This window comes from Lutimaribacter marinistellae (assembly GCF_042648365.1).
GTDB classification, from domain to species: domain Bacteria; phylum Pseudomonadota; class Alphaproteobacteria; order Rhodobacterales; family Rhodobacteraceae; genus Lutimaribacter_A; species Lutimaribacter_A marinistellae.
The window spans coordinates 399652-457322 of the sequence record NZ_JBHRXI010000016.1 but is presented as its reverse complement, the minus strand read 5'-3'; the positions used below and the strand labels follow the sequence as shown (position 1 = coordinate 457322).

At 60.0% G+C, this 57671-nt stretch carries 52 protein-coding genes, 1 tRNA gene and 5 pseudogenes (2 of these 58 only partly in view); 25 read left to right on the top strand and 33 right to left on the bottom strand.

All coding sequences use genetic code 11. The features are described 5' to 3' along the window. The 4 genes in view from ACFORG_RS16285 to ACFORG_RS16270 are tightly spaced (at most 19 nt apart) and all read left to right on the top strand, a layout consistent with a single transcriptional unit that may run on beyond the window. Positions 1–750, top strand: the end of a protein-coding gene (locus tag ACFORG_RS16285) for a branched-chain amino acid ABC transporter ATP-binding protein/permease (protein WP_386736570.1). The gene continues 1116 nt to the left of window position 1, outside the view; the window shows 750 of its 1866 coding nt (coding positions 1117–1866); its start codon lies off the left edge, out of view; its stop codon occupies positions 748–750. A 19-nt stretch (positions 751–769) separates the two neighbouring features. Further along, the gene (locus tag ACFORG_RS16280; RefSeq protein ID WP_386736569.1) at positions 770–1918 is read left to right on the top strand and encodes an ABC transporter substrate-binding protein; all 1149 of its coding nucleotides are present in this window, start codon (positions 770–772) and stop codon (positions 1916–1918) included. Positions 1919–1922: 4 nt separating this feature from the next. Continuing rightward, positions 1923–2648, top strand: coding sequence for an ABC transporter ATP-binding protein (locus ACFORG_RS16275; protein ID WP_386736568.1), 726 nt, complete (start codon positions 1923–1925; stop codon positions 2646–2648). A 3-nt stretch (positions 2649–2651) separates the two neighbouring features. After that, positions 2652–3539, top strand: a complete 888-nt coding sequence (locus tag ACFORG_RS16270) for a branched-chain amino acid ABC transporter permease (protein WP_386736567.1) — start codon at positions 2652–2654, stop codon at positions 3537–3539. A gap of 467 nt (positions 3540–4006) precedes the next feature. On the opposite strand, the gene ACFORG_RS16265 is transcribed toward ACFORG_RS16270, so the two are convergent. The 4 genes from ACFORG_RS16265 to ACFORG_RS16250 form a co-directional block, all read right to left on the bottom strand. Continuing rightward, a complete protein-coding gene (locus ACFORG_RS16265; RefSeq protein WP_386736566.1) occupies positions 4007–5422 on the bottom strand; it encodes an amidase family protein in 1416 nt (471 codons plus the stop codon). Positions 5423–6099: 677 nt separating this feature from the next. Next, positions 6100–7665 carry a phospholipase D family protein gene (locus tag ACFORG_RS16260; RefSeq protein WP_386736634.1) on the bottom strand — a complete coding sequence of 522 codons (1566 nt, stop codon included), beginning with the start codon at positions 7663–7665 and terminating at the stop codon, positions 6100–6102. 669 nt (positions 7666–8334) lie between these two features. Beyond that, the gene (locus ACFORG_RS16255) at positions 8335–9138 is read right to left on the bottom strand and encodes a DUF2182 domain-containing protein (RefSeq protein WP_386736565.1); all 804 of its coding nucleotides are present in this window, start codon (positions 9136–9138) and stop codon (positions 8335–8337) included. 26 nt (positions 9139–9164) lie between these two features. Continuing rightward, on the bottom strand, positions 9165–9779 hold the full coding sequence (locus tag ACFORG_RS16250; protein ID WP_386736564.1) for a DUF1326 domain-containing protein: 615 nt from the start codon (positions 9777–9779) through the stop codon (positions 9165–9167). Between the two features lie 264 nt (positions 9780–10043). Here ACFORG_RS16250 and ACFORG_RS16245 point away from each other — a divergent pair, with 264 nt between their 5' ends. The 4 genes and pseudogenes from ACFORG_RS16245 (at position 10044) to ACFORG_RS16230 (ending at position 14654) form a co-directional block, all read left to right on the top strand. Further along, entirely contained in the window at positions 10044–12215 is a 2172-nt protein-coding gene (locus tag ACFORG_RS16245; RefSeq protein ID WP_386736563.1) for a hypothetical protein, read from the top strand. A gap of 150 nt (positions 12216–12365) precedes the next feature. Continuing rightward, positions 12366–13104 (top strand): annotated as a pseudogene (locus tag ACFORG_RS16240) (IS5 family transposase). Between the two features lie 76 nt (positions 13105–13180). After that, on the top strand, positions 13181–13495 hold the full coding sequence (locus ACFORG_RS16235) for a hypothetical protein (RefSeq protein WP_386736562.1): 315 nt from the start codon (positions 13181–13183) through the stop codon (positions 13493–13495). A gap of 490 nt (positions 13496–13985) precedes the next feature. Beyond that, positions 13986–14654: a potassium channel family protein gene (locus ACFORG_RS16230; RefSeq protein WP_386736561.1), complete on the top strand. Its 669-nt coding sequence runs from the start codon at positions 13986–13988 to the stop codon at positions 14652–14654. 16 nt (positions 14655–14670) lie between these two features. Here the strand turns inward: ACFORG_RS16230 and ACFORG_RS16225 are convergent, their stop codons facing one another. The 6 genes from ACFORG_RS16225 to ACFORG_RS16200 all read right to left on the bottom strand — a co-directional run bounded on the left by ACFORG_RS16225 (position 14671) and on the right by ACFORG_RS16200 (position 22759). Further along, on the bottom strand, positions 14671–16515 hold the full coding sequence (locus tag ACFORG_RS16225; protein WP_386736560.1) for a putative Na+/H+ antiporter: 1845 nt from the start codon (positions 16513–16515) through the stop codon (positions 14671–14673). A 57-nt stretch (positions 16516–16572) separates the two neighbouring features. Next, the gene (locus ACFORG_RS16220; RefSeq protein ID WP_386736559.1) at positions 16573–17556 is read right to left on the bottom strand and encodes a hypothetical protein; all 984 of its coding nucleotides are present in this window, start codon (positions 17554–17556) and stop codon (positions 16573–16575) included. After that, entirely contained in the window at positions 17553–18587 is a 1035-nt protein-coding gene (locus ACFORG_RS16215) for a hypothetical protein (RefSeq protein ID WP_386736558.1), read from the bottom strand. The genes ACFORG_RS16220 and ACFORG_RS16215 overlap by 4 nt, the downstream gene beginning before the upstream one ends. Positions 18588–18605: 18 nt before the next feature. Beyond that, positions 18606–19700, bottom strand: a complete 1095-nt coding sequence (locus tag ACFORG_RS16210; RefSeq protein ID WP_386736557.1) for an HlyD family secretion protein — start codon at positions 19698–19700, stop codon at positions 18606–18608. A gap of 39 nt (positions 19701–19739) precedes the next feature. After that, positions 19740–20000, bottom strand: coding sequence for a hypothetical protein (locus tag ACFORG_RS16205; RefSeq protein ID WP_386736556.1), 261 nt, complete (start codon positions 19998–20000; stop codon positions 19740–19742). Between the two features lie 98 nt (positions 20001–20098). Beyond that, a complete protein-coding gene (locus ACFORG_RS16200; RefSeq protein WP_386736633.1) occupies positions 20099–22759 on the bottom strand; it encodes a LuxR C-terminal-related transcriptional regulator in 2661 nt (886 codons plus the stop codon). A gap of 400 nt (positions 22760–23159) precedes the next feature. Between ACFORG_RS16200 and ACFORG_RS16195 the strand changes: the two genes are divergently transcribed. Beyond that, positions 23160–23450 (top strand): sodium/glutamate symporter, encoded by a 291-nt coding sequence (locus tag ACFORG_RS16195; RefSeq protein WP_386736555.1) that lies wholly within the window; start codon positions 23160–23162, stop codon positions 23448–23450. A gap of 107 nt (positions 23451–23557) precedes the next feature. Here ACFORG_RS16195 and ACFORG_RS16190 read toward each other — a convergent pair. The 10 genes and pseudogenes from ACFORG_RS16190 to ACFORG_RS16145 form a co-directional block, all read right to left on the bottom strand. Next, positions 23558–24261: pseudogene (locus tag ACFORG_RS16190) on the bottom strand (IS6 family transposase). A 212-nt stretch (positions 24262–24473) separates the two neighbouring features. Further along, positions 24474–26135 (bottom strand): adenylate/guanylate cyclase domain-containing protein, encoded by a 1662-nt coding sequence (locus tag ACFORG_RS16185; protein WP_386736554.1) that lies wholly within the window; start codon positions 26133–26135, stop codon positions 24474–24476. 62 nt (positions 26136–26197) lie between these two features. Next, positions 26198–26518, bottom strand: a complete 321-nt coding sequence (locus tag ACFORG_RS16180; protein WP_386736553.1) for a DUF3303 domain-containing protein — start codon at positions 26516–26518, stop codon at positions 26198–26200. Between the two features lie 415 nt (positions 26519–26933). Beyond that, on the bottom strand, positions 26934–28019 hold the full coding sequence (gene pqqE, locus ACFORG_RS16175; RefSeq protein ID WP_386736552.1) for a pyrroloquinoline quinone biosynthesis protein PqqE: 1086 nt from the start codon (positions 28017–28019) through the stop codon (positions 26934–26936). Beyond that, complete coding sequence (pqqD, locus tag ACFORG_RS16170; protein WP_386736632.1) at positions 28009–28245, bottom strand: pyrroloquinoline quinone biosynthesis peptide chaperone PqqD; 237 nt, start codon at positions 28243–28245, stop codon at positions 28009–28011. Before pqqD ends, pqqE begins: the two co-directional genes overlap by 11 nt. A gap of 35 nt (positions 28246–28280) precedes the next feature. Continuing rightward, on the bottom strand, positions 28281–29024 hold the full coding sequence (gene pqqC / locus ACFORG_RS16165; RefSeq protein ID WP_386736551.1) for a pyrroloquinoline-quinone synthase PqqC: 744 nt from the start codon (positions 29022–29024) through the stop codon (positions 28281–28283). Further along, positions 29021–29908, bottom strand: a complete 888-nt coding sequence (pqqB, locus tag ACFORG_RS16160; protein ID WP_386736550.1) for a pyrroloquinoline quinone biosynthesis protein PqqB — start codon at positions 29906–29908, stop codon at positions 29021–29023. Before pqqB ends, pqqC begins: the two co-directional genes overlap by 4 nt. A 14-nt stretch (positions 29909–29922) precedes the next feature. Then, complete coding sequence (gene pqqA, locus ACFORG_RS16155) at positions 29923–30030, bottom strand: pyrroloquinoline quinone precursor peptide PqqA (protein WP_386736549.1); 108 nt, start codon at positions 30028–30030, stop codon at positions 29923–29925. 236 nt (positions 30031–30266) lie between these two features. Next, entirely contained in the window at positions 30267–32327 is a 2061-nt protein-coding gene (locus tag ACFORG_RS16150) for a PQQ-dependent dehydrogenase, methanol/ethanol family (RefSeq protein WP_386736548.1), read from the bottom strand. A 62-nt stretch (positions 32328–32389) separates the two neighbouring features. Then, positions 32390–34129, bottom strand: a complete 1740-nt coding sequence (locus ACFORG_RS16145; RefSeq protein ID WP_386736547.1) for an AMP-binding protein — start codon at positions 34127–34129, stop codon at positions 32390–32392. 741 nt (positions 34130–34870) lie between these two features. Between ACFORG_RS16145 and ACFORG_RS16140 the strand changes: the two genes are divergently transcribed. Next, positions 34871–35095, top strand: a complete 225-nt coding sequence (locus ACFORG_RS16140; protein WP_386736546.1) for a hypothetical protein — start codon at positions 34871–34873, stop codon at positions 35093–35095. Between the two features lie 242 nt (positions 35096–35337). Here ACFORG_RS16140 and ACFORG_RS16135 read toward each other — a convergent pair. Next, positions 35338–35657: pseudogene (locus ACFORG_RS16135) on the bottom strand (DDE-type integrase/transposase/recombinase); the annotation flags it as partial. A gap of 265 nt (positions 35658–35922) precedes the next feature. Here ACFORG_RS16135 and ACFORG_RS16130 point away from each other — a divergent pair. Together ACFORG_RS16130 and ACFORG_RS16125 are read left to right on the top strand one after the other, a co-directional pair. Beyond that, positions 35923–36807, top strand: coding sequence for a sulfotransferase (locus tag ACFORG_RS16130; RefSeq protein ID WP_386736545.1), 885 nt, complete (start codon positions 35923–35925; stop codon positions 36805–36807). A 118-nt stretch (positions 36808–36925) separates the two neighbouring features. Continuing rightward, positions 36926–37222 (top strand): hypothetical protein, encoded by a 297-nt coding sequence (locus tag ACFORG_RS16125; protein WP_386736544.1) that lies wholly within the window; start codon positions 36926–36928, stop codon positions 37220–37222. A 295-nt stretch (positions 37223–37517) separates the two neighbouring features. Here ACFORG_RS16125 and ACFORG_RS16120 read toward each other — a convergent pair. The 7 genes and pseudogenes from ACFORG_RS16120 to ACFORG_RS16090 form a co-directional block, all read right to left on the bottom strand. Further along, a pseudogene (locus ACFORG_RS16120) lies at positions 37518–38222 on the bottom strand (IS6 family transposase). A gap of 431 nt (positions 38223–38653) precedes the next feature. Then, entirely contained in the window at positions 38654–39364 is a 711-nt protein-coding gene (arsH, locus tag ACFORG_RS16115; protein WP_449284310.1) for an arsenical resistance protein ArsH, read from the bottom strand. Continuing rightward, complete coding sequence (locus ACFORG_RS16110) at positions 39357–39779, bottom strand: arsenate reductase family protein (protein WP_386736542.1); 423 nt, start codon at positions 39777–39779, stop codon at positions 39357–39359. The genes arsH and ACFORG_RS16110 overlap by 8 nt, the downstream gene beginning before the upstream one ends. Continuing rightward, a complete protein-coding gene (locus ACFORG_RS16105; RefSeq protein ID WP_386736541.1) occupies positions 39776–40954 on the bottom strand; it encodes a MalY/PatB family protein in 1179 nt (392 codons plus the stop codon). The genes ACFORG_RS16110 and ACFORG_RS16105 overlap by 4 nt, the downstream gene beginning before the upstream one ends. Then, positions 40947–41612 carry an aquaporin gene (locus ACFORG_RS16100; RefSeq protein ID WP_386736540.1) on the bottom strand — a complete coding sequence of 222 codons (666 nt, stop codon included), beginning with the start codon at positions 41610–41612 and terminating at the stop codon, positions 40947–40949. Before ACFORG_RS16100 ends, ACFORG_RS16105 begins: the two co-directional genes overlap by 8 nt. Then, complete coding sequence (locus ACFORG_RS16095) at positions 41609–42586, bottom strand: threonine ammonia-lyase (protein WP_386736539.1); 978 nt, start codon at positions 42584–42586, stop codon at positions 41609–41611. Before ACFORG_RS16095 ends, ACFORG_RS16100 begins: the two co-directional genes overlap by 4 nt. Before the next feature lies 1 nt (position 42587). Continuing rightward, positions 42588–43589: a succinylglutamate desuccinylase/aspartoacylase family protein gene (locus tag ACFORG_RS16090; protein WP_386736538.1), complete on the bottom strand. Its 1002-nt coding sequence runs from the start codon at positions 43587–43589 to the stop codon at positions 42588–42590. Positions 43590–43681: 92 nt separating this feature from the next. On the opposite strand from ACFORG_RS16090, the gene ACFORG_RS16085 reads away from it, so the two are divergent. Together ACFORG_RS16085 and ACFORG_RS16080 are read left to right on the top strand one after the other, a co-directional pair. Further along, positions 43682–44014 carry an ArsR/SmtB family transcription factor gene (locus tag ACFORG_RS16085; protein ID WP_386736537.1) on the top strand — a complete coding sequence of 111 codons (333 nt, stop codon included), beginning with the start codon at positions 43682–43684 and terminating at the stop codon, positions 44012–44014. Positions 44015–44122: 108 nt separating this feature from the next. After that, positions 44123–44314, top strand: a pseudogene (locus tag ACFORG_RS16080) (chromosome partitioning protein ParB); the annotation flags it as partial. 441 nt (positions 44315–44755) lie between these two features. On the opposite strand, the gene terL reads toward ACFORG_RS16080, so the two are convergent. The 4 genes from terL to ACFORG_RS16060 are packed head-to-tail and all read right to left on the bottom strand — an operon-like array spanning position 44756 to position 47895. After that, entirely contained in the window at positions 44756–45604 is an 849-nt protein-coding gene (terL, locus tag ACFORG_RS16075; protein ID WP_386736536.1) for a phage terminase large subunit, read from the bottom strand. Next, positions 45601–46170 (bottom strand): hypothetical protein, encoded by a 570-nt coding sequence (locus ACFORG_RS16070; protein WP_386736535.1) that lies wholly within the window; start codon positions 46168–46170, stop codon positions 45601–45603. Before ACFORG_RS16070 ends, terL begins: the two co-directional genes overlap by 4 nt. After that, on the bottom strand, positions 46160–46585 hold the full coding sequence (locus tag ACFORG_RS16065) for a DUF5681 domain-containing protein (protein ID WP_386736534.1): 426 nt from the start codon (positions 46583–46585) through the stop codon (positions 46160–46162). The genes ACFORG_RS16070 and ACFORG_RS16065 overlap by 11 nt, the downstream gene beginning before the upstream one ends. Continuing rightward, complete coding sequence (locus ACFORG_RS16060; RefSeq protein ID WP_386736533.1) at positions 46582–47895, bottom strand: site-specific DNA-methyltransferase; 1314 nt, start codon at positions 47893–47895, stop codon at positions 46582–46584. Before ACFORG_RS16060 ends, ACFORG_RS16065 begins: the two co-directional genes overlap by 4 nt. Positions 47896–48248: 353 nt before the next feature. Between ACFORG_RS16060 and ACFORG_RS16055 the strand changes: the two genes are divergently transcribed. From ACFORG_RS16055 to ACFORG_RS16040, 4 genes are all read left to right on the top strand, one after another. Continuing rightward, the gene (locus ACFORG_RS16055; protein ID WP_386736532.1) at positions 48249–48422 is read left to right on the top strand and encodes a hypothetical protein; all 174 of its coding nucleotides are present in this window, start codon (positions 48249–48251) and stop codon (positions 48420–48422) included. A 194-nt stretch (positions 48423–48616) separates the two neighbouring features. After that, a complete protein-coding gene (locus tag ACFORG_RS16050; protein ID WP_386736531.1) occupies positions 48617–48844 on the top strand; it encodes a DUF3489 domain-containing protein in 228 nt (75 codons plus the stop codon). Further along, positions 48841–49257, top strand: coding sequence for a DUF2924 domain-containing protein (locus tag ACFORG_RS16045; RefSeq protein ID WP_386736530.1), 417 nt, complete (start codon positions 48841–48843; stop codon positions 49255–49257). Before ACFORG_RS16050 ends, ACFORG_RS16045 begins: the two co-directional genes overlap by 4 nt. After that, entirely contained in the window at positions 49254–50933 is a 1680-nt protein-coding gene (locus ACFORG_RS16040) for a recombinase family protein (RefSeq protein WP_386736529.1), read from the top strand. The genes ACFORG_RS16045 and ACFORG_RS16040 overlap by 4 nt, the downstream gene beginning before the upstream one ends. Before the next feature lie 378 nt (positions 50934–51311). Here the strand turns inward: ACFORG_RS16040 and ACFORG_RS16035 are convergent. Continuing rightward, a tRNA-Ser gene (locus ACFORG_RS16035) sits at positions 51312–51401 on the bottom strand. Between the two features lie 219 nt (positions 51402–51620). Here ACFORG_RS16035 and ACFORG_RS16030 point away from each other — a divergent pair. The 7 genes in view from ACFORG_RS16030 to ACFORG_RS16000 are tightly spaced (at most 9 nt apart) and all read left to right on the top strand, a layout consistent with a single transcriptional unit that may run on beyond the window. Next, positions 51621–52502 (top strand): SPOR domain-containing protein, encoded by an 882-nt coding sequence (locus ACFORG_RS16030; RefSeq protein WP_386736528.1) that lies wholly within the window; start codon positions 51621–51623, stop codon positions 52500–52502. 8 nt (positions 52503–52510) lie between these two features. Next, positions 52511–53683, top strand: coding sequence for a D-alanyl-D-alanine carboxypeptidase family protein (locus ACFORG_RS16025; protein ID WP_386736527.1), 1173 nt, complete (start codon positions 52511–52513; stop codon positions 53681–53683). Then, a complete protein-coding gene (gene tmk / locus ACFORG_RS16020) occupies positions 53680–54318 on the top strand; it encodes a dTMP kinase (protein WP_386736526.1) in 639 nt (212 codons plus the stop codon). Before ACFORG_RS16025 ends, tmk begins: the two co-directional genes overlap by 4 nt. After that, the gene (locus ACFORG_RS16015) at positions 54315–55436 is read left to right on the top strand and encodes a DNA polymerase III subunit delta' (RefSeq protein WP_386736525.1); all 1122 of its coding nucleotides are present in this window, start codon (positions 54315–54317) and stop codon (positions 55434–55436) included. The genes tmk and ACFORG_RS16015 overlap by 4 nt, the downstream gene beginning before the upstream one ends. Further along, positions 55433–56236: a TatD family hydrolase gene (locus ACFORG_RS16010; protein WP_386736524.1), complete on the top strand. Its 804-nt coding sequence runs from the start codon at positions 55433–55435 to the stop codon at positions 56234–56236. The genes ACFORG_RS16015 and ACFORG_RS16010 overlap by 4 nt, the downstream gene beginning before the upstream one ends. Continuing rightward, on the top strand, positions 56233–57033 hold the full coding sequence (locus ACFORG_RS16005) for an MBL fold metallo-hydrolase (RefSeq protein ID WP_386736523.1): 801 nt from the start codon (positions 56233–56235) through the stop codon (positions 57031–57033). Before ACFORG_RS16010 ends, ACFORG_RS16005 begins: the two co-directional genes overlap by 4 nt. Positions 57034–57042: 9 nt before the next feature. After that, a protein-coding gene (locus tag ACFORG_RS16000) for an AEC family transporter (protein WP_386736522.1) crosses the window boundary here: on the top strand, positions 57043–57671 show its 5' portion. 304 nt of this gene lie beyond the right edge of the window; the window shows 629 of its 933 coding nt (coding positions 1–629); its start codon is at positions 57043–57045; its stop codon lies beyond the right edge, outside the window.

Genomic DNA, 57671 nt, shown 5'->3' with positions numbered 1-57671 from the left:
CGCGGCCTTTCGAGGGCGTTTGCCGGTGTCCAAGCAGTGGCCGATGTCAGCTTTGACGTGCCTGCAGGCCGGATCACGGGGTTGATCGGGCCGAACGGGGCCGGCAAATCGACCTTGGTCAACCTGATCACCGGACAATACAGCGCTGATGCCGGGACCGCGGAAATCGATGGCACAAGCCTGACTGGCTTGCCAAGACATCGCATCATCAAATACCGCGTGGCCCGCAGTTTTCAGAACCTGCGCCTTTTCTCTGGCCTGACCGCCTTTGAAAATGTGTTGGTTGCCGCACTGGCCGCTGGATTCAGCCGCAAAGATGCCAATGCCATCGCGTTGCGCGAACTCGACGCGTTTGATCTGCGCGACATTGCCGCAATGCGCGCCGAAAACCTGCCATACGGCGCACGCAAGCGATTGGAGATTGCCCGGGCTCTGGCGCAGGACCCGGCCATTCTATTGCTGGACGAACCGGCGGCCGGGATGAACCCGGCGGAAACGGATGATCTTGCCGACCGGCTCATACGCATCCGCGAAGATCGCAACATCGGCATCCTGTTGATCGACCATGATCTGCGCTTTGTCAATCGTCTGTGCAGCCATATCATCGTGATGAACCGGGGCCAGAAGATCGCCGAAGGCACCCCCGAAGAGGTGCGCGCCGACCCTCACGTAATCGAAGCTTACATCGGTCGCGGTCGGGTGGCCCGTGCTGCCGATACCACTCCTCCCAAAGAAGTCCTAGCCAACTAAATCTTTGAAAGGAAACAACATGAAGATGAAATCACTTTTGCTTGGCACCGCCGTCGCGGCACTCGCTAGCGCAAGCTTTGCCGAGGAGTACGTTATCGGCGTAATGTCGGCACAATCTGGCTACCTCGCCCCGTATGACGGTCCTGCCTACGCCGGTTTCAAGTTCTGCATGGACGAGAAAATGGCCAATGGAGGCCTGAATGGGACAATACCTGTCAGATTGATCGTGAAAGACACGCGCTCCGACATTGCGTTTGGTGTGCAGGTCGTGCAGGAGATGCTTGATGACGGCGCGCAGTTCATTGTGTCTTCCGCCGACGCCGACCCGACCATCGCTGCCGCTCAGATCACCGCCCCCGACATGGTGCCAACAATGACATTCGCTGGCACGGCACCTGTTTTGACGCAGGTCGGCCCGCATGTATTCGGCAGCTACCCCGCCGACAACCAGCAAGGCGCGGTATTGGCTGGCTATGCGCGCGATCAGGGCTTCGAGAAAGCCTGGCTGCTTACCTCGCCAGACAGCGCCTATTCGCTTGGTGGACCGCGTTACTTCGGTGAGGTCTTCAAGACACTTGGCGGCGAGGTGGTTGGTGAGAGCACTTATAGCCTAAATCAGCCCGACTTCTCCGCCATCGTAACGAACATCCAGAACGCGGAGACCACTCCGGATGTTATCGTCACATGGGCATGGGAACCGGACTTCCCCGCATTCATTCGCGCCTTGCGAGGAGCTGGCGTCGAGACGCAAGTAATGGGCGGCGATGTACTTGACACACCTACGGTGCGCGGTTTGGGCGAGGTGGTCAGTGGAGTCGTTCACACATCGGGCGGTTTCCCGGACGAAGGCTCCGCCTATGCCGATTTCATCACACGCTTCGAAGAAGCGACAGGCACCAAACCGGACAACAACTACTACGTGAACGGATGTGACATCGCCGACATGATCGAGCAAGCCGTTGCAGCAGCGGGCACGACCGACCCAGCGGCCGTCAGCGCCGCCATGGCCGAGATCGAGAATGGCGAGGCCACCATGTCAAACTTCACCTTCAAGGGTACAGATCGCATGCCTCTGCGCGAGGTTGTCGTGGCCCGGATCACCGCAGATGGCGAAAAGGAGTTCGTCCTGCGCGAGATGGCGGATCCCGAGACCCTGCCAAAACCCTGATCCGATGGCCGATCAGATGAATCCGATCCTCGAGGTTGAGGCGCTTGATGTGCGTTACGGACCTGTCAGGGCCGTACGCGGCATCAGCTTTGGCCTCTCCACGGGAGGGATCACTGCGCTGTTGGGTGCAAATGGTGCCGGTAAATCAAGTACGTTGATGGCGATTGCCGGTGTCGTTCCGGTGACTTCCGGGCGGGTCACTCTTTTCGGCCACACCACGACCAAATCCACTCCCGACGCCATCGTGCGCTCGGGTGTGGGCATCTGCCCAGAAGGTCGGCGCATCTTTGCCTCGCTGACGGTTGAGGAAAACCTGATCGTAGCGGGCACAGCTTTGGCGACGTCGCCAGTCGCTGCCAAGCGCCGCGACGAGATGATGGAGCGCTTCCCCATTCTGGGCGAACGCCGCCGCCAACTTGCGGGGCTGCTGTCGGGCGGGGAACAGCAGATGCTGGCCGTTGCCCGTGCCCTGATGGGGGCACCTCGGCTGCTCTTGATGGATGAGCCTTCGCTCGGGCTTGCCCCGCAGATGGTCGATACGATCTTTTCCATCATTGAAGAATTGCAGAACGAGGGCATCTCGATCCTGCTCGTCGAACAAAACGCGGCGCTTGCTCTGGAAGTCGCAAGCCACGCTGTCGTGATGGCCAATGGAGAAATCGCAGGCCAAGGCGCGCCTTCCGACCTGGCGAGCGACGAACTTCTGAAATCAGCGTATCTGGCAGCCTAAGCGATGGATCAACTGGTACAACAACTCATCAACGCGCTGAGCCTCGGCGGCATCTACGCGATGCTCGCACTTGGTTTGGCCATCGTTTTTTCCATCGTCCGGCTGATCAACTTTGCCCACGGAGAGATCATGACCTTCGGGGGGTATGGCATCTTCCTGTCCATGCTTTTGGGTTTTCCGCCGGTGGCCGCACTGTGCATGGGATTGGGCGCTGCGGTTGTCATGGCTCTTGCGATGGAACGAACGGCCTTTCGCGTCATGCGCGGCGCTGACGTGATTTCGCTTTTGATCACGAGTTTCGCGGTGTCGGAAATCCTCAAGGTGCTGTTTCAAAACGGTATATCGGCTCGCCCCGTGCCTATCTCGTTTCCGGCTGCGTGGTCCAGCTCTTACAAGATCGGCGGATTGACGATTGGTGTTGCGCCGACGGCCTCGATCATCGTGACAATCCTGTCGCTTGGCTGTTTGACCTTTGTTCTTCGGCGTCTGGCAATCGGGATGGCGATGCGCGCCGCCGCCGAGGATTTCGATATGTTGCGCATGCTGGGCGTTCGGGCCAATCGGGTTGTGGCAGCGGCATTTGCGATCTCGGGTCTTCTGGCTGGGGTCGCCGCCGTGATTTGGACCGCGCAGCGCGGTTCCGTTGATCCGATGATGGGGTTCTTTCCGGTGCTCAAAGCCTTCATTGCAACCGTTCTTGGCGGTTTGGGCAGCCTGGGTGGCGCCGTTCTGGGCGGCTTTGTCGTTGGCACGCTCGAAGTGCTCACGCAAGCATTCCTGCCGGACTCGCTTGCCCCTTACCGCGATGCCCTCGTCCTGAGCGCTGTTATTGGCGTGCTTCTTGTGCGGCCGGACGGGCTCTTGCCAGCCCGAAGTGGCGCACGTTCGTAGCCAAGTTTCAAGGGCGGTTGGGGCGGGATCCCGCGACGGTGCTGCAAGCTCAGCTTTAACCAGCCTCCGCGAAGGCACGAGGCCGTCCCTTGTTCCGCGCGTAAACCGCCCCACTCGGCCGGAGCCGCGCGACGAAGTCGTTTGCAGTCCTATCATTCATTGGTCAAACTGCGCTCCGAACTGAAGTGATCAATACCCGAGGTGTGGGAGGTGGCGAACCTCTGCAAGCTCCACATGCGCCAAAACCGGAGCAACGCTCTCCCGCCGCCGGAATGGGAAATACGCGTCCTCTGCCCGATCGCTCACCCACATTCCCGTTTCCAGGCTGACAGCAGCACCAATTACCACCGGTGCGGTCGTCCAGCACGGCAAAAGTTGGTTGCTACGGTTCCGGGCGGACCATCCTTGCGCCTTGTGTAACCGCAAAACTTCAACGCCAGGCGGATGATCCCGCGGTTAGCCTGAAATCAAAGGTTCTCAACCTTACCCCATGCCGGATTTGCAACCCTTATCGGGCTGCCTGCAGACTCGATATCATGCCCTGCGGCGATCAGGATGTCCTCCCGATAGCGCGGACCGATTAGCTGAACGCCCACCGGCAGCCCATTGATTTCGCCCGTCGCCACCGTCAGAGCTGGCGCACCAATCACCGGTAGCGCCCTTTGTGTCAGTTGAGCTTCGTAAACCCGCCCGAAGGCGGCGTCCGAACTGACATCAAGTTGTTGATCGAACGGCAATTCAGCGGAGACAGGGCACAGGACGACAGGATAATCGCGGAGGAACAAGTCCCATTGGCGCATTATGCCTATGCGTGCCTGAAGCGCCTCCATCAAAGTGGTGAACCCCACCTCGCCTGAGTATTGCGACATCTGAGCGAAGACGAACTGCGAGTCCGCCTCGCCCTCGCGGGCCACCATCTCGGCCGCTCCAAACTGCGTTTCGCCCATCCACAGCCACGCGTTGATATCGGCTGCGCGCCTCATCGGTGGACAGTCCACCTCCTCCACGATCCAACCCGCGTCGCGCATCCGGTTCGCACTATCCAGAAGGGCAGCGCAAACATCTTCATTCACCTCGAGATGATCTGGTGAAACCGTCAAGGCGGCACGTTTCGGAAAGTCGACACTGTCGCGCGCCACAGGGACATATAGGGGGTCTTTGGGATCTGGCGCCGACATTGCGGCAAACGCGATGTCGAGATCGGCCATGCTGCGCGTGATCGGGCCGGACACAGCCATCAGTTGCGCACCGATAAAGCGATCGGGCGCACTGGAATTGTATGCTGGAATGCGGCCCAGTGTTGGACGCAATCCATGCAGGCCACAGGCATAAGCAGGATACCGGATCGACCCAGCGATATCCGTACCGTGCCCTATGGCACATATGCCCGCTGCAACCGCTGCAGCAGCGCCACCCGACGACCCTCCTGGTGTGATCTCTCTGTTCCTGGGATTCAGTGTCTGACCGTACAAATCGTTCTTGGTGAACCAGCGCATCGAGAACGCCGGAGTGTTTGTCCGCCCTACGATGATGCCGCCCGCCTTTCGAATATTTGAAACGACTGGGCTGTCGTCCCTGGCGATTAGCGCTTGCTGCAATCGGACTCCATTAGTGGTTGCATGGCCCTTCTGATCAACATTTACCTTGATGGTTGCCGGCACACCGCTCAGAGGGCCCGGATCCTCACCACGTGCAATCGCTGCATCCACTTTCCCCGCGGCGTCTAATGCCTCTTCGGGAAATTCTTGTACCACTGCATTGATTGCGGGGTTTATGCTGGCGAGCCGTTCAAGATGCGCCTTCGTCACTTCAATGGCGGACAAGCGTCCAGACTTTACAGCAGCGGCAATCTGACTTGCCGTCATCTCCCAGATCTCGGACATGTCATCTCCTACGGGCGCCGAACGAACCCAACGTTGGCAGAAGGCGAAGGCAAAGTCGACGGCTTGGAGGGTGCCGAAAACCGGCCTCAGTGAGCAGAAAGACCCACGTGAACCGTTGCGCCGATGAGCCGATAACCGGAATGCTCAAGGAGCAGCGGGCCGAATGTTGCGAGATCTATCGGGCAAGATCATTGCTCTGCGTCCATATACCACTTCTGCAGAATCAAGTTTGCTTTCGTTGCTCGGCGCAGGGCCAGAAGACAGAGGCGACCGATAGCGAAAGCACATCAGGAACCCCGGCAGACAACATTGTGTTGACCGCGCCCACATTCCGCTTCCGTGATGCGGTCTCCACGCTGTCGCTCAACACTGAAACCCAACCGGAAGATTCCAGATCACACCAGCCCTAATCGCGGGGGAGGGTCAATGGCTCACGTCGATGCCCCGTTCGTGCAGTAAATCTTCATGCCCCGGAACGAAGAGGCAGGAAACGGGCACACAACATCGGCGCCAGACGGACGCTCTCACGGCTTGTCTTAGGTAACGAAATGCGTCGTTTCGGAGCATTTCAGGCGGGTCCGGAACCGCCCTGCCCGACTTAAACCAACTTGTTCTGCCAGTTACGCTTCGGCTGACCGAGGCACAGGTGTTGGGGATTTGCCACTGACACCGAAACCCTACAGCTGCGACCCGATTGGAAGTATCCCATAAAGTGATGCGACGAGGTGCTCCCAAACAGACCCCGTCGGTTCGTGGTAGTAAACACGCCTTTTGCCTTCAACGTCAGTCTCGGTCCAAGAAATGCGTTCATTTTCGTCGAGCTTTACGGCAAAGGTCGCTGCGCCGAGGACTTCTCTGAGCGCTTTGGATGTACTTCCGGCCATGGCGGTGGAATCGATCAGGATACCCATCTCTGTGTTGATGTTCACCGAGCGGGGATCCCAGTTGAAGGAACCTACGAACAGGTATCGGTCGTCTATCAAGAATGCTTTGGCGTGTAGTCCGGATCTGGATTGACCCCAGTAGACACCGCGCTGTCGTTCTCGATCTGCATCAGGTCGGAGCTCGTACAGGTCAACCCCACCTTCAAGAAGCGTCCGCCTGTCCTTTGCATAGTGCGCATAAACAGGTTTCACGTCGTTTGATGCCAGCGAGTTTGTCACCACGGACACTTCTACGCCGCGCGCTTCAAGCTCCAGCAACCAGTTGGTGCCCCGTGTACGTGGAACAAAATAGGCGGAGATTATTTCGACCTTCGAAGTCGCACTTTCAAAATAGCCCGAAAGCTGCGAAGCTAGGATTTCTCCGTTGTTGTTATCGCCGGCCGCCTTCGATGGCGGGTCCGAATACATCTCGGCTGGGACCCAATCGAGTTTCAAGTTGGAGCCCGAAAAGTTCTGCGCAGCTGCTTCGCGTACAACCTCTGCGTATTGTGTTTCGCGCGCATCGCCTATGATTTCGTCCAAACGACCGCGTGCCTGCTCAAGGCTGAATCCATCAGGCGTGCCAACCACAACGTTGGCAGGTACGGCAAACCGACTGTTCCAGTAGTCATCGAAGTTGGTTGAAACTTCTGCGACTACGGGCCCGGCCACCAGCATGTCCAGATCCGAATAATTCATTTCCTGTTTGGCGAGGAAATACTCGTCGCCGACATTGCGCCCACCAACAATTGACACCGCATTATCTGCGGTCATCGACTTGTTGTGCATCCGGCGATTGATCCGCTTGAAGTCTGTGAAGCCAGCCGCGACAAGGCTCTGATCCCGCCAGAATGGATTGAATAGTCGGATTTCTATGTTTTCGTGAGAGTCGAGAGCTGCTGTTGCGGGATCATAACTCTTGGTGTCCATGTCATCGAGCAAGAGCCGCACTCGCACTCCACGGTCGGCGGCCTGGAGCAGACTCGCGGCAAAGATTTGGCCGGTCAGATCGTTGTGCAAAAGATAATATTGGGCGTCAATCGTTTGCTCGGCGGCCGCAGCAAGCGCGAGACGCGCTGCAAACGCCTCTTCTCCGTTGCCGATCAGCTTCACGCCAGAACGACCATCAAGGGGATCACCCCATTTCCGGACAGCTCGTGAAAGGCGCGTGCTTGTCGGTTGTTCGGGCGCGAAAGATGGCGTCTGCTCGAACGAGCGATTACCAGTCGAGCATCCGGCCAGAACCAAAAAGCACAGTCCGACCACCAAGCACATACCCTTGATGAATCCCTCCTTTGGCTTCGTTCCTTTCTTGACCATGGTCAACTTTCGATCTGATTTGATCTGACTTTCCCCACGCGATTAGGGCCAGAGCGACCCAGGCTCTTTCGGTCTGTTTTTGCATCAGCTTCAGACTAAGGCAGAGGCTTGTGCTTTTTGATGGCGTTGCATCGTGCCAATTTCAGGCAGCATTGGGAAGAGGAGGATGCGGTGTTAAGATGCAAAAATCTTTTCCCGGTGCTGCCAGAAAAATGCAAACCGGTCTCACTCACGGCAGGATGTCTTTACCTCTTTCCTAGCAGAGCCTGCGCGGCACGGGCGGAGCAGCGGCGCCGTGTGAGTCGAACCCTAGTCTGCTTACGATGGCGCGCCATGAGTTGAAGTGGTTTCGTTTCAGAACCGCAACAACCGAAAACCCCTGGAGTTTCTGCAACTATTCAAGCGCGGCCTGTATGGTAGCCTCTTGAATTCGAAGGGAAATTGCGCGGCACGAACACCGTCTGGCGGACTCTTGCGCCCCTGCCGGGCTCCGGTCTGAATTATGGCCGAGTAGGAAAACGGTAACCCGCCGGCGGCCAAGAGAAGCCTCCCAGAGATCTGTCCCATCCCCCTCCGCGACAAACGCACTAAAGGGCGTCAGAGACGCTTCGGTGATTGGGCAAGCGGGGTGAGTCTTGTCTGATCTACGTCCTGATTGGCGTAAGCCAATCACAGAACGACAAGTGCCAGCCCGCCGACGATCAACGCGAGGGAGGAAAGCCGCGACAGCCACGGTAGGCCAACGGCGAGTTTTTCCAATCCCACAAACAACGCAAGTGCGGCGATCCAAAGCAGGTTCATCACCCCGCCGACAAAAAGCAGCGCCATGAGGACCCAGCAGCACCCAAGGCAGAACCACCCGTTTTGTGTCCCCATACCAAGAGCACCCAGCACACCGGGTCTCCAGTTTTGCATGAAGAACATAAGTGGATGCTGGCACTGCCGCAGGCATGCCTGCTTCAGGGGAGACAACTGATAAAGCCCGGCGGCCACCAGCAAACCTCCTGCAAGAGGAGCTTGCGTGATTTCCATCATCCCGCTCATCTTCCCGATTGAAACCAAGAACCATTGCACGGCAGTTGCGGCGAGACTGAACACGCCCCAAACGAGCAGGTAGCCGGAAAGGAAGACGGGGACCGCTGCATAAACCTTGTCCACATTCGTGTTTTTCCTGACGAGTGCAGCGTAAAACAACACGGTCGGGGCCGCGCTCGGCACCATCATGGCGATCATCATTATCCACCACATGAGGAAGATCATGAACGCATATCCAATCGTCCACTCACCGGACGCCATCATCATGCCGGGCATTTCGATGGCCATCCGTGTCATCGTGATCGCCGACATTGACATGCCGATCCCAAGCACAGTGTAGACTGCTGCAAGAGCAACGACGGCTGAGAGACCGACCATCAGTATTAGCCGATCTCGCTTCAGGCTGCGTTCAAGCGTATCTTCGATTACCGTGGTCACAGCGCGCTCAATCGCGTCCGTACCGATCAAGCCGACCAGGCAAACGGTGCAAAATGTCCATTTCTGGAGCCGGTGGCATCGTCCCATTCCACCCCGAATGCGTTGAACCTACTCTTCTTGGCTCGTGCGAGTGCCAGCGTCGATGTAACCGGATGAGGGACATTCGTAATCTTGATGGGGCCACCATTTGGAAGCGCGCTGTTGACGGCCTCCACCTCCTGGTCGATCAGCTCACCAGCGGTCACGGCTATCGTGTCGCCTTCCGACACGAAAGTGATCGGACGTTTCTCGACACCGGCAACTTCGCCGACCAAGGGACCCAAGGCTTCCATCGGACCACCGGCAGCCCCGGTAGCGATGTCGACGATCGCTGCAGTTTGTTGGTCGGTAGCGCTCTCATCGACAATCAGACCAACCTTGATGTCTCCGTCCGCCATTGCACTCGGCGCGTGAAGCAGCACTATGAAGGACACTCCTTCCAGCGAAACACCGTCTTTTTCTCCACTGGTAATCTTCATTGCAATTGCCGCCTTGCAGTCACCCTCCGTAGGAGTCGCGGTCAAGTTCGAGGTAATGCACGGGCAAAGGAAATCGCAGTTGCAGGTTTCCATGTACTCGCCTTCGATACGCCAGCCGGTCATGATCGCTCCTCCCTTGATCGCAGCAAAGTACCATATTTTTCGGCACAAAGCACTTGGTAGCGGACTTTGTAGGGCGAACTGGCTCTGGGTCGGCAACTGAACCCGATGGCCATGCAGTCAATCGCTTTGAAACATCGAGGTGGTCCGCTGCACCACCGGGCTGTAAGTTGTGACGCGCTTTCTCCCTCATGTCGCCACGTTGTTGCGAAACACCAAACTTGATAGAATGACCTCGGCGGTTGCGTCACACGCAGGGAGGCGTTCATGACGTTTTTCGTAATGGCGGACAGTCCGGCAGGGCGTGAACTCCATCTTTTCGACACCCAAACGGGCATCGCCCGGCTGCTTGAAGTTCACACTGGTGTTTTCAACGAGGGCACCGATTTCGAGCGACCGAAAAGCGGTGTCCCGGATCCGGGAAGCGGCGCATTCGCCGGGGACATCTTCGTCTTCGCCGCCGCGGCCACGGATGTCGAGCGATACGAGCTTTACGCCTCGGACGGAACCGAAAACGGGACGCGCTTTCTTACTGCAATGACACCGGACGACCCCGGCCGATCCGATCCCGAGCATTTCGAAAGCTTTGACGAAATGGCCCTTTTCTCGGCCCACACAGCCGAGGCGGGCCGAGAATTGTGGATCACCGATGGCACGATCAACGGCACGCGCCTTCTGGCCGACATCGTCGAAGGCACCGGCAGCGGCGTTCGCAACAGTTACAGGTTCGTCGATATCGATGGGGTCTCCTGGTCCAAGCAAAGCGGTGGGTTCCAGTATTTCTGGCTGGAAGATGTCGAGGCAGGCGCCGCGCTGTGGCGAACGGATGGCACGACCGCCGGTACGATCGAGTTGAAAGGCAGTACTCCCAGCTGGCTCGAAGCGAGCGACTCGGCACGGCGGTATCTGGGCCTCGATGTCGGCAATAACATGGACGCGACTGTGGCCCTTGGAGATCAACTGATTTTCGGCGCGGCCAGCGGTGATCAGCCGAACGCGCTGTGGATCACTGATGGCACCGCGACATCGCTGCTCACCGATTTCGGCGGGGATGACGACACCGAAATCCCAAGCAACCTGATCGAGGTCGATGGTCGGGTATTCTTCGTGACGAATGACAGCAACGGCAATTCCCGGACCGAGATCTGGCGGACCGACGGAACGCCGGAGGGCACGCAAATATTCACCGAACTGGCGGAGGGTACAAGGGCCGCACATCTCACGCGGTTCGGCGATCACCTCTACTTTCGGGCGCGCAATGCCGACGGGGAGGGTGATTTAGGGTTCGAGCTCTATCGCGCCACCCTGTCGGACGGCACGGTAGAGCTATTTGCCGATACCGAGCCGGGATCGCCCAGCGGCAGTATCCGTAACCTAACGGCGGTAGGCGATCGGCTCTACTTCTCGGTGAACGGTGCCGATTACCGAGAACCTTGGGTAACCGATGGTACCGCCGAGGGCACGTTCCAACTGGCCAATATCAGCGCCTCGGGTGGCTCGGCGGATGCCAATGACGGCGGGTATGGATTCTTCGGGTCCGGGGAGCTGGTCTATTTCGTCGCCCGATCAGATGACGAGGGTGACGAACTCTGGATGACGGACGGCACCCAGCAGGGAACTCGCCTTGCCTCAGCCCTAAACCCGGGGAGCCGTGGCAGCGATCCGGTGATCTTCCAGCCAGTTGCGCCGGATGCGCTCGATCTGGACGGAACGGAAGAAGCCGACGAGCTTCAGGGTGGGCCCGGAAAAGACACCCTTCGCGGGTATGAAGGGGATGATCGCCTATTGGGATATGGCGGCAATGACAGCATCGATGCCGGCCCCGGGACGGACACGATCAACGGCGGAGATGGTGACGACAGTCTTGTCGGCGGACCGGCCGCGGCCGAGGACGATTTGCGTGATGTGATCTTTGCCGGGGCAGGCAACGACTTGGCCGACGGGGGCGGCGGAAACGATCTCATTTATGGCCAGGAGGGGAACGACACGCTCGCCGGCGGGTTCGGTGCCGATGAGTTGCAGGGCCAGGGCGGAAATGACGTGATCACTGGCGGCGCGTTGTCGGACCTCGTCTTTGGCGGAGCGGGAGACGATTTCGTAAACGGTGGCTTCGGCTATGACCGCATCAACGGCGGCGATGGCGCTGACCGGTTCTTCCATCTTGGCGTGGCCGATCATGGCTCGGACTGGGTGCAGGACTATGATGCGACCGAGGGCGATGTCCTGGTTTTCGGTCAGGCCGCGACGGCGGATCAGTTCCAGATCAACCTCGCACATACGGCGACGCCGGATGGGGTACGCTCGGGCGACGCGTCCGTCCAGGAGGCGTTCGTGATCTATCGCCCGACGGGGCAGATCATGTGGGCGCTGGTCGATGGCGAGGGCCAGGAGAGCATCAACCTCCAGATCGGTGGCGAGGTGTTCGACCTGTTGGCATGAGACTGGCCAGTCATCAATTCGGTCACAGTTGATTTCAATTCAGCCTTTGCGAATTTGCTCTCATTTTTTTACAGGTAACTTTCATAGTGTAAGGAGCCATTGATTTCTCGTTGGAGGCAAGATTCACGGTTCGAAAGATGAGCGGTGAACATGTCTGGTCTTTTCTGGCTGACGGATGCGCAGATGGCACGTTTCCAGCCCTTCTTTGCGAAATCCCACAGCAAACCCGGCGTCGATGACTGGCTTGTTTCGAGTGGCAATATCTTTATCAATCGCAAAGGGTTGTGGGAGCGCGGTGCCTGTCTGCCTACGGGCCGCACACGACGCCCTGTAACCGTTGGGGCGTCGCAGCGGCAAGGGCATCTTGGCCCAGTCGATGGCCGGTCTGGCCGCCGAAGACGGCGAAAAGAAAACCTTGATGATCGACGCGACCTATTTGAAGGCTCACCGCACAGCGACCAGCATGGGTGTCAAAAGGGGCGTGGACGTCTGACGGGCCGGACGAAAGGCGGCTTGAACACAGAACTGCATACCGTCTGCGACAGCCGGGGTCGCCCGATCAACCTCTTCGTTGCCGCCGGACAAGTCAGTGATTACATCCGCGCACGGGCACTGCTCAGCAGCCTTCCAGATGTCGATTGTCTGCTCGGAGACCGCCGCGATACCACTGACTGGTTCAGGGTTGTGTTGAAATGCCCTACATCCCCGGCGGAAAGCAACGCAAGATCCCGGTCGAATACGACAAGCGCCGATACAAACGACGCAACCGGATCGAAATCCGTTCGGTAGGCTAAAGGATTGGCGGCGCGTGGCGACACGATATGACAGATGCCCCAAGGTCTTCCTCTCACTAATCGCGCTCGCCGCGACTGTCTTGTCCCGACTTTGAAGCTCAATGAGTGACCCTAGGCGGCCGACAAGGGTACGGCAATCGTGAGGACGGCCTGCCTTAGCCGGAGGTGGCGATGAGCGCCCGCGCGCCAGGCGAAGTCCTGGACCTTACTGAGAAAAGCCGGAGATTGTGCCGTAAGACGCCAGCCTGCCTCATTCCTTCTGGCCTTTGCGCCGATGGCGTTCGTAATCGCGGTCAAGCTGCTGTTCGTTCTCGCGATCGTGCCAAGGCCCGAGATCGATTATCCGGCACTGCCCTTCTTCTGAGAGACCTCTATCAAACCGTCCAGGGGATCTGGGCGGTGATCGCAGCCCTGACGCTCGCCATCCTCTTTCTGATCGCCACGAACCTCTGCCGTTTCCTCGATCTCCATGCCAGTTTCAACTAGGGGGCCGATGCCTCGGTCCTGCCGATCCTCAATAAAGCGAGCTTCATAGGCTTCGGCGCAGTCGTGGCCGCGGTACCGGCCTTTGGCGGCATCGGCGACGCGCTTCTGTCGGCCAGTGGCGATAACCCGCTCGTGACCGTCGCGATGTCGCTGACAACCCTGCCACCCTCACTAGGTTAAAGTCGAGCTGGATAGGCATCGCGCTGTATGCGTTGGGCGACACCTGCGTGCGCCTCGCCTCCTGCAAGCCGGCGCACCGAAATAGCTATCTCGATGTATTCATGGTGGCGGTCGTGTCCCCCTTTGCTGCCGTTGTTGCGATCATCGCGCTCGCCAGCATGTTCGGCAGTTTCCGACGCGGCCGCACATTACCATGCGGGCCATCGGTCACCCTTGCCTTCTGCGGCGGCTCCCTGCTGAACTGCAGTGGGCCGCTGTTTGCTTAGCCTGATGTGAGCATTGGCCGGACAGCACAATCAGGAGAGCAGTCATGCCGACACCATCTTCGAGGGCCGAGACACTGAGCGATGCGAATTCTGGCGCACGGTGGGGTGGCCTTCTATCGCTGCTGATAGTCGCTATTCTCGTGGTCCCGCTTTTTGGTTCAACCGTCGTGACCGAGCTGTCGAGCCTGGCGCTGTTTCAGGTGGCTGTCATCGGTGCATTGGCGCATGCCGCAGCCCCCGGGCGGCATCGGGTCTTTTTCTTTGGCATCTCGGCCGCTTGGTTTGTCTTGATAACGATCTCGACTGCGGTCGACGCCCTGTTCGGGCCTGCCATGCTGCTGTCAGCCATCCTGTTGATCGCGGCACTCTGGGCTACATTCGCAAACCTCGTCGACGCTCGTGCGGGCAACATCGACAATCTCATGGGAGCAGTCTTCGGGTATCTCCTGCTCGCCGTCGCGTGGGCGATACTTTTCATGCAGATGGAGCGACTGCATCCTGGCTCGTTCACCATTGAGGAGAACGCCGATCTGTCGTCGACGATGATCTATTTCAGCCTAGTGACGCTGACGACACTAGGCTATGGCGACATCCTTCCACAGACGAGACTGGCAGAAATTGCGGCCGGTCTCGAAGCGGTTGTCGGCGTTCTCTACATCGCCGTCATGGTGGGCAGCATTGTTGGCACCTACAAGCGCGACGATACCAGGTGATGCTGGCCGATCCGATCTAAAGAAGCGCGAAGCACAGCCAGCAGATCACGGTCGGCACGATCGCTGCTGAGAGCAGCCCGCCTGGCGACACCGCGTCGCCAAAGTGCTTCTTTAGGATCGACTGACCAGCCGGGTTCGGTGCGTTCGCGATGACGGTCAGACCGCCACCGGTGACCGCGCCAGCAACGACGGCATATTTCAACTCATCCGAGAAGCCGGGCACCAGCGTGGCAAGCAGCGTAATCGCGGCATTGTCGTTGAATGCGGTCAGGACGGTGGCCCCAAGCATCAACTCGACCTCGCCAAGGCTCTGAAGGATCGGCGCAATCCACCACCCCTGCAATCCCCCGTGGATCACGAGGGCGGCCAGGAAGAACCCGACAAGCATGGCCGGCGCCAGATTGATTTCATTTTGATACTCTTCGGTGACCTTCGCGAACCCAAGAAAGAACAGAAGCCCGAGGATGAAGAAGGCGGCGTGGTGGGCGTTGACGATGGTCCAGGCCATGAAACCAACATGGAACAGCGTAACCCAGAGCGGCACAGCGTCTTCCCGCTTGTCCCAATCGGGATCCTTGAACTCGGGCTGCAAGTCTTCGGAGAGCAGACCGGGCACGCCCTTGCGGATCTGGTAGAGCGCGACCTCCTCAAAGCGAGCATCGAGCGCTTCCTTGGCGAGGACAGGATCGACGCCCTTCGCTTCTAGGGCAGGCAAGACGTCACCCTCAATCGTCTCCTGAACCTCCTGAGCGAAGGCACGAACATTGCTTTCGATGGCTTGTGACGCATGCTGGCGTTCGTCGACCAGATGGGAAGCCTCGCGATACTTGCGGTCGATCAACGTGCGCGGCACATGCGTGCGGCTGATTTCGTCCTTCAGCGCGCGGATTGCGAAGGCCTTCTGTAGCTTGGCCAGCTCGCTCCGGAAGAGAAGGAAGTAGAGGACGTTGCCGATCAGGATGCCAATGATCGCCTTCCAGCCGAAATTGGTGAGCATGAAGCCTGTGCCCCAGTCCCACGGACCCGCCACCATCAGCACGGGCGGCGCCGCGAAATGAGTGAGCGTGCCGCCGACCGAGACGTTGACGAAGAGAAGGCCCAGCGTGGCGTATTTCAGCCGGTTCGATGGGTTGAGGTCGTAGAATCGCTGCGACAGGAGCATCGCCGAGATCGTCATGGCAGCAGGTTCCGTGATGAAGGAGCCCAGAAGCGGACCGATCGTCATGACTGTGATCCAGAAGGCCGTGAGCGTTCCCCCGATGGCCCCGGCGATCCCCAGCATGATCTTCTCCGCCAGCTTGAGGATCGGGCGGGTCGAGGCGAGGATCATGATGACGATGACGAAGCCGGCCTCGTTCAGGTTCACCCCGTGATTGACGTAATCGACGACGGTGCCCCAATCGAAGAAGAAGATGATCGCGATCACCAGCGGGATGACCCAGAGGCCAAACACCACCTCGACCTCACCCATGAAGTGGTAGAGTGCGGCCTTCACGTCCCGGGATTTTTCATCCAGTTCACCTCGCGCGACTTTCTCGGCATGTTCGTGGTGCCGCGCCTCGCTCATCTTCATGAACTTGGCGGCCATGAAGGTGTGGATGATGGCGCATACAAAGATGATCGTAGCCATGAGGTTGAAGGGAACCTGCGCGATGCGATGGGCGAGGATCTGTCCCACATTCGTCATCTCCGCATCGCCATAGCTTTCGAAGCTCGGGGGGAAGTTGGCATTGGAGGGCACGCCCGCTGCAAGGGCCATATCCGGCGTAACATACCACATGGCAGCAAACAGGAGCATCAGCAGCTGTGCCCATCTGAACAGCCCCGGTGTGGCGCAGGCTTCAATCAATGGCTTGGGCATGAGGTACCTCCGAGCATTGGGACGTGTAAGGGTATTGGCAACGACGGAGCAGGATCATCATCGGAGCCTCCCGCGCGCCAACCGCGCTAGGATGGTGATCCCGATGCCGGCGATCATGATACCCACGAATTCGGCCAAGAGCTTTTCATTGGCGATCGCGTTTCCGATCTCGTATCCTTGGGAACCCCAGGGAAAGGCCGTGATCGCGGCAAAGCATCCGACCGCGGGGCCAAAGCTTAGCCGGATCGTCGCGACCGTAATGAAGGAGCAGGTTACGAAGACGGCCTGCTCGGCCACGGCCGTTGGAAACCAAAGCCCCAGCCCGAACCCGATCAAGACGCCAACGCCGACTGAGATGGCACGTAAGAGAACGGCCTCCCATGTCTGATCCGACGAAGGGCTGATGACGTTCAGCGCTGCGGCAGCAATAATCGTCGGGTCGCTCTCAAGGGTCCGTCCGCCGATGAAGACGGAAATGGCCATGACAATGGCCACAGTGGTGGCATAAGGGATGACCTGGGCGAAGGGTATCAGACCGGCGCCCTCGCCGGGGGCCTCAGGTGACGCCGCTTCATGCCAGAACCGCTTGCCCAGGCCATAGAGTAGCAGGCCGCCCGCGCCGATGACGTGGCCTTCCAGCGTCTCGCCCAGCCCAAGCGACAGGGAAAAGAGCGGCGTCAGGAGGTACCAGAAGGTCAGGCACCAGCCAACGATGTACCAGTAGGCCCCGAACCGCAGGAGCAGGATGGCCCCGAAGGTGAAAAGCCCCAGGCCCAGAACCCGCGGGATCTCGTAGGCCGCCAGCATGTGCGCCACCAGTGAGGCGGCGATCCCGAAACCGAGGAACAGGGCAAGGCCCGCAATCTCGGCTCTCCATGAGGCGGGCTCTCCGAGCAACACGATCACCCATGCGAGGAGTGCGCTAATCCCCGCCACCATCCAGACAGGCCCGGTGGAGCCGTAGAGGATCAGGAACACGACTGCGATGATCGTGTAGGACAGCCCCAGCCGCAGATCGAGCTTTTCCCAGTGGAAGGTCATGGGGCTAAGCACCCGCGGCGCGCGGCACGCCACGCACGGACGTATTCGAGCACCGCGAAGGCAAATGCCACATAGATCGCGGCGATTGCCATCTGGGACACCCGGTCGATCACCATGTCGGCAGCCACGACCTTGTCGGAGGCCAGTAGCCCGGACAGCAGGATGACGAACCCGAATGTGCCGCTTGACCACGCACCCGCCGTCGGTTTGTGCGAGAAGAAGTTCATCGCGAAGATGTACATCGCAAGGAAGAACACGAAGACCATCAGCGGAAGGAACGGCGCAACCGAGAGCAGGTTGAAGACGATCAGCGTCGCCAGCGCCGCATAGAGAATGTTCCCTTTAAGGTACTCCATGCTCATGTGGACAGAGCCTGCAGAACTCACCGACAAGGAAAAGAGTGCAGTGTAGACGAGCACCAGCACATCCGTTTTCCCGAAGGAGAGGAAGTAGGCGAGCATGGTCCCCACCACGAGGGTGATGGTGATGGCATAGGCATTGGCCGTACCCCGGTCGACCGGCTCGCCATGCTTGGGCGGGACATCGGTCGGGGGTGGCATTAGGCTGAAGGAAAGCGCCGCCACCGCGAAAGCAAGCACGATGGAGAAGAGGATACTAAGCACAGACAGGTAGGCCAGCTCGGGCAGGATGCGCATCAGGACCGGGACGAGCGTCGTTCCGATCAGGAGCCCCACGACGATCACAAAATGCTCGCCGGTCGTCATCACGTAGCGGTAGATCAGGAAGAGCATCACCGAGAGCGTGAGCACCATAACAGCCGGGTACTGCAGAAGTGCGAGCGAGACGGTGAAACCCGCGATCACCCCCAGAAGCGTCGCGCCCAACGTGACGAGCCCCTTGCCCAATGGCATCGGCTTGGCGTCCTGCAGCAGCAGGACCGTGATCGCCGGGGCAACCAGCGCGAGCGGATAGGGCGAAATTTGCGTGAACATCATCGCAGCCGTCACGCCGAGTGCTGCACGCATCGCCCGGCGGGACTGAGCTTCGTAGGAGGGAGGCGCTGCGGACATCCGGCTGCTCCTACATATTCAGCTCAGATATGAGGTGAGGCTGACGATCCGGATCCAGCCTTTCGCCAAGGCATTCCAGAACGCATTGTCGCCCGTGTACACGACCACCGTCGCCTGAGAGTTGAGCCGAACGCCCTGCTCTTCGACATTGGTGGACGGAGTGTAGTTGGTCGTTTCGATCACGACGGAGAACCGCTGCGGATCCCGCAACCAGCCCTTCGACTGCACTGCCGTCGGCAGATCGCCGAGGTTGATGGCCTTGCCGGTCGAGACACCCCAGGCGGTGTTCTTGACCTTCCCTTCGAAGACCTGCCCGGGAAAGGCATCGAATACGATCTCGACCTTGTTGCCCGGCACGACCCGGCCAAGGTTGTTTTCCGTCATGAAGGCCTCGATCCACTGATCCTCGATGGCGATCAGCGTCATGAGCGGCTCGCCCGCATTGGCGAAGGTGCCTTCATCGATCTTCAGCCCACCGACGATAGCGTTGGACGGTGCGACCAGCGTGGTGCGGGTGAGGTTCAGCTGTGCCTCGGCCAATTGCGCGACAGCGGCGCGGATGCGCGGATTGTCCTGGCCCTCGGCTCCCATTTCCTGCTCGGCACGTTCGAGCTCGGAATCTGCCGCAGCCACCGCGGCTTCAGCAGTCGCCACGGCTGCCCTTGCCTGATCCCCACGCGCTTCGGCATAAATTCCTTTGTCGACTAGCACGAGGATCCGGGAGGCTTGCGCATTGGCTTCCTCGAGCGCGGCTTGGGCCTGCGCGACGGCGGCCGTGGCCGTGGAAACAGACGCCGTACTTGCGCCCACGCTCTGACCGGCTGCCTCAAGCTCCGCTTCCGCCGCTGCGACGGCGTTCTCGAACCGGCTGGTTTCAATCTGAACCAGTGTTGAGCCCGCCTCGACCAGAGCATTCTTCTTTGCCGGAATCTCAGAGACATAGCCGGAGACATCCGGAACCACAGCGACAACGTAGGCCTGCACCGTCGCGTTGTTGGTGAAGGGCGTGATCCTGTCGCTCACAACATACCAGACGAAGATAAGGGCAATGATCACGACGACAATCGGCACGGTCCATCCCGGGCGTTGCGGCTCATGCAGGTCATGGCTCATGTGAGGCTCCTTTGCGTTCGCGCTTCGCCGGTGCGGACGTCAGCCAGGTTCAAGGCAGGTTGTGGAAATGATCGGCAGCTGCATCTCGAAGAGCGTGTTCATCACCCCGGCCAGTTCGGCCTGATCCTGAAGGCGTCCGACAAGAATGGTTTGGATCTGCCCGTGGCCGTCGATCGTTTCGCTAACCGACATGCCTGCCAGCGAGTTGCGAAGCGCTGGCGATATCGGGCCGGACACGACAATCTTGTAGGTGCCAGGCTCTTTCATCTTAATTTGCGCAAGTTTCGCCGGGCGTGGCATGGTCGCTCCTCCGGTTTCCTGCTAGAGCCACCCGACGGTATGAGATCCGCCTCCGCCGCACATGTACTGGCGGGATACATATTGGGGTACATGCCGGTTTAGCGCGTCAGTAAACCCATGCCTTGAGCCTTGGCCACCGCTTCTCGGCGCGAGTTGACAGACAGCTTCTCGTAGATGTTATGGGCATGCCGCTTCACGGTACCCGGCGAGATGAAGAGCCGATCTCCGATCTCGCTGTTGGTCAGACCGTCCGACAGGTGGCTCAGGATCTCAAGTTCACGCCGGGTGAGTGGGCCGCCATCCATATGCGCCGGCGTGTCCGCGCGGGGCATCTGCTTTTCGAACCGCCCGACAATTTCTCCTGCGAAGGCAATACGATCGTTGTCGAGGTTTGCCCTTCCCAAGAGCGGCAGGATAGCAGATCCAGCATCCAGAAAGGGGCGCAGAATGCGACTGGGGATCGCAAGGTCAATGGCCGCAAGAAGATCCGCGTCTGCCCTACCGACATGCCCCTGCGCCTCGTTCGCCAAAGCGCACATGACAAGGGCATCGATGAGCAAGCGCCGGTTACGGATCTTCTCGAGGAAGTGGCGCAGGCCCGTGATCTGCTCAACTGAACGTGCCGGGTCCCTGGAAATGGTCTTCAGCGCAATGCGTGCCGCGACGACTTGAGGCTGGAACGCCCTCACCATCAGGAGGGGTGGGCCCGCTTCGAAAGTCCTGTACCAGTCAAGTGCGGCCCCCATGCGACCCTGTTCGAGGTCCAGTTGCGCGCGCAGAGCTAGGGCCGACGCAACAAAGAGCTGATTGCCCTGGGCCTGCACCAGCCGCGCAAGATCCGATGCCACACTGTTGGCTGCCTCAACTTCTCCTAGCGCCTGCCGGCATTGCGCATACAGAATCGCGCAATGGGCATAGTTTTGCGTCGGATACGCTTGGGGCGCGTCGATGACCGGCGCCAGAAGGTCAAGAGCGTCCTGAGCACGGTCATGGTCGAAGTAGGCAAGCGCACCGAAGTATCGTCCGAAGGATTCTGCGAGCGGATCTTTGTACGTCGCCCCGGCCGCAATCATGTCGGCGGCGGCAGGATCAAGCCGGCGCGCATCGCCGGCATACCAATGCACGAAACACAGCCCTTGCAGATAGCGTGCCTCCGTTGCGCCGTGATCCGAATGCCCGGGCCGCAGCGCCTCCAGGAAAAACGCCTCCGCGGCGGCCGCGCCCTCGGTGTTAAGTAGCGCCCCGCCTTTCATGAGAGCCGCCGTGCTGCACACGCATTCGTACTCCCGCGGTACAAGGCGTTCCACCCGGTCACAGAGCTCGACGCATTGCTCGAAGTTCACGGTGTAAAGCTCAATGGCAGACTGCAACGCCGCGAGTTCGGCAGAGAGACTCTCTTTTTGCTCTTGCGGTAATCGGCTGGCATCCAGGGCGTCCTCCACCTGGCGGATATCGTCAAGGAGGTCGCCCAGACGGTACCATTTGTAGAGGTCGAGCCAACATCGCAACGTCAGCAGCTCTGCATCTTGCCGCGCGAAAGACGGCGGGAAGGCCGCGAGCCAGTTTTCCAGTCTGACCCATTGGTCGCGGTTCATTGCCTCTTGTCGTGCCTTTGCCACGAAGCCAGACCCGAGGTCGGGCGCTTCGATCGCCAAGGCGTGCGAAATCGCCTGCTCAACGAGGCCCGCCGATGCGAACCAGGTAGCGGCGGCGCGATGCAGCCCTTCCAAGGCCGCGTCTGCCACGGAGCGCTTTAGCTTCTGGAGCAACACAGAGCGAAACAGGTGATGAAAACGGAACCATTGCCCGTCCGTGTCGAGATGTACGACGAAAAGGCCGGATGCCAATAATTCCGCAAAAAACGCCTCGCCATTCCCTGGCGCCGCGTCGAGCCCTGCTGCCGTCCAAAGACTCTCGCACAGCCCGGCACTGAAGCGGTCGACAATCGAGAGGGGCAGGATCTTCTGCACGAAGTCCGGTGCCTGCTCCGCGAGCACTTGCTCCAGAAGATACTCACGCAGCGGCTCAGCCCTCGCGCCAGCAATGAGTTGGGAGGGATGTGTCCCAGCGAGCGAGGCAAGCAGTGTGAGCCGTATGCCGGCGGGCCATCCATCCAGACTGTCGCGCACTTCCTGCGCTGTCTCCGCCAAGACGTCTTTCAAGCCACCGCGTGCAAACAACTGGGAGACGTCCTCGGTGGAGAACTCAAGCTCGCGGGCGCGGACCTCCCTCATCTGGTTCCGCAACCTCAACAGAGCGAGGTCAAGCTTTGGATCACGCCGCGTCAGGATCTGGATGTGCAGCTTCGGGGACGGGTGTTCCAGAAGTTGCGCAACAAGCGATATGATCTCATCGGATTGCACGGTATGGAAATCATCCAGAACAAGCACAGAGCGCCGTTCGATGCGGTCGATGGCGGTCACAAAGAGCGTGCGCAGCAGGTTGGGGGGCAGGGAGGCGTCAGCGTTCAGCGCCTGCAGGATGTCACGCGAGACTCCCTCCTGGAGCGTCTCCAAGGCGCAGGCGAGGTATGTCGAGAACGCCGCAAGGGAATTGTCGGCCTCATCCAGCGAGAGCCACGCAAAGTTCTTGTCGCGCGTGGCACACCAGTAGGCGGTCAGAGAGCTCTTGCCGAAGCCGGCAGGGGCGGAGACAAGCGCCAGGGGGCAGTCAAACCCCTCGTCGAGGATCGAAAGGGCGTGCCGTCGCTCGACAAAATCGTCCGCGATCCGCGGCGCATGCAGCTTCGTGTGAAGCACCGGCAACGGAGTTCGCGACATCCAATCCCTTGTCATGATTACCCCATTCGCCCCACATCACGTCAACCCCGCGGCAAATCATGCCCGATCACATGCGATGCGCGCAAGGAATCAAGGTCGGACGCGGTGCGACTGCACGCGCCCTGATCGACCGGCGAACCGGGATTGCTCCCCTCGATCGGTGCTCGCGCGACGCGGATTATGATGCTGAGGTCGCAGCGCGTACCCGGAATAATGTCACCCGAGTACACGAGGCCACGAGGCGTTCATTGCTAACGTCAGCCGGTGCGATACGGCCACAGAAGGGAGCGGTATGGGTGCGCACCCGCCGTTTCAATGAGCGCCTGTTTTTCTGCGTCAGCATACCACCGATCGAGGGCTCCAGATGGACCCACAATCGATGATCGAGCCAATCGTCGTAGACAGTTTCGCAGCCTTTACGCCGGGCGTTGTCGTGTACTTCCTCGGCGCGCGCATGACCAAGCGCTACCCTGTGTTCCAGCGCTACAGCATACCCGAGCCCGTGAGCGGTGGACTAATCGCAGCTCTGGTCCACCTGTTCATCGTCTGTATTTCGGTGCGCGCAATACAGTACGATCTCGCCGTCCGGGATTTTCTTCTTGTCTACTTCTTCACGACGGTCCGTCTGAATGCCTGCATCGCCGACCTCGTCAAAGGCGGCCGATCCTGACCATTCTACTGGGGCTCACCATCACCTTCATGCTGAACCAGCATTTCGTGGGTGGGTGCTGCCAGACGAATTCCAACTCGTCTCGGCAATGACAGGATGGCTACCCATCATTCACCGCAAAGACCGCGCCATTCGGCCAGAGCGGCGGCGCGGTTCAACTTGAAATTCTGTCGGCTGTTGAGGCTACGCTCCGAATTGAAATGGTTGAAGACCGAGGCGTGGACGGAGGCGAATTCCTTAAGACTTCGCATCCGCCGAAAACGGAGCATCGCACGCTGTTGTCGTCTAAATGGGAGGTTCGAGTTCTCGACCCGGTTGTTTACCCACCTGCCCGCTTCCTGTCTGAAAGCAGCACCAGTCTTTTTCAGCGTAGCACCGTAGGACCGCAGCCGATCCGTAACGACAGCCTTGGGCTGACCGTGCTTGCGCATTGCTTTCTTGAGAAATTTCAACCCGGCCTTCTTTTCGCGGGTCTTCGTGACGTAGCTTTCCAAAACCTCTCCCTTATGATCGACCGCCCGCCAGAGGTAATGCCGCTCGCCGTTGATCTTCACGAACATCTCGTGCAGGTGCCAATGCCACCGGCTTGAGTTCATGCCTTCGATACGGTGCTTGCGGATCTCGGCGGCAAACATCGGGCCGAACCGATGCCACCAGAACCTGACTGCTTCATTGCTCACATCGATGCCCCTCTTGTGCAGAAGATCTTCGACGTTGCGGAGCGACAGGGGGAAACGAACAAACAACATAAGCGCCAAACGGATGATCTCGTCGTTCGTTTGGCATAACGAAATGGGTCAGGTTTGGGCATCCTCAGACGGTACGGAACCGCCCTGCCCGGCTCAAGCCAGTGTGCTCAGACGGCGCCAAGGTCAGCGGCTAGATGCACCGCACACACAGACCGGACACATGACCGCACACCGGAGCGATCGCTATCAGCCCAAACCACCCCTTTCGCAAACGGAGCCGTCCACACATGACAATGCCCTTGACCGGGACGGCCCCGTTATCGAAATTTGGACCCTAGCGCGAAACGGCCGCAGTTTCGACCGCTCTACAAATCTTCATCCAATCGTCCTCACTTTGAAACGGAAGCGGATTTGCAGCTTCCATTCGAAATTCTCGATCGGTATTGAGAACCGATTTTAAGGCGGTCGCCGCTGCATTCTGATCTCCCATTATTGCATGGCAGGCGACAAGCGCGATCAGGTTTGGCAGCAAACCCGGCGCCAGTTGGTCGGCCCGGCGAAACCATTCAGCGGCCTCTTCGTACCGATCTGTGGCGAGGCAACCATATCCGGCGATCCTGCAATAGAGGTGAACGAACGGATCGCCTGGCTCCAGATCGACCGCATGTTTTGCGCTGATTGCGCCTTCGGCTGGGTTGCCGGAGAAGACTTGGATCGCGCCAAGCATCCACCAGCCCATATTGTATTCTTCGTTCACAGCTAAAGCCTGACGAGCTGCAGCCTCGGCTTCGGCATATTGCCGGCGCCCGTAGAGCAACAATCCAGCACGCACGCTATGCAACATATCGGAACGGTTGTTCAGTCTGAGCGCTGTTTCAATGCGCTCCATGGCCAGGTTGAGAACCGGCTCTGGCGTCGCTTGCAGCGTGTAAAGTGGCTCTGCCAAGCCCAATCCCGCCGCCGCCATTGCAAGCGCCATGAAAGCGTTGGGGTCAAGTTCCAGAACTTGCTCAGAGATGATACCTGCACCGTTCCAGCCTTCGTAGGTGGGATTAAAGAAGCTTGCCCCGGCCAAAGCCATCAAATCGTCCTTGGACAGTTCATCAAGCGGCCTATCCCGCAGCCGTTCCGCGTCATGCGATGCAACCCGACGCCTGACATTCATCACGACTCCGGGCGCGAGCTTATCTGAAATTTTGAAAATGTCGTCTGTTGCGGTGTCAAACCGCTCCGTCCAGATTTCACGGTCGTTTTCCAGCTCTTTCAGCTGCGCCGCGACGCGGCATTTGTTGGATGCAAATCGTAAATTTCCACCGATTAGGTAATGCGCGTTTTCGCTATTTGCAGTGGTTTCCAAGCCGCTCAACCGAGCAAGGTGTCGTTTCACTTCCTGTGAAAACAGATCACCAGCATCCTCATCCGGGCCACCGCGTGACGAGAATTCCTCAACAAAGACCCTGGGTTTACCTGCCGACCGGGGCGATGGAAGGCGCTCAGGCCAAGACCACACGCGGATTTTTGACGCAATGTTCTTGAACTTGCGGGCCCCGTTATCGAAAAACACAGCGGCGTCTTCTGGCAACAGTCTGGTGTGCACTGCATCAGAAATCAGCACACCGTTCGGCGCGGCCATACCTTCAAGGCGCGCCGCAACGTTGACCGTGTCTCCGTAAACGTCGCCATCCAGGTAGAACAGAGCCCCATGATTGATCCCGATACGGAGGTGGAACTCATCGTTGCGTTCCACGACTACCGACTGGATGTACAATCCGCATCGCGCAGCGTCTGCACCGTTCGCGAATTCGGCCAGAGCGCCATCACCCATCGTTTTGAATACGCGCCCGCCATTCTTCGTGATCGCGGGCAACACTAATTCGTCAAAGAGCCTTCCAACTGCCTTCAGCGTACCGGTCTCGTCCGCGCCCATCAGCGCGCTGAAACCTACAACATCAAGCGCCAATATGGCGCCCCGACCATGTTCAATTCCGTCAACCATGCCCTCAAAACATCCAAGAGGCGCGCGGGCGCTGGTTACCTAAAGCACGCCCTGCAAAATCGCTATTGCGTTTTGCCTTCAAGACTGTCGCGCCAAGCGATTGCCTCTGCCTCAAGGCTGACTGCGTCCGCCACCTCCATAGCTTGGGAAATTTGAAATGATAGCCCCGGCAAAGCTGTTGTAAGTTTGTGGATCGGCGCAAGGTCATCAGTCTCAATAACCATTACACCGCCCCAATGCCCAGCATACACGAGAAATTCCCTTATCTTGATGGTCTCCGGGAAATGCCAGTGCTGAAACACACCGAGGATGCGTTTTTGCGCGGCCTCGTAGGCTTCGGGGCTTCCCATCGGGCGTTCTTGCCAGGTGACGACGTATATCACTCTTCTTCTCCCAACACGGCTCACGATGCGCGTTGGGATTAAAGCAGGCTTATGGCGAAAACTCAACCAAGCCCAGTCAACCGAAGCTTTCTAAGGAGGTTAGCTTCGATTTCTGCGTTGGTGAAGGATTTTCGATGCGGGCCGAGGGGCAACGTTTCTTGGTGGAGCTTCGTCAGCCCGCGTTGGAAATCCTTCACCATTGCTGCCCTCAACCGACTAGTCGAGATGCGGCGTGTTCCGCTTGCTTTTCGGACGTTCGCCACAGGTGCGGTTTTCGGCTCGGCGCGAGTATAAGAAAGCGAACGGCCCTCCCATCTCGTCCAAAGCAGAACAGGGGTGTTTTTTCCAGATCCTGCGGTCATTTTTGGATTTATGGAAACAAGACAGTCTGATGCTCCCGCCGATCAAAGCGCGCTCAACGGCGGTAGACAAAAGCGGGGGCCTCAACCCGCTGTGCTTCTGCCTCAACAAGGTCATCAAGAACGGCACGCCCTGCCGACTTAACGCACACAGGATCCGGTGCATTCGCATCCCCGAGGACCGCGAAGGCTTGGCACCTGCAGCCACCGAAATCTATGTCGCGTCGGTCGCATGTCTGACACAGGGGTGGCATCCAATCCGTTCCGCGATATGCGTTGAATGCTTCGCTATGATACCAGATGTCGGACAGTCGTTTCTCTGGCACACGTTCAAAACGCAATTTCGGGATCGTTGCTGCCGCATGGCAGGGTAGTACCGTGCCATCCGGCGCCACGTTCACTCCGGTCGTGCCCCAGCCATTCATACAGGCTTTGGGAAAATCCGAAAAATAGTCTGGTGGCACGAAGTCGATCACTAATTCCCCTCTTAGCGTTGGAATGGCCTCGGCGACAACCTGCTTGGCTCGATCCACCTGTGCGCGGGTCGGCTGCAGCGCGGCGCGATTTGTCAGCGCCCAACCCTGGAATTGGACACAGGCTATCTCGATCCGCCGTGCCCCCAGCCGCTGGGCCATCTCTATCGTTGCGGGCAAGTCGTCCAAGTTCTCCCGATGCATCACAGCGTTTAGCGTCAACGGGAAGCCGATTTCACGGATAACCTCAGCAACGTGCATCTTGCGATCAAAACCGCCTTTGTACCCGCCAATTCGGTCCGCCATCGCCGTGGTGACACCCTGAAGCGACAGTTGCACATGGTCGAGGCCAGCGTCTTCAAGCGCGCGCAAACGTTTCGGGTTGAGACCGATACCAGAGGTTATGAGGTTTGTATAAAGACCCGCCTCATTGGCTGCGGCAACAAGCTCCGTCAAATCCGAGCGCGAAGCTGGCTCACCGCCCGATAGATGCAGTTGCAGCACCCCAAGCGCGGCCGCCTGCGAAAAAACTCCTTTCCAGACATCGGTGGAGAGTTCGGCCGATTTGGCAAGAAGTTCTCTTGGGTTAGAGCAATAGGGACAGGCCAGCGGACACCGATGCGTCAGCTCCGCCAGCATCGCGATGGGTGGGTCGATCCTAGCGGACATGGACAAATCCCTTGTCTCGCAGATCTATCAGATATTCGATCACATCCGGTTCGATCACATCGGGCGGCGCATCATAGCGTTGCGCCAGTTCCTCGGAAATATCCGCAACACTTGCGACGCCGTCGAGCCGAGACAAGATCGAAAGTCCGACCGCATCCAGCATCAAGACCCGCTCAGGTCCGAGCAGCACATCAGCCGACCGCACTTTGTCTCTGTGGATGCGCACACCGCGCGGCAGAAAAGCGATGTCCTTGGCTGCAATCACAATAATCCCTCGCCAGGCTGCCAGGCGCCAGGTGGAATGCGTGCGGGCTCCACATACGCCAGCCAGATTGCATCAAGCTGCGCCCACAAAACATCTGTTTTGAAAATCAGCGCACGTGCCGCCATGTTCTGATCGGCCTGCGTCACAGCGTGATCAAGCACCCAGTTCAATCCGAACGCAACATCCTGCGGGGCCTCTTTCAAGCGATTTTGAAAGTACGACAGTGACTCGGTGTTGGCGAAATCGTAGTGCTGCAAAAGGCCCGCGATCCGATCTTTGTGTATTTTGGGCGCAAAGAGTTCCGTGAGCGATGCGGCCACCGCCGACAGCAGCGGTTCATCCCGCACAAATCGTACATACGCATCCACCGCGAAACGTGTTGCTGGCAAGATTCCTGTTTCAGAGGCCACGTAGTCTGGGTCGAGTCCGACAGCCTCCGCCAGTTTGAGCCAACGCGCGATCCCACCTTCTCCGGGTGCTCGCCCATCGTGATCCTCAATGCGAGATCGCCATGCGCGGCGCAAGTCAGGATCCGAAACGCGCGACATGAACGCGGCATCCTTCATCGGGATACGTGACTGATAGTAGTATCTGTTGATCACCCATGCCTGAACCTGATCTGGCGTGCAGCCACCGCTGTGTAACAGGTGATGAAACGGGTGCTTGTCGTGATAGCGATCTTCGCCGATTTGGCGCAGTCGCGCTTCGAACGTTTTGCGTGTCGGAGCGTGCTGGTTCACAGCCTTATCTCCATCCCGTCCGCCGCGATTTCCCAACCACGTGCCAGAACCTCAGCCCGTTCCGGCGCATCGGGTTGCAGGATCGGATTGGTGTTGTTGATGTGAATGAAGATCTTACGTGCGCCAAGTCCTTCGAAACTGGAGAGGCTCCCATGAGGCCCATTGAGCGGCACGTGGCCCATTCGCGCGCCGGTCTTTTGCCCGGTGCCGGTTTGCGCCATTTCATCATTGTTCCAGACCGTGCCATCAAAAAGCAGCACATCGACATCCTTCAGCCGGGTCAGGAGCCAACCGGGCACTGTGGCGCATCCGGGTATATAGGCCGCACGTCCGTCATCACTCTCTAACAACAGACCAACGGTTTGTTCGCCTAGCTCTTCCACGTTCACGGCATCGCCCTCTAGAAATAGCGCAACTTTGCCCGGAACGGCGAAAGGCGTGACGATGAGCCTTGGCAGCGGTTCGAATGCGGAGTCCAGTTCGATGCTGTGGGATCGCACAAGGTCAGGATCGAGCACCCGAAAAACAGAGTTATCCTCGACAATGTCGAGTCCGGCTTGTGTGGCATAAAGGTCAAACGCGGTCTTTTCCCGCAGCGTGAGCAGGCCCGCTATGTGGTCGATATCGCCATTCGTCAGAATGACGGCTGAAATGGGTGTCCCACGCAAAGCTGGTGGGTGCATTTTGCTCAGCCCCGCAAGCTGCACCCGAATATCCGGAGATGCATTCAACAAAACCCACGAAGACCCGTCCAAGCTTACCGCGACGGACGATTGTGTCATAGACGGGATCCGACCAGCGCGCGCGTCAGCGCAGTTGCGGCAACCGCAATTCCATTGGGGCAGACCACCTCCAGCGGCTGCCCCAAGAACCAGTATTTGCATTTGAAGTGTTTGGCTTAGATGAAATCGCGTTCGGCACCGCGATCGTCATCTTCGCCAGGCCCGTACATGTTGATTTCCATCCCGCACTTGATCTCACGTGCCTTTGGTTTGGTCCATGCCATCACTTTCGATCCTCCTTTGTAACTGCATTCGAAGCTATGCCTGCAGCTTGGCAAACGCTATCCCACTTTGGGTGTCGTGTTTAGCGCCATGTTTTCGGTTTCCCATCAAACTGATGTGAAAGGCATGCCTTTCGTAACAGTTTCACCCAAGACGGCGTTCTTTTTCCCATCTACCCGTTCGGCGTAGTTCCGATGGCCAATCCATGCCGGAACAGCCATCGGGAAAGCTTGTCAGTCTATTGCGCTGCAGCCCGCACGGCATCTGCCGTGCCCTGAATAAACGCAAGGATGTTTTCAACATCCGTGTCGGTCAGGTGGGTATCGAACCGCGGCATCCCGTTGTGGATGCCCGCGCCTTCAAGCACCCAGGCATTGGCATTGGTCAATGCCTCCGGAGTGGAGTAACCCAGGTTTGGGATCGCGCCTCCGTTGTTGACCCCTGGCACGCCGTGGCAAAAGAGACAGTTGGACACGTAGCTTGCCACGCCTGCTTCGATATTGGCTGGATCGTACGGCACGCCCGCAACCAATTCTGTCCGGTCCGCCAGCTGGAAGTTCGGCATCTCCGCTGTGCCGCCCACACGAAAAGTGAATACGCGGCCAGGTCCTACTCGTTCAGTTGCGCGTTGCATCAGGCCGTAAACACCGCCCCAGCCCACGGCAATGGTGACATATTGGACGCCGTCTTTTTCCCACGTACTGGGTGCGGCCACGACGCCTGAAGTTACGGGCGTCTGCCACAGCGTTTCACCCGTGGTCGCATCATAGGCAATGAACCGGCCATCGGCAGTTCCCTGGAACACCAGATTTCCTGCCGTCGTCAGGGTGCCTCCGTTCCAGGGGGAGACATATTCGGCGCGCCACGCTTCGCGTTGGTTGACAGGATCCCACGCCAGCAGGTGACCAAACGGTGTGGCTTCTGGCGCTACGACATTGAAAAGATAGCCAAGATTCCAGCCCATGCCCGACATGGTCGACATCGGTTGATGCGAGTTCAAAGACCAACTCGGATCCCTCGACTGAACAAGCGGTACGCCTTGTGCGGGAATGTAGACCAGCCCAGTGTCGGGATTAAAGCTCATAGGATGCCAGTTATGCGCGCCATAGGCCGATGGCACCGTTTCGAACGGTTCATCCTTGGACCGCGCCGCAGGGTTTTCAATCGGCCGCCCATTTTCGTCATAGGCGGTCGCCCAGGTCGTTTCGACAAATGGCTCTGCCGAGATAAAACTGCCATCGGTCCGGTCAATCACATAAAAGAACCCGTTCTTGGGCGCCTGCATCAGGACTTGACGCATCTCACCCTCAATCTCGAGATCAGCGAGGATGATATGCTGTGTCGAGGTGTAATCCCACGTGTCGCCAGGTGTATTCTGATAGTGCCAGACATATTCCCCTGTGTCGGGATTCAGCGCGACAATGGACGCCAGAAACAGGTTGTCTCCACCTGCCGGGCTGCGCAGATGCCGGTTCCAGGGCGAGCCATTGCCCGTCCCGATATAGAGCAGGTTGAGGTCGGGATCGTAAGCCATTGCGTCCCAAACTGTCCCGCCGCCGCCGGCCTCCCAGTAGTTTGCAGATGGATCCCATGTTTCGGCGGCCATCTCCATGGCTTCATTCTCGAAGGGTTCATTTGGATCGCCTGGAACCGTGTACCAGCGCCAAGCTTCGTCACCGGTTGCGGTGTCGTAGGCGGTGATGTAGCCCCGCACCCCGTATTCGGCGCCGCCATTACCAATGATCACCTTACCGTTGATAATCCGCGGTGCGCCGGTAACGGTATAGGACATCTCGCGGTTCTCGATGGTGTCAACTTTCCACACTCGCTCCCCGGTCGCAGCGTCAATCGCGTGCAGGTAACCGTCGAAAGCCCCGACGTATACTTTGCCATCATAAATCGCGACACCGCGGTTCCCCACGTCGCAGCAACCTTTAGAAGCAAATTCGCCCGGCACTTCGGGGTCGTAAACCCAGAGTGGCTCACCAGTGACGGCATCAAGCGCATGCACAATCGACCACGACGCAGAAACGTACATCACTCCGTCCACGACAATCGGGGTTGCTTCAACGCCGCGGCGCGACTGCAGATCATAAGACCACTCCAGACCAAGCTCGCCCACGTTATCGGCGGTGATCGAGGCGAGCTGGGAAAAACGTGTCTCGGCATAGTTCAGGCCGTAGTTCAGCCAGTTCCGATCATGGCTGTCATTTTCGATGATGGCAGCGGTGTCGATGGGCCCGACGGCGGCCCTGATCTCATCTTGGGTAATGGTTTGCGCATGTGTGGTGCTGGCCATCGCAGCTATCGCTAGCGCGCAGTATATTCGCATTTTGTTAGTCCTCCCTATTGTTGATTTTCTTAGGCCGTCCTTTCAATGGTCAGGCCAAGTTCTTCGATCATGGCGTCTCGCATCAGAAATTTCTGAGGTTTGCCCGTTACCGTCATCGGCAGCTCAGGCTTGAACCTGACCAGCTTGGGCACTTTGTAATGCGCGATACTGCCCCGATAGAAACCGCGCACCTCCTCCTCGGTCAGAACCACACCGGGCTTTGGCATGATCCACGTGGCGACAATCTCACCGAACTTGGCGTCCGGAACGCCAAAGACTTGCACCTGACTGACACCCGGATGTGTGTAGAGAAACTCTTCTACCTCCCGGGGTGAAATATTCTCACCACCACGGATGATCATGTCCTTAACGCGGCCAGTTATGTTGCAATACCCATCCTCATCAAGGCGGGCCAGATCTCCCGTGTGCATCCAGCCCTCGGCATCGATTGCCTCAGCGGTCTTTTCGGGATCATCCCAATAACCCTGCATCACAGAATAGCCGCGGGTCTGCAGTTCTCCTTCCGCTCCGACAGGTACGACTGCGCCTTTTTCATCAACAATCCGAACTTCCAGGTGCGGCTGCACCCGACCCACGGACGACACACGCTTGTTAAGCGGTGTGTCGATACTGGACTGGAATGATACAGGGCTCGTTTCGGTCATGCCGTAGGCGATGGTAACTTCGGACATGTTCATGTCCTTCTGCACCTTCTTCATGACTTCGATGGGGCAAGGCGACCCGGCCATGATACCCGTGCGCAGATGGCTCAGATTGAACGTGTCAAACTCTGGATGCTCCAGCATGGCTACGAACATCGTCGGCACCCCATAAAGCGACGTGCACTTTTCATCGGCGACCGCGCGCAGAGTGCTTTCTGGATCGAACCCCTCGCCGGGCACAACCATAACGGCGCCTTTGGTAACACATCCCAAAGTGCCCATCACCATGCCAAAACAGTGATAGAACGGCACCGGTATGCAAAGCAGGTCAGCTTCGGTCAGCGCCATGGCAGAGGTTACAAAGTTCGCGTTATTGACAATGTTCCGGTGCGTCAGCGTTGCCCCTTTCGGCAGCCCCGTCGTACCGGACGTGAATTGGATGTTGATCGCGTCATCCGGCTCAAGCGTCGCGCCGATCGTATCGAGCTTTGAGGTGGGCGTTTGCGCCCCCCGTGCAGAAATATCGGCGAAGGTAAAGCAGCCAGGATGCGGCTCGTCACTGCAAACAATGACGGATTGTAGAGCTGGCAGATCACCCGCCTGTAGTGAGCCGGGTTCCGCATCCGCAAGCTCAGGTGCCACTTCGCGCATCATCGCGACGTAGTCCGAGCTATTGAAGCGCTCTACGAGGATCAATGCTTTGCACCCGGTCTTTCGCAAAGCGAACTCAAGTTCGAAAACTTGATAAGCCGGATTGATATTGACAAGGATTGCGCCGATCCGTGCCGTCGCGAATTGCGTCAGCACCCATTCGGGCCTGTTAGGCGACCAAATTCCGACGCGATCCCCTTTTGCGATACCGATTTCGAGAAGTCCGCCTGCCAAATCGTCGACGCGGCTAGCAAACTCTCCCCATGACCAACGCATGCCGTTTGAAGCGAAAACGACAGCATCGGCCTCTGGTCGTTTCGACACGCAGTCTGCCAGCAACTCTGGGATCGTGAGATCGAGCAGTGGTAGATCTCTTGAACCGGCAACGTGCGCCGCGTCGCCCCGAGGCGTTTGGCCCAAGTCAGTCCGGGTACTAGCAGCATCGGTCTGTGCCACGCTGTCCTCCCTAGCTTATTGCCCCTTTGCTACGGCTATTTTCTGGTCAACAACGATAATGTCCGTCGATCCCCGAAATCTAGGACTTTTGCGCCACCCGATGCATCGCTTTGCTGTGATAGCCGCGCAGCGTCACCCCAAACCGCCGGCGAAAGCCTTTGTTGAGGTTCAACAGATCCCGAAAACCGGCCCGAAAGGCCAATGTCGCGATACTTCCCTTCGCATTTGGTAATCCTCGAAACCCTCCGACGCGAGTTCAAATCCTAGCAGAAAATCGTCCTCATCCCTAATGAGCATCGCCTGCTTCGGATCTAACCAGACCGCCTGACGGTCGACACCGATGTTACCAGAAGGCAAAGCGCGCCGTGCCACAGACCCTCTTGTCTGATCGAGGCGTGCGCCTGGTCTTCAGGCCGGCCCGACCACAAAAGACCCGCCAACGCGCCCCGCTCGACCCGCATGCCTGGCTGGCGGGCGAGATAGGCAAGCATCGACTGTCCCCTCCGATATAGGCCGACCCGCGGACCACTGGGGCTTTCGAGTCGCAGCGGGCCACCGAGATGGAGTGTCTATGCGCCCAGCATTTTAGTCGACAGGATGCTCAGTAAGTCTATCGCGCCGCACATCTTACGCAGATTTTTCCGAAACGTACACGCTTCGCATCTTTGTTGCTGACGCCACTCTTGCGGAGGGCCTGCAAACCGACCTCATCGAAGTGGTCTCAGTTGAGGAGACCGACAGATGACCGTAGCAAGCCTCATAAACCCGATCCTGCCGATCTTTCGTGGCATTGGCCGCTCCCGCAGGCGCAACCCGGCGCCGAGAGGTTCTCTTCCGCGCTGGACGGACGATCCGCAGCTTCGCGCGCAATTCCTGAAGGATGCCGGCCTGACGCCAGGGGACCCGTCCGGTCAATCGACTTGGGACCCGAAGCGACCGTTCTTAATGCAGAACAACACCTGGTAGGCCCCACGCTATTGACGCGGACTGCGCAACGCTGGCCCTCCACGCTCGATGTTCCAAGGCCGGGCTAAAGGTAGGGGGTCCGCTGCGGCCGCAAGTCCGTTCGGTGACGCAAGTCGTCGTAGGCATCGAGATGGACGTCGCGATCATTGTCGCGATGTCTTCCAGCTCGATCATGCGCGCCCGGGGTGCTGCCAGAGCAATTCCAAATAGTTTCAGCAAGGGCAGGATGGCTGTCCATTACTCAGCGCAGCTTTCTTGTCCCGCGCCTTCTTGACGAAGCTCTCCAGAACCTCGCCCTCATGATCGGCTGCCCGCCCGAGGTAATGTTGCTCGCCTTTGATCTTCACGAACATTTCGCCGAGAAGTCACCTCGTCCGGCTGGATCGCATACCCTGAATGCGACGCTTGCGGATCTCGGACACAAAAATCGGCCCGAATTCTGAGCCACCGATATCGCACGGCTTCATGGCTCACATTGATGCCCCGTTCGTGAAGCAGATCTTCCACGGTCTGCAACGAATGCAGGAACTGGATGTGCAGCATCACCGCGACGCTGGATGATTTCGGGGCTGGTCTTGAAATAGCGAACCCGGGATCGTCCGGTAAAATCCGGACGCTACGGAACCGCCCTGCCCGCCTCAAGCTGGTTTCTTATGACAATACCCTCCCAACCGGCCCAGATGATTTTTTCGACCAAAGAATGCTACTCTGAAGAGCCGCATCACGTCTGCGGCGTGCTTGAGGCCTTTCCGGGCATCTGTCAGGATCTATGACAGTGTATCGGCCTGGTGACGGTCTTTGTGCCAGAATGTTTGCTGTGAGGACATGTGACATCTGAAATCACCAAACTTCAAAAATACGACGCGCTAGACGGCAGGACTTTTTTGATCTGCGTCGGTGCGATGAAATGCGCGACGACCTGGCTCTATCATTATCTCGCAAGCCTTGAAGGCGTCGTGGTTTCACCGGTCAAAGAGTTGCACTTCTTCAGCGCGAAATTCCCGGCCCACGCACTGAGCGACATGGATGCCCTAGCGATGCACCGGTTGGGGCACCACATCGCCCAAGAGGGTGATGCTGTTGAGAACCTCATGTGGCACCCGACTTTCCGCGCCAGCGTCGATCGCGTTCAGATGATCTACGACGACGATGCCTATTTTGGGCACTTTGCGCGTCTTTGTACGTCAGAGACCAAGACACTGTGCGACATCACGCCGGCCTACTCGACCATTGGTCCGGATGGATTTGTTTACATGCGAGACTTCTGTGCTTCTCAGGAGATGCGCGTAAAGATCCTTTTCGTAATGCGCGACCCAGTCGACCGGCTCTGGTCGCAGCTGCGCCACATAACCCAGACCAATCCCGAAGCAGAACTTACCAAGAGATGGGCCGAGGCGCTTCAGATGCCGAAGATCATGGTGCGTTCCGATTACCGATACATAGTGCAAGATATTGATGAGGTCTTCCCGCACGAGGATGTGCTGTACCTGTTCTACGAAGACCTGTTCGAAGAATCCACCTTGCGGCAACTGTGTGCATTTGCCGATGCTGCATATGTTCCTGGCAATGTAGATACCGTGCACCACCGAACGGAGCTGAGGGTTGAACTGCCGGGCGACGCTCGCGACGCATTCCGCCGTGCACTTTCAGCGGAGTACCGGTTCGCCCGAGAGAGGTTCGGCGACCGGATACCGTCCGCGTGGCTGCCTTAGCGACAAGTACCCATTCTCGACAGATGGCCTGCCTTTTGGTACTATCTGTCTCGGTGTTGGAAACTATCTCTCAATCCGACACAAGGTGTAGAAGCACTTTTTCGAAAAGGGGGATGACATGCCGGAAGATACCAGATTTGGGTTTTTCAGGTTCCGGACCGACGATTTCCAGTTCTCCATTGGTCGCAGATTAACTGATGATGGCATTCAAGGAGGTTTGCAGATACAGACCGAAGACTTCCAATTGACACTCCAACGCACCCTGGCGGAGGACAGTCGCTCGGGATTGTTTGAGCTTAAGGCCGAAAACTTCAGTTTCCGAAGAAGCTGGGATAGGGACATTCGTGACGAGAATTCGAACGACCCTCAGGACCAAGTCTTTGTCGAAGACTTCAGTTTGTTCGACCTAGGCTAGCGTAGGGTGCTGCCATGTGTGGACGGCTCCGTTTGCGCAAGGGTTGATTTGATTTGAGAATGATCATTTCGGGGTGCGGTCATGTGTCCGGCCTGTTTACGCGGTGCATCTGACCGCTGGCCCTGATGAAGTCCGCATGCCGGGTCCCAATCAGACTATCGAGTTGTTATGCCCTGGCAGCACCTCGGGGTGTCCCGACAGCGGTCCGTTTGGTCTTCATCACTCTCTTCTGCCCTTGCATCGGAGGTGTCAGACAGATTCTAACCAGTCTCAGTTTCCCACGAACCTCAGGAACTTAGGCGGCGCAAAGCTGACGCCACTCGGCAAGAGCGGCGGCTCGGTTCAACTTGAAATTCTGTCGACTGGTGAGGCTGCGCTCCGAGTTGAAATGGTTGAAGACCGAGGCGTGGACGGAAGCAAATTTCTGCAAACTTCGCATGCGCCGAAAGCGTTGCATTGCCCGCTCTCGTCGTCGAAACGGCAGGTGCGAATTCTCGGCCCTGTTGTTCCGCCAGCGACCCGTTTCCTGCCTGTGGACATTGCCGATGTCTTTCATCGCCGCACCGTAGGATCTCAACTGATCAGTCACCAGGACACGAGGTCGACCTTGGCGTTTCATTGATTTTCTGAGGGATTTCAGAGCCGCCCTCTTGTCGCGGGTCTTCGTCACGAAGCTCTCGAGGACCTCGCCCTCGTGATCAACGGCTCGCCAGAGGTAGTGTCTCTCGCCGTTGATCTTCACGAACATCTCGTCGAGATGCCATCGCCACTGGCTCGACCGCATACCCTCGATCCGACGTTTCCGGATCTCGGCTGCAAACATCGGGCCGAACCGGTGTCACCAGAACCGGACCGCCTCGTGGCTGACGTCGATCCCACGTTCGTGCAGCAGGTCTTCGACATTCCGAAGCGACAGCGGGAAGCGGACCTACATCATCACGGCGAGACGGATAATCTCACGCGACGTCTTGAAGTACTTGAATGGGCACGGTCGGGTCATGGGAAGACGCTACAGAGGCCGCTGCCCCGCCTCAAGCCGGGTTTGTCTGACAAGACCGGCTATCGGGCTCGAACCCGCCCGCTGAACCCGCGGTGACCAGATGCGCGTCTCGGCCTACCTCAAGGCGAACGGCTGGGAGCGGTACCGACGGCGCGACGAAGGCGGACGCGAGGCGCCGCGGGAGTGGCGGTATCGAAGGGGGGCAGGATAGATCCCAACGGACGCAGGACCCGGTTCGCGACGGGCGTTCGACCATACGACCAGATGCCAAGGAGCGGAAGACGGACGTTCGACGGGCACAAAAACGGCCGCATGGTTTGACGACGGAGATGGACCAGTGTTTTTCCTTGTCGAAACAACCGCCCGGGGTCAAGTTGCGGACCTTGCGGTCGTCTGGCGGCGCTCGATTTCACGGCTTTTGGAAGGATCTCCTATGTCGCCGTTCGATTCACACGGGCGATCAGTACTTCTCCGGTTTCCTTTCTCTCACTGTATCGATCAACAAGGTACGGCGCGATATCGCGGGTAAGCAGCGTGAACTTGACCAATTCTTCCATCACATCGACCATGCGGTCGTAATAGGGCGAGGGCTTCATGCGGTCGTCATCACCGAACTGCTGAAACGCCTTCGGAACCGAGGATTGGTTGGGAATGGTCAGACAGCGCATCCAACGACCCAGAATCCGTAGCTGATTGATAGCATTGAAGCTTTGTGACCCGCCGCATACCTGCATGACCGCCAGGGTCTTGCCCTGAGTTGGTCGAACGGCTCCCAGAGACAACGGGATCCAGTCGATTTGCGCCTTCATGATCCCGGTCATCGCACCATGCCGTTCGGGCGAGCACCAAACCATACCCTCGCTCCAGGTCACAAGATCTCGTAGCTTCTGGACCTTTGGGTGGTCGGCTTCAACATCGTCGGGCAAAGGCAAGCCAGAGGGATTGAAGGTATGTGTTTCCGCGCCAAGGCGGTGCAGCACGCGCGCCGCCTCTTCGGTCATCAGCCGGCTGAAAGAGCGCTTTCTCAAAGAACCGTAAAGCAAAAGGATCCGCGGCGGGTGGGATGCGTGTCCGTCAGGAAACAGACGCGCCGTGTCCGGCGCCTGAAAATGCTCTTCGGACAATTGCGGCGTATCAGTCAACGCGGTCTCCATTTTTGTTTAGGATCATCTGGCCGTCCTCTTTGTAGAGCGGCCCGGGAGGCATGGTCTCGAGCAGGTCGGGGACGGTTTCAGAGGGCCGGCAAAGCCGCACGCCTTTCGGGCTGCACACGATCGGCCTGTTGACCAGCACAGGATACTCGATCATCGCATCGAAAACGGCTTCCTCGGATACTGTCTCGTCCAGCAGTCCAAGCGCCTCGGCTGGTGACTTCGTGATCCGCAGCGCATTGCGCGGCGTGAGATCAGCCGCTGCAAATAGGCCAAGCAGTTGCGGTCGCGTCCAGCCGGTGTGCAAGTATTCGATCACCACAGGCTCCACGCCAGACGCCCGGATGATCGAAAGGACATTGCGCGACGTGCCGCAGTCGGAGTTGTGGTGAATGACGATGGTCATGAGCCGGCCCTCGTTGCTAAGGCCAGACGGTCCAGCGCCTTTGCCAGACGCGCGCGCGGGCAGGCCATGTTCAAACGGCCAAAGCCTGCGCCTTGCGGACCAAACGCGATCCCACGGGTGATGGCCCAGCCAGCTTGCCTTCTGAGAAACGCGGTCAGATCGTCGGATTCGAGCCCGAGACCGCGGAAGTCGATCCAGAGGAGGAATGTGCCCTCAGGTTCGATCAGGGTGATCCCTGGGACGTCAGCGAGGCGGCGGCGAACAAGATCGAGGTTGCCCCGCAGATACACCATCACCGCGTCGAGCCAGGAGGCGCCCTCGGCATAGGCGGTCTGCATGGCGACCGAGGCGAAGGCGTTGTTCTTGTTGACCGTCAGCCGGCTATTCTCGGCCTCGAGCGCCCGTCTTCCGGTGTCGTCCGGAACCACTGTGAACGCAGAGCAGCAGGCGGCGATGTTGAAGCTTTTCGCCGGGGACAGGCAGGTGACCGAGTTGAGGGCATCCTCTGCCGAAAGCGTTGCGAATGGCGTGTAGGGGTGACCCGGAAAGGTGATGCTACCGTGGATTTCATCGGTCACCACCAGCACACCATGGAGGCGGCAGATCGCGCCCACGCGTGCGAGTTCCTCGGCGGTCCAGACCCGCCCCACCGGGTTGTGCGGATTGCACAGGAAGATCATTCGGGTCTTCGGGTCGCGCGCGGCGTGGTCCAGCCCGTTGAAATCCATCTCGTATTGGCCATCCCTCAGGATTAGAGGGTTCTCGACCATTCGCCGCCCGTTCTCCGCGATGATGTCAGCGAAATCGAAGAACACCGGCGGCTGCACGATGATGCCGTCGCCGGGTTCCGTGAACGCGTTGGCAGCCATTGCCAACGCGTTCAGGACGTTTGGCGCACGCAGGATATGGGACGGATCGACCTTCCATCCGTGCCTATTCTCCAGCCAGCCCGTGAGCTCAGGGATCAACCCGTCGGGGACCGTCTCGTAGCCATAGACGCCATGCGCGGCCCGTGCAGCGATCGCATCGGTGATGCACGGGGCGACACGGAAATCCATGTCGGCCACGCCCGCAGGAAACAGGTCCATGCCATCCGCGCCCAGCACGATGCGGTGATGCTTGAGCGCCGGAACCACCCGGCGGTCGATCTCCCCGTCGAAATCGAACTCAGCCATCCTCACCATCCTCCAGCATCCAGCGGAAGAACCACGTTGCAAGAACAGCCGCGATCAGCTGCACCGCTATGAAGGCGACCACGTCGGTTGGGGCGATCCCGGCGAAAGTGTTCGAGAAACATCGTGCGATGGTCACCGCCGGATTAGCGAAAGACGTTGAATACGTGAACCAATAGGCCGCCGTAATGTAGAGGCCCACCGCCATGGGCACCGCCTGCGGTTTCGCCTTGAGGCACGCGAGGATGGTGCCGATCAGCCCGGAGGTCGCAACGAACTCTCCGGCCCACTGCCCGATCCCGGTTCGCGTGGTCGTCGAGGGGTCGATCAGGGGACGTTCGAACATCACATGCGCGGCGAGAACACCGACGATACCACCGAATACCTGAGCAACGACATAAAGCCCCGCATCGCGCGGGGCGATTTCGCGCCGCATCACAAAGCTGAGGGTCACAGCAGGGTTAAAATGCGCTCCCGAAATCGGACCAAAGACGGTGATCAACACGACAAGAATTGCGCCTGTCGGGAAGGTATTTCCCAGCAGTGCGACAGCCACGTTCCCGCCTGCGAGCCGCTCGGCTGTGATGCCCGACCCGACCACCGTCGCGAGCAGAGAAAACGTGCCAAGCCATTCGGCCATCAACCGTCGATCCAGCGTCATTCCTCGTTCTCCAGAAGCGCCGCAAAACGCACAGGATCGATATTGCCGCCGGTGATGACCGTCGCGACAGTGCGTCCGGCGATGGGCACTTGGCCGCTCAGGATCGCCGCAATACCGACCGCGGCCCCAGGTTCCGTGACGATCCGAAAATGGTCGTAGGCGAACCGCATCGCCTGGCGGACCTCTGCATCAGTGGCCGTGACCCCACCCGCCAGTAGATCGCGATTGATCGAAAAGGTCAGCTCGCCCGGGATCGGCGTCATGATGGCATCGCAGATGGTTCGGCGGCCCTTCGGGTTGGCGACGCGACGCCCTTCCTTAAGCGACCTGCTTGTGTCGTCGAACAGCGCCGGCTCTGCCGCAAAAACCTGCGTTGCGGGTGCAGCCTCAGCCATCAGCGCGGCGGTTGCCGCCGTCAGCCCGCCGCCCCCGCATGGCACCAGAACCGCGTCGAGCGGCCCGCCTGCATCTTCCAACACCTCGAGCGCCGCTGTACCCGCGCCGGCCAGGACCTCAGGATGTGCGCTTGGAGGCACCTCGATCCGGCCGGTCTCGGCCATGATGCGGGCGACCACATCCGCGCTGTTTTCCGTGTCGCGGTCGTAGGGGACGATCTCGGCACCCACGCCCCGAACGGCCGCCATCTTGGCCTCGGGCGCGTCCGAAGGCATCACGATCACCGCCGAGGATCCGAGGATCTGAGCCGCACGCGCGAGCCCCAGCGCATGGTTGCCCGATGAATATGTCACCGCGCCGCGCCCCCGTTCCTCGGCTGTGAGACCGAGCATCCGGTGATAGGCGCCACGGATCTTGAAGGCGCCCGTGCGCTGGAGGTTCTCAGCCTTCAGCAGCAATCGGCCACCGAGCAAGGCGTTCACATCCGGGTTTTCCAGCAGGGGCGATCGGATAACCACACCTTCGAGCGCGGAGGCCGCGGCACGTATGTCGTCGATGGAAACCGCATAGCTCTTCATTTCAGAGCGCATCCCTCGCGATCTGATAGAGCGCGTCGCCTCGCCGAACCTGCGCCATGGCCCGCATCGCCAATACGAGACCGCCATGGGGCGAGGTGACGGCGTCCGGCGCTTGCCCCGGCGTGTCGGGATGGTTGATCAGGGCCACGGTTTCGCCCTCCGCGACATCGTCGCCTATGGTCTTCAGCGGCTCGAACACGCCGGCCCCATCGGCATAGACTGATCCCAGTACATGAAGCTCGCGTGTCCCCCGGGCGGCGTCCGGGGTGTGGTCCGGCAACATCCCAAGGGCGTGCAAGATGCGGCGCAGCCCGCGCTCGGCTTGCCGCAGCACCTCCGGCGTCACGCACCCTGCGCCGCCAAGCTCGGCCATCACGTTGATCACGCCTTTGCGGTTGGCCGCGCCCATCGCCGTTCGTGCGGTGCTGCCGCGCCCACCGCCGCCGGTGAAGACCCAGGCATAGGGCAGATCGAAGGCTTCGGTCAGCTTGGCAAGCCCGACTTCTTCTTCCGGCGAATGCGGCGGTCCACGTAACAGCGTCGGAGGATAGATCAACGATGTGCCGCCCGAATGGAGATCGACGGCGTAGTCCGCCAGGGGCAGAATGACCTCTTCGTGATAATGGGCAATCATCTCGGACGGCGAACCCTTCGGGTCGCCGGGATGGAGGCGGTTGAGATTGCCATCGTCCAGAGGCGAGACACGGCAGCCGGCCTCGGCGGCCGGGAAATTCACCATCGGCAGCAGGATCAGGCGGCCACGGACGTCAGCAACGTCCAACTCGCGTGCAAGGGTCGCGACGGCGATCTGCCCTTCGTATTCGTCGCCGTGAACTCCGGCCGAAATCACGAGCGTCGGTCCGTCCCCGTTGCGAATGACTGTGATCGGAACTGGGATCCAGCCATAGGCGGATCGATGAGTGGAGTGCGGTACGCGGAGATAGCCCGCCTGCTTCCCTTCGACGTCGAAATCAACCTCGGATGTGATCAGCGTACCGGTCATTCGTCCCTCATTTCGGGTTTTTCCGAATTGACTCCGGGCTACGGGATCGTCACCCTCTGGTCAAGCTTCGATAATTCGGGCATTGACGAATTATGGATCAGGACACTGCGATAGACGCATTCGCGGCACTGGCGCATCCGACCCGGTTGTCCGTGTTCAAGCTACTCGTGCAGCACGCCCCGGACGGCGTTCCTGCGCTGACAATCGCCGAGCGGCTGGATGCGAAACCCTCGACACTCTCCGGGCACCTGTCGGTCCTCAAACGCGCGGGTTTGCTTACCAGCACACGGCATCAACGCGAGATCCGATATGCGGCCAGGCTGGAAGCCGTTAACAGCCTCGTCGGATTTCTCTTGTCGGATTGCTGCGGCGGGAAGGTCCAGAACTGCAAGGACATCCTGACCCTACTGGATGCGGAGACCTGACACCGTGAAACTGCCGATGTTCGAACACAGCTCTCTGCGTGTCAGGTCACGCATGTTGGACGCGCTGAAGAGCATCCCCACCTCGTACTAGCGTACACGCAGAAGAAACTGCGCGGCAAGAAGCTCTCGGCGGCCCGGCGTCTGATCAAACAGCGTGAGGCGCGTGGAAAGAAGATCCATCCCAAGCAATACGGGCGGGACAGCCGAAACCGGCGACCTCTAACGAGCGAAGCGTTGGTGCGCGCCTACCAGAAGGAAGCGGACCGCCAGAAGCTTCTGATCAAGAAAGCGGAACTGACGCAGGGGCGGCTGCTGTTCATCTGCCAGGCATTCCGGACCCTCCTCGAGGACGATCATTTCGTGACGCTGCTACGTGCCAAGGTCTGGAAACCATGCCCAGCTACCCGCAGGACTCGCTCGCCGAGGGGGCAGCGCCATGACCAAGAAGGTTCAGCTCGGCTTCGAGAACGACTGCGTCACGATCCCGGTCGCGGACAACCGCTCCCACACTTCCCGCCTCATCGGCGCAACGGAGATCTGAAGTCCACCCCATTCCGCATCTTCCTTAAGCTGCTCCTCAACAGAGTAGCCTTCGCCCAGCGGCATGGCGACGAATTGCCGGATCACGCCAGGTTCGATTGCGAACCCATCGAGCCACGGTTGCTCAGACCAGACCATATAATCCTGCGGATTGCGGTTCAGGGATGGTGGCGGTGCCAAAAGGATTCGAACTCGCGGTCCTCAGGCCATCATTCCGGACATTGCACCCCGCCAGGGCCTGTTCATCCAGGTGAGGAACTGGGAGAGGCTGTCGACCTGGTCGTCGTGTTTTCCGTTGGGGAAGAGGGTGACCTCGCGCCGGAACTCGGCAAGCCAAGGTGCATCTTCCGGGATGGCGACGCGCCCGCCCTCGATCATGGGCGAGACGCCGAGCAGCCGCGTGGGCTTGTCACCCTTCGGTATGATCCCGACGATGTTGAGCCGGGATCGGCGCTTCAGGTCCTGGATCAGCTGGAGGCCGGATCCGGCCTGCTCGATCAACACGGTGATCGCCCCGTGCAGTCGTGCCTGGTCCTCGATCCGCCGCCTCAGTTCCGGGAACTCGAGCCGGGCCCGGTGGACCTCCAGAAGCCAGGCATTCGGACCCCGCAGTAGCCATGTCGTGCAGACCGAATAGTCATGCGCCTCCTCGGCCCTGGACGCCGTGTCCCAGCTCTGCACGATGCGATCTCCCCGGTTTCGAAGCGGTGCCTGGTCATATGTCCGGAACCAGGCCCATTTCACGATGCCGCCTTCGAGCGGCGCCGGGCGCTGCTGGTATTGCGCCGCGAAGACATAGGAGCCCAGTTCCGCCTGCTGCTGCTCCAGCAGGTCCCGCGGCAGGCGGTCCGGGTAGAGGAGATCGCCGGGCTTGCAGCTCACCGATCCCCGCCGACCGAGGTCGATCTGCACGGGCTCTTCCGCGATCGCCGGGAGATCGAGATGCGTCCAGCCGCCCTGACGCAGGAGCATGCCCGCGAGGTCGTCGTCATGCACGCGCTGCTGGATCAGGATGATGGGACCTGTCACCGGGTCGTTGAGCCGGCTCAACAAGGTGGAGCGATACCAGTCCAGTACAGCCTTCCGCCGGGTCTCGGAGCCCGCCTCATCGGGTTTGTGCGGATCGTCCAGAAGGATGATGTCCCCGCCCGGCCGGTGAGCGTGCCGCCGACCGAGGTCGAGAAGCGGCCACCGCCTCTCGTCGTCTCGAAATCGCTCCGCGCCCCCCTGCCCCGCGCGATCCGTGTAGCGGGAAAGCAGGCCTTGTACCAGGGCGCCTCGATCACCTTCAGGCAATCGACCGCCAGCTTTTCCGACAGGCCCTCGGCATAGGAGACAGCAAGGATGCGCCGGGACGGATCCTTCCCCAGCAGCCAGGCTGGGAAGGACACCGAGGCGGCGATCGATTTCAGGGAGCGCGGCGGCATGGTGATGATCAACCGCCTGGTCTCGCCACGCTCGATGCGCTCGAGCTGATAAGCGATGGCGTCGAGCGTCCAGCTGTGTCGGTAGCGCGTAGCCGGATCCACCGTGGCGAAAGCCTGCTGGATGAAACTCGACAGGTCCGTGCGCAAGAGCGCGTTCAACAGCGCGATCCGGTCGATGTCATTGGGCATCGCCGGCCTCCCCATCGTCGGACAGACGACCGTCTGCCAGCGCCTGTGTCAGAATGGTTTCCTCGTAGCGGCGCAGGATGTCGGCTTCCTCGTCCGAAAGGCTGCGCTCGGCGGATCGGGCCTCCTTTGCGTCGGAAAGCTGTTCCGCGAGGTTGAGAAGCCTGTCCAGGGCGCGCGGATCGCCCGCCAGCGCCTTCTCGAGCAGCCTGCGCAATGCGGCCTGCTGGCTGGTCACCTTCCGGGCCTGTCCGTTCTCCTTGATCGCCACCCGGGCTTCCAGCACCTCTTCCAGGTCCGTCTGGAAGTTGCAGCTGCCTTGCTTGCGCCCCCTGGCATTCCCGGACTGCCCCTTCCTGAAGCGAGTGTGTTTCGGCGGCTTGCCATAGCCGACCTCGTAATCGTTGTCCTTGCTCATTGGCCGACCTCCTGCTTCAGGTCCTGTTCCAGGTCCGCCAGCCTGCACCCGTCGGAGGCGCGGACCGGCTCCTGTCCGGTTTCCGCGCGCCAGCGGCGCAGGGTGACATCTACATAGCCCGGATCGATCTCGAGACCGCAGGCGACGCGCCCGGCCTGCTCGGCCGCGATCAGCCTTGCTCCACCGCCCATGAAGGGATCGAGCACGAGGTCGCCGCGCCGGCTGACATCGAGGATCGCATCCTTGATCATCGCCACGGGCTTCGCCGTTGGATGCGCCTGCAACTCCTCCATGCGCCCGGGCCGGAACGTGTTCACGCCCGGATAGGTCCAGACATTCGTCCGGTTGCGCCCATACTTGCCGAGCTGGACATTGTTGCGATGGCACGCCGTCCCGTTCCGGAAGACGCAGATCAGTTCGTGCTGCGATCGGTAAAAGCTGCCCATGCCGCCATTGGTCTTGACCCAGACGCAGAGGTTGAGCCAGTCGTTGAAGACCTCCATGCCCGCGCTGTGCATGTCCGGCAGGTGGCGCCAGTCGATGCAGGCAAGCCAGATCGCGCCATCGCGGCTGTGGCGCGCTCCGAGACCGAATACCTCCGCCAGGAAGGCGGTGAACTCCACCGGGGTCATCTCGCCGGAGGCCTCGGCAAATTCCAGGTGCCGGACCCGGCCGTTGCCGCAGACATGACCCGCGATCGGAACATTGTATGGCGGATCGGTGAAGGCCATGTCCGCCTGCCTGCCCTCCATCAGCCGCTCGTAATCGGCCAAATAGCGGGCGTTGCCACAGAGAAGCCGGTGCTTGCCAAGGAGCCAGAGATCGCCTGGCTGCGAGACTCCGGGAAGATCCGGATCGGGCACGGGCGCCAGTTCAGGAGTCGGGTCGTCATCGCCCGCGGCATCGCCGATGACCAGGTCGATCTCGGCGGTCTCGAAGCCGGTGACCTCGATATCGAAGTCGAGCTCCATCTCGGAGAGATCGGCCAGTTCGGCCGCCAGCAGATCGAGGTCCCAGCCGGCTTTCTCGGCGATCTTGTTGTCAGCCAGGCGCAGGGCGCGTTTTTCCGGCTCGGTCAGATGTGTCACCCGGATGATCGGCACCTCCGCCAATCCCAGCAGCCTGGCGGCCTCTAGCCGGCCATGCCCGGCGATCAGCACGTTGTCCTCGTCGACGAGGCACGGGTTGGTGAAGCCGAACTGGCGGATGCTGTCGGCGATCTGACGGATCTGCCTGCGGTCATGGGTCCGCGCATTGCGCGGGTCGGGAACGAGATCGCCCGGGGCGATCATTGCGACAGCGGCGCTCATGGCCACCTCCTTTGGCTGAACATCACCGGGCGTCAGGCTTGGGCGATGCGCGTCAGAGACGCGTTTTCAACAAATCGAAGATGTGTCGCCCTCGCTCGCGAAGGAGCGCGGACTTGCCCTTCCGGACCTGGCAACCGGCCCTTTCCAGGGTCCGGCCAATGCCCCTTCCGGGGCGAGCCGCCATCGTGCTTTCCGGCCGATGGACTTTTGCCGGGGCCAGGGCGGCTATCCAGCCTTCCCTCCTTGCGGCCCGGCGCCTGCAAGGGGGTCAATCCCATGGCTGAAGCGTTGCGTCAGCCTCCCTTGAAACTCAAAGGAAAAGCGCAGGCAGCAGGCCCGCTACAGGAAAATTGATGCAATACCGCAACATGCAGGAGCAAAAACTCGCAAAGAGCGATAATTTCGGTGGCGAGCTGGGGCCCAAGGGGCCCGACACCGAATCACACTGGGATGAAAAACCGCCCTATCTGTCCGGTCGCACGGAAATGGCCGCGCCCCACTCACAGGACGCGGCCAGCCTTGTTTGAATGCAAATGATCAATATGCGGTACATAGATGTGGAAACCCGTCCGACCACAGAAAAAACCATTGCGCCGGAAACGACTGGACTTCCCCTGCGCGGCAAGCATCCCTGTCAGCACGCCCGATGAGTTCGGGCCCTCCTCGGTACAAGGGCACGGCAACCTGCGGCCCTTCCGGACCAGACCAGGGGAGAAAGACCATGACCAACCGCAAACAGACAAAGATCGGCAAGGTGCAGGCGATGCTGCGCCGTCCCTCGGGCGCCAGCCTCGCGGCCATCTGCAAGGCCACCGGCTGGCAGGCGCATTCCGCCCGGGCCGCGCTGAGCACGTTGCGCAAGACCGGCGCCACCATCGACCGCAGGCAGGCCGCCGACGGCAAGCCCTGCACCTACCACCTCGTCGAGGAGCCGGGAGAGCAGGCATGAGGCTGCCCCGCGACGTCAAAGACCTGGAAGATCTGGCCCGCGCCGATCTGCTGGACCTCTGGCAGGCGATCTTCGACGCCCCTGCCCCACGGATGCTGAGCCAGCCCTTCCTCCGCCGCTTCATCGCCTTCGAGATGCAGTCCCGCCGTCATGGCGGGCTGCCACGGGCAGTGACGACAGCCCTCGGGAAGGGCACAGATGCCAAGCCAAAGGCGTCCAGCCCGGCCCTCAAGCCGGGCAGGCGATTACTGCGGGAATGGAACGGCGTCACCCATGTAGTCGATGTCACCGATCAGGGCTTTGCCTGGAACGGGACAAGTTACCGGTCCCTCTCGGCCATCGCCCGCGAGATCACCGGGGCGCATTGGTCCGGCCCGCGCTTCTTCGGGCTCTCCAGCAAGCCCAGCCAATGAGCCCGCGCCGCAAGATCCGCTGCGCCATCTATACCCGCAAATCCTCCGATGACGGGCTCGACCAGGAGTTCAACTCCCTCGATGCGCAGCACGAGGCCTGCGCCGCCTATATCGCCAGCCAGCGCCACGAGGGATGGAAGGCCCTGCCGGACCGATATGACGATGGCGGCCTCTCCGGCGGCACGCTCGAGCGCCCGGCCCTGCAACGGCTCCTGGAAGAGGTGGATTCCGGTCGCGTCGATATGGTGGTGGTCTACAAGATCGACAGGCTGACCCGGTCGCTCGCAGACTTCGCAAAGCTGGTCGAGCGGCTGGAACGGGCAGACTGTTCCTTCGTCTCCGTCACGCAAGCCTTCAATACCTCTTCCTCCATGGGCCGGCTCACGCTCAACGTGCTGCTGTCCTTTGCCCAGTTCGAGCGCGAGGTGACTGCCGAACGCATCCGCGACAAGATTGCCGCCTCCAAGAAGAAGGGGCTCTGGATGGGCGGCAACCTGCCCTTGGGCTATGACCGCCACGCAGATCCGAACACCCGAACACTGGTGATAAACCCGGATGAGGCGGAGCGCGTGCGCCGCCTCTTCACGCTTTACGCCGATCTCGGCTGCCTGCGCCGGGTCACCGAGGCCGCAGCCCGGGAGCGCCTGCGTTCGAAACGCCAGATCCGTGCAAACGGAGCCGTTTCCGGGGATCTCCCGCTCTCCCGCGGACAGATCTACTACCTGCTGCGCAACCCGGTCTATCTGGGCAGGATCCGCCACAAGGAGAAGGTCTGGCCAGGACAACACCCGGCGATCATCGGTGAGGCGCTCTGGACGGATGTGCAGGACAAGCTGAGAGTCGCGGCGAGCCGATCGCGGCAACGTGGTGTGAAAGACGGTACAGCATACTCCATCCGAAACACCGCTTGGTTGACGGCAAAGCTGCGCGACGAGATCGACGACCGCCTGACCCCGACGCACACCACCCGGAACGGACGGTGGTTGCGGTATTACGTCTCCAACAGGCTGATCTCCGGGGGCAGCGATCCGTCGGGCTGGCGCTTGCCGGGGCCCGCGCTGGAACAAGCGGCCACGGACATCACCCTTCAGCATCTCGAGGCGGCAGCCGAACAGCAGCGGGTCCTGGAAAGACCAGATGCGACGAGCGGCTCCGCGGTAGCCAGGTCCATGCAGGCCTTCGTCAAGGAACTGCGTCGGGACGGAAACACCTCGATTGCGCAGCTGATCGAAGCGGGCACCGTCTCGCCCGGCCAGATCGAGCTCGACCTGTACCCCGGCGTCCTCGCCGAGGCGCTTGGTGTGACAACCTCAGACATCGCGCCCTCGATTCTGCGGATCTCCGCGCCCTTCGACCTGCGCCGGCGCGGGGTCGAGGCAAAGATCATTGTCGGAACCCGCGCGCGGCAACCGGATCCGCATCTCCGCAGCATGTTGATCCGTGCCCATGGCTGGGCCGACGAGCTGAAATCCAGCACCCAGCTCTCCGATATCGCGCACCGGGAAAACGTGCCCGGATCCTTCATTCGCAACCGCACCCAGCTGGCCTTCCTTTCACCGAAAATCCAGGCTGCCATCCTCGACGGCAGCCAGCCGCCGGAGCTCTCGCTCAAGCGCCTGGTCAGCGTCACCCCGCCCCTCGACTGGACCGAGCAGGAGCGGATGTTCGGCTTCTGAGGACCAGCGCTCTCCCCAATCGCGAGTGCAGGAAGAACACTCCCTGCTCCGGCCGGAACATTCCCTGCTCCACCGCCATGGTTTCCCTGTTTTTGGGCTCAGGGAATTTGCCTTTAGGCACCTGTATTTCCTGACACAATCATCCCCGGATTGGCCGAGAGATCCTCGAAACGATCGAAATTCCCTGCAGAGTCCCTGCTTTCCGGGAAATCCGGACCCAAAGCGCACCCGCCAATAACCGTCTCTGAAACAGCCGCAGATCTTGGTCGGGAATTGGGAGCTACGCTCGGTCTCGTTCTGAAAACCCTGCAGACAAACCACGGGAATTCCGACATAATTCAGCCACGGAAAACAAAAATGAACAGAGACACAGGTGGGTGGCGGGGAGACAGGGATTCGAACCCTGGGATGGCTCTCACCATCAACGGTTTTCAAGACCGCCGCATTCGACCACTCTGCCACCTCCCCGTCGCGGGAAATCTCTAAGCTCTCATCCGGCCGGACACAACCCCTGCTTCTATTACCCGCGGGGTGAAATCTTGCCGAGGCCCGCCCTGCAGGCTTTCCATGCCTGACTCCTCAAGTTATGATCCGCGCAACGGGGCGAAGGCCCCGCCGAGAGGCAACGACCGGTCAACCGGCATGAAGGTCGCGACAGGACCTTCTTTCAGGCAAGGGGCATGCAGAATGGATCGAGCGACCGCGAAACGCAAATCGCCATTGGCGCTTGCCGCGCTACTTTTGTCGGCCGGCGTTCTGGCCGGATGCGAGGAAGGGGCGAACATGCCTTTCTTGCAGACCAAGGATGAGACCGGCGGCGCCGAAGCGACGCAGAGCACACGTCTGGTCGAACGTGACGTCGAGGCACCAGAGGTGTTCGAGGTATCCGAAGCCGGGCTTTGGGACGGTCGCCCATCCCTTGGCGGTGTCTGGGTGGCCCATCCGGATGCCGTCGATCCGGAACGGGTGATCATTCGGAACACCACGAACAACAAATTCGTCATTGGCGCGCTCTTCCGGCGTGAACGAGAAATTCCCGGACCGCGGATCCAGGCGTCGTCGGATGCCGCGGCAGCGCTTGGGATGCTGGCCGGTGCGCCCGTGCAGCTTCAGGTAACGGCCCTCCGCCGCGAGGAGATAGAGGAAGCCGAACCTGAGGCCGAAGCCCTTGATGCCGAACCGGCTCGGGCGCTGGATGCCGGAGAGATCGAGGAAAGCGCGCTCGCCCCCGTTGCAGGCGCCGAAGCGGCTATCGAGGCCAGCGAACAGGCCTCACCTGCGCCCGTCGCGGCCGCCCCCGCGCCGCAACCCACGAACACGCCAAAGGCGTCTTCGCTCGACAAACCCTATATCCAGATCGGCATTTTCAGCGTCGAGAAAAACGCCGATCGGACCGCTAACCAGATGCGCAGCGCCGGCATGGTACCGACGGTTCGCGAGGAAACGATCAACGGCAAGACCTTCTGGCGCGTAGTTGTCGGCCCCGCCCAAAACAAGTCGGAACGCTCTGCCCTGCTGCGCAAGGTTCAGGGGATCGGATTTTCCGACGCCTATGCCGTGAAGAACTGACAAGGAGGATGAAGCCAGTGTGGTCTTCGCTTCGAACCATTGCATTCATCTTGGGGCTGGCTTTGACGGCTTGGCCCGCGTCCGCTTATGATACCGCGGCGAAGTCCGCCATCGTCATTGATCAGGGCACCGGTACCGTGCTGCTGTCCAAGAACGCGGACGATCCGCTTCCACCTGCGTCGATGTCCAAGCTGATGACGCTCTACATGCTGTTCGACGCACTCCGCGATGGCCGTGTCGGCCTGCAGGAAGAGTTCACCGTGTCTTCCAACGCGAAGGGCATGGGCGGCTCGACGATGTTCCTTAACGAGTTGGATCGCCCAACCGCCGAGGAGTTGATACAGGGTATCATCGTTTCGTCCGGCAACGATGCCACCGTCGTCGTTGCCGAGGGACTGGCAGGAACCGAGGAGGCCTTTGCCCGGCAGATGACCGAGGTCGCAAAGCAGCTGGGTATGGAAAACTCGACCTTTGCAAACGCCTCTGGCTGGCCACATCCCTACCAGCGGATGAGCATGCGCGATCTTGCGATCCTGACCCAGCACCTGATCGAGGAATTCCCCGAGTTCTATGGCTACTTTGCGCAAGAGGAATTCGACTACAAGGGCCGCTCGCCGGCCAACAGGTTCAACCGCAACCCCCTTCTCGGGCTTGGCATCGGCGCGGACGGTCTCAAGACCGGCCACACGGAAGAGGCCGGGTACGGCCTCGTCGGCTCGGCAAAACAGGGCGACCGCAGGGTGATCTTCGTCATTTCCGGTCTGCCCAGCCAGGCCGCGCGATCACAGGAGGCGGCGGCGATCGTGAACTGGTCCTTTCGCCACTTCGTCGAGAAAACCGTCGCCGACGCCGAAACCCCCGTCGCGCAGGCCGACGTCTGGATGGGAGCAAAACAATCGGTAGGTCTGGTACCTGCTGAAGACGTGAATATCCTGTTGCCGGCCCTCAATGACAGCTCTGTCGAGGCCGAGATCGTTTATAACGGCCCAATCAACGCCCCGGTGGCCGAGGGACAGGAAATCGCTGAACTCGTTCTCAAGCCCGAGGGCCTGCCCGAACTGCGCCGCCCCCTTGTTGCCGCAGAGGAGGTGCCACTTGGCGGCTTTGTTGTACGGGTGAAAACGGCGGCGAGCATCCTGCTCGAACAGCTCATCAACGGGCCTGCAACGAGCGCGATGTGACCGGCGAAGGACTGTTTCTGACCTTCGAGGGGATCGACGGCTCGGGCAAATCGACCCAGGCCCGGATACTTGCCGACACTTTACAGTCGGACGGGTACGACGTGATCCTGACACGCGAACCCGGCGGCTCTCCAGGTGCTGAGGAGATCCGCCGTCTCGTGCTGGAGGGCGACCCTGATCGCTGGTCCGCCGAAACGGAGATCCTGCTTTTTACAGCCGCCCGGCGCGATCATCTTGAAAGAACCATCGCGCCAGCGCTTGCCGCCGGCAAGGTCGTTATCTGTGATCGTTTCGCTGACAGCACGCGCATGTATCAGGGGCTGTCGCGTGGTGATCTGCGGCGTCTGGTTGACCAGCTTCACAGCCTCATGATAGGACGCGAACCCGACCTGACCCTGCTGATCGACATGGATCCCGAGACCGGGTTATCGCGCGCCAAGGGACGACAGACCGCCGAGGAGCGGTTCGAGGATTTTGGCCCCGACCTGCAGCGCCGCATGCGCGCCGGTTTTATAGACCTTGCGCGCGAGCATGCAGACAGGTTCCGTGTGATAGACGGCAATCGCGATGTCGAAATCGTGGCCAAGGATGTGGCCGCCATCGCACGGGCCGCCCTGTCGAAAGGTGGAAGATGAGCGACGATGTCCCGACGCCCGACAAGGTCGAGGGCGCGCCGCATCCACGGGAAACGGCAATGCTTTATGGTCAAGGTGCCGCCGAACGGGCGTTCCTGACCGCGTTCGCGTCGGACCGGTTGCATCACGCGTGGTTGTTGACCGGCCCGCGCGGGGTCGGCAAGGCGACGCTGGCTTGGCGCATCGCGCGTTTTCTTCTGGCAACGCCGCCAAGCGCCGATGACGGTCTTTTCGGTGCGCCGCCACCACCCCAGTCGCTCGACATCGATCCCGAACATCCCGTTGCGCGCCGCATGCTGGCCGGTGCTGAGCCGGGGCTTGCCGCTGTCACGCGCACCGTGAACGAAAAGGGACGCTTGCGCGACGAGATCGTGGTGGATGATATCCGTCGTCTGGGGCGTTTTTTCGGTCTGTCCGCTGCCGATGGCGGGCGGCGCGTGGTCATCGTCGACAGCGCCGACGAAATGAACGTGTCCGCCGCAAACGCCTTGCTGAAAATGCTCGAGGAGCCGCCCGCGCGGACCACGATCCTTTTGATCTCTCACCAACCCTCCCGGCTCTTGCCGACGATCCGCTCGCGCTGCCGCGCATTGCGCCTGTCCGCGCTCGGTCCGGGGGATCTGCAAGACGCGCTTGCCCAGACCGGGTGCGAGATCCCGGGCGATCCGACTCACCTGGCCGCGCTTGCCGCAGGTTCGGTTGGCGACGCGATCCGCCTGACAACACTCGGCGGCCTCGGCATGTACTCCGAACTCGTGGGTATCCTTGCCTCCCTGCCCCGGCTCGACCGGCAACGTGCACTGAAACTGGCAGAGGGGGCGACCGGACGAGGAATGGCCGAACGGTTCGATCTTACCCTGATGCTCTTCGATATCCTGCTCGCAAGGCTGGCGCGCACCGGTGCGGCGGGCCAGCCGCCCCAGCCCGAGGCGGCGCCGGGCGAAGCGGAAACCCTCTTACGCCTGTCTCCCGACCAGGCTGCAGCCAAACGCTGGGCCGAGGAAGCGGCGACCATCACCGGCCGCATGCGACACGGTCAGGCGGTCAACCTTGACCCCGCTGCACTGGTCCTAGATACGGTGTTCAGGATCGAGCAAACCGCCGGGCAGAGGACATGAGCGAACCGCACATCACCGACAGCCACTGCCACCTAGACTTCCCTGATTTCGATGGTGAACGTGACGCCCTGATCACCCGCGCCGCCGAGGCAGGCGTGCACCGAATGGTGACAATCTGCACCCGGTTGCGGAACGAACCCTCGGTACGATCGATCGCCGAGACTTATGCTCCGGTGTTCTACGCCGCCGGAACTCATCCGATGAGCGCGGCCGAAGAGCCGATGGCGACGGTCGACGAGTTGCTGGCCCTCACGCGGCACCCCAAGATGGTCGGCATTGGTGAGACCGGTCTTGACTACCACTACACCGCCGAGAGCGCCGAGGTGCAGAAGCAGTCGCTTCGCATTCATATCGAGACCGCCCAGCGCAGCGGACTGCCTCTCATCATCCACGCGCGTGCTGCGGATGACGACATGGCACGCATCCTGACCGAAGAATTTCGCAACGCGCCCTATTCCTGTGTGATGCACTGCTTCTCGTCAGGTGCCGAACTGGCGCGCGCCGCGCTCGATCTGGGGTTCTACCTGTCGATGTCCGGCATTGCCGCCTTTCCGAAAAGCCAGGAATTGCGCGACATCTTCGCCGCAGCTCCCGTCGATCGAATCCTCGTCGAAACGGATGCGCCGTACCTTGCGCCACCCCCCTATCGCGGCAAGCGCAATGAACCGGCCTATAGCGCCCACACCGCGCGCAAGGGCGCAGAGGTTTTCGGAATGGACTACGCCGAATTTGCGGCCCAAACCGAATTGAATTTCGAACGGCTATTTTCGAAAGCCGCGGCGTACAAGGCGGCAGCATGAGCGGTGAATTGCGTTTTACCATCCTTGGCTGTGGCTCCTCGGGTGGCGTGCCACGCCTTGGCGGACAATGGGGCGATTGCGACCCGCAAAACCCGCGCAACCTGCGCCGCCGGTGTTCCATGCTCGTGGAGCGCGATGGCCCCGAGGGAACAACCACGGTCCTGATCGACACGACGCCGGACATGCGAAGCCAACTGCTCGATTCCGGGACGGGTCGTCTGGACGCAGTTGTCTACACCCATTCGCATGCCGATCATGTCCACGGCATCGACGATCTGCGCATGATCGTGTTCAACATGCGCAAGCGTGTTCCCGTATGGGCCGACGGCGACACTCAGAACGCGCTGCTTTCCCGTTTCGGCTATGCATTCATCCAGCCTGAAGAGTCGCCCTATCCACCGATCCTCGACCTGCACACGATTAACGGCCCTTTCGAAGTAGACGGACCTGGCGGGCCGATCTCCTTCCGTCCGTTCCGGGTAAACCACGGCTCCATAGACTCTCTCGGGTTCCGGATCGGCGATCTTGCCTACCTGCCTGACGTTGCCGAGATCTATGACGACGCGTGGGAGGAGTTGAACGGCCTTGACTGTTTCATTGTCGATGCGCTGCGTCGCAGCCCGCACCCGACCCATGCCCATCTCGACAAGACACTGGGATGGATCGAGCAGGTAGCCCCGCGTCGGGCGGTCCTGACCAACATGCATATCGACCTCGATTACGCGACACTCGAGGCCGAAACGCCTGACCATATCGCCCCGGCCCATGACGGCATGGTGATCCGTTATGCGCTTTAGGCTGCGCCGATGTTCCAAAGCCTGATCGACGTTGTCCTGCCGGTGTTCCTCGTGATCGGCGCAGGCTACACGGCGACGCTGGCGGGGTATTTCAAACCCGGTCATATCGACGGGCTGATGCGCTTCACGCAGAATTTTGCGATCCCGTGCCTGCTCTTCAATGCAATCGCATCTCTGGACCTGTCGGCAAGTTTCGATCCGCGCCTTCTGGCCAGTTTCTACACCGGTGCGGGCCTGTGCTTTATCGTGGGTCTGTTCGGCGCGCGCATTCTGTTCAACCGCGATTGGGAGGATTCCGTCGCAATCGGGTTCTGCTGCCTTTTCTCGAACTCGGTGCTGCTTGGCCTCGCAATCACCGAACGGGCTTATGGACCAGACAGCCTGACCGGCAACTATGCGATCATCGCCTTCCACTCGCCCTTTTGTTACGGGATCGGCATCACCGTCATGGAGATCGTCCGCAATCGCGGCAAAGGCGGCGGACGGATGGTCGGATCGGTCCTCAAGGCGATGTTCCAGAACGCCCTGATCATCGGGATCGGCCTGGGCTTTCTCGTGAACATCTCGGGCTTTGCGCTTCCGAACGTCGTCGACGACGCGCTGGGTCTGATCATTCGCGCAGCCCTGCCCGGCGCGCT

Excerpts from the sequence above, each read along its gene's own strand:
- ACFORG_RS16245 (WP_386736563.1), top strand. The coding sequence starts at position 10,044 with ATGACGTTTTTCGTAATGGCGGACAGTCCGGCAGGGCGTGAACTCCAT.
- ACFORG_RS16210 (WP_386736557.1), bottom strand. The coding sequence starts at position 19,700 with ATGAGCCATGACCTGCATGAGCCGCAACGCCCGGGATGGACCGTGCCG.
- ACFORG_RS16235 (WP_386736562.1), top strand. The coding sequence starts at position 13,181 with ATGAGCGCCCGCGCGCCAGGCGAAGTCCTGGACCTTACTGAGAAAAGC.
- ACFORG_RS16275 (WP_386736568.1), top strand. The coding sequence starts at position 1,923 with ATGGCCGATCAGATGAATCCGATCCTCGAGGTTGAGGCGCTTGATGTG.
- ACFORG_RS16105 (WP_386736541.1), bottom strand. The coding sequence starts at position 40,954 with ATGGCTGAGTTCGATTTCGACGGGGAGATCGACCGCCGGGTGGTTCCG.
- ACFORG_RS16230 (WP_386736561.1), top strand. The coding sequence starts at position 13,986 with ATGCCGACACCATCTTCGAGGGCCGAGACACTGAGCGATGCGAATTCT.
- ACFORG_RS16015 (WP_386736525.1), top strand. The coding sequence starts at position 54,315 with ATGAGCGACGATGTCCCGACGCCCGACAAGGTCGAGGGCGCGCCGCAT.
- ACFORG_RS16070 (WP_386736535.1), bottom strand. The coding sequence starts at position 46,170 with ATGCCCAATGACATCGACCGGATCGCGCTGTTGAACGCGCTCTTGCGC.
- ACFORG_RS16090 (WP_386736538.1), bottom strand. The coding sequence starts at position 43,589 with ATGACCGGTACGCTGATCACATCCGAGGTTGATTTCGACGTCGAAGGG.
- ACFORG_RS16065 (WP_386736534.1), bottom strand. The coding sequence starts at position 46,585 with ATGAGCAAGGACAACGATTACGAGGTCGGCTATGGCAAGCCGCCGAAA.
- ACFORG_RS16030 (WP_386736528.1), top strand. The coding sequence starts at position 51,621 with ATGGATCGAGCGACCGCGAAACGCAAATCGCCATTGGCGCTTGCCGCG.
- ACFORG_RS16260 (WP_386736634.1), bottom strand. The coding sequence starts at position 7,665 with ATGGTCAAGAAAGGAACGAAGCCAAAGGAGGGATTCATCAAGGGTATG.
- ACFORG_RS16125 (WP_386736544.1), top strand. The coding sequence starts at position 36,926 with ATGCCGGAAGATACCAGATTTGGGTTTTTCAGGTTCCGGACCGACGAT.
- ACFORG_RS16040 (WP_386736529.1), top strand. The coding sequence starts at position 49,254 with ATGAGCCCGCGCCGCAAGATCCGCTGCGCCATCTATACCCGCAAATCC.
- ACFORG_RS16095 (WP_386736539.1), bottom strand. The coding sequence starts at position 42,586 with ATGAAGAGCTATGCGGTTTCCATCGACGACATACGTGCCGCGGCCTCC.
- ACFORG_RS16010 (WP_386736524.1), top strand. The coding sequence starts at position 55,433 with ATGAGCGAACCGCACATCACCGACAGCCACTGCCACCTAGACTTCCCT.
- ACFORG_RS16085 (WP_386736537.1), top strand. The coding sequence starts at position 43,682 with ATGGATCAGGACACTGCGATAGACGCATTCGCGGCACTGGCGCATCCG.
- ACFORG_RS16150 (WP_386736548.1), bottom strand. The coding sequence starts at position 32,327 with ATGGCCAGCACCACACATGCGCAAACCATTACCCAAGATGAGATCAGG.
- ACFORG_RS16060 (WP_386736533.1), bottom strand. The coding sequence starts at position 47,895 with ATGAGCGCCGCTGTCGCAATGATCGCCCCGGGCGATCTCGTTCCCGAC.
- pqqA (WP_386736549.1), bottom strand. The coding sequence starts at position 30,030 with ATGGCATGGACCAAACCAAAGGCACGTGAGATCAAGTGCGGGATGGAA.
- ACFORG_RS16265 (WP_386736566.1), bottom strand. The coding sequence starts at position 5,422 with ATGTCCGAGATCTGGGAGATGACGGCAAGTCAGATTGCCGCTGCTGTA.
- ACFORG_RS16110 (WP_386736542.1), bottom strand. The coding sequence starts at position 39,779 with ATGACCATCGTCATTCACCACAACTCCGACTGCGGCACGTCGCGCAAT.
- ACFORG_RS16225 (WP_386736560.1), bottom strand. The coding sequence starts at position 16,515 with ATGCCCAAGCCATTGATTGAAGCCTGCGCCACACCGGGGCTGTTCAGA.
- ACFORG_RS16205 (WP_386736556.1), bottom strand. The coding sequence starts at position 20,000 with ATGCCACGCCCGGCGAAACTTGCGCAAATTAAGATGAAAGAGCCTGGC.
- ACFORG_RS16050 (WP_386736531.1), top strand. The coding sequence starts at position 48,617 with ATGACCAACCGCAAACAGACAAAGATCGGCAAGGTGCAGGCGATGCTG.
- ACFORG_RS16100 (WP_386736540.1), bottom strand. The coding sequence starts at position 41,612 with ATGACGCTGGATCGACGGTTGATGGCCGAATGGCTTGGCACGTTTTCT.
- ACFORG_RS16250 (WP_386736564.1), bottom strand. The coding sequence starts at position 9,779 with ATGACCGGCTGGCGTATCGAAGGCGAGTACATGGAAACCTGCAACTGC.
- ACFORG_RS16005 (WP_386736523.1), top strand. The coding sequence starts at position 56,233 with ATGAGCGGTGAATTGCGTTTTACCATCCTTGGCTGTGGCTCCTCGGGT.
- pqqE (WP_386736552.1), bottom strand. The coding sequence starts at position 28,019 with ATGTCCGCTAGGATCGACCCACCCATCGCGATGCTGGCGGAGCTGACG.
- ACFORG_RS16055 (WP_386736532.1), top strand. The coding sequence starts at position 48,249 with ATGCAATACCGCAACATGCAGGAGCAAAAACTCGCAAAGAGCGATAAT.
- ACFORG_RS16195 (WP_386736555.1), top strand. The coding sequence starts at position 23,160 with ATGATCGAGCCAATCGTCGTAGACAGTTTCGCAGCCTTTACGCCGGGC.
- ACFORG_RS16220 (WP_386736559.1), bottom strand. The coding sequence starts at position 17,556 with ATGACCTTCCACTGGGAAAAGCTCGATCTGCGGCTGGGGCTGTCCTAC.
- ACFORG_RS16270 (WP_386736567.1), top strand. The coding sequence starts at position 2,652 with ATGGATCAACTGGTACAACAACTCATCAACGCGCTGAGCCTCGGCGGC.
- pqqB (WP_386736550.1), bottom strand. The coding sequence starts at position 29,908 with ATGCAAATACTGGTTCTTGGGGCAGCCGCTGGAGGTGGTCTGCCCCAA.
- ACFORG_RS16280 (WP_386736569.1), top strand. The coding sequence starts at position 770 with ATGAAGATGAAATCACTTTTGCTTGGCACCGCCGTCGCGGCACTCGCT.
- ACFORG_RS16045 (WP_386736530.1), top strand. The coding sequence starts at position 48,841 with ATGAGGCTGCCCCGCGACGTCAAAGACCTGGAAGATCTGGCCCGCGCC.
- ACFORG_RS16025 (WP_386736527.1), top strand. The coding sequence starts at position 52,511 with ATGAAGCCAGTGTGGTCTTCGCTTCGAACCATTGCATTCATCTTGGGG.
- ACFORG_RS16140 (WP_386736546.1), top strand. The coding sequence starts at position 34,871 with ATGACCGTAGCAAGCCTCATAAACCCGATCCTGCCGATCTTTCGTGGC.
- ACFORG_RS16215 (WP_386736558.1), bottom strand. The coding sequence starts at position 18,587 with ATGTCCGCAGCGCCTCCCTCCTACGAAGCTCAGTCCCGCCGGGCGATG.
- ACFORG_RS16185 (WP_386736554.1), bottom strand. The coding sequence starts at position 26,135 with ATGGTTGACGGAATTGAACATGGTCGGGGCGCCATATTGGCGCTTGAT.